This is a genomic window from Bifidobacterium sp. H6bp9 (assembly GCF_032193695.1).
GTDB lineage: Bacteria > Actinomycetota > Actinomycetes > Actinomycetales > Bifidobacteriaceae > Bombiscardovia > Bombiscardovia kimbladii.
In genome coordinates this window covers 57672-115342 of the sequence record NZ_JASTZY010000002.1, presented here as the reverse complement: position 1 = coordinate 115342, position 57671 = coordinate 57672, and the positions used below count along the sequence as shown (strand labels likewise).

56 protein-coding genes and 4 tRNA genes (2 of these 60 cut by a window edge) are annotated in these 57671 nt (G+C 58.3%); 41 read left to right on the top strand and 19 right to left on the bottom strand.

What is annotated here, in order from left to right; genetic code table 11:
- Together QRX40_RS04170 and QRX40_RS04165 are read left to right on the top strand one after the other, a co-directional pair.
- On the top strand, positions 1-48 hold the 3' portion of the coding sequence (locus tag QRX40_RS04170; protein ID WP_313836497.1) for an InlB B-repeat-containing protein. Its footprint begins 3192 nt before the window's first position; 48 of the gene's 3240 nt are visible here — the last part of the coding sequence; its start codon lies off the left edge, out of view; the stop codon is at positions 46-48.
- 754 nt (positions 49-802) lie between these two features.
- Entirely contained in the window at positions 803-1456 is a 654-nt protein-coding gene (locus QRX40_RS04165; RefSeq protein ID WP_313836495.1) for a PAS domain-containing protein, read from the top strand.
- A gap of 600 nt (positions 1457-2056) precedes the next feature.
- Here QRX40_RS04165 and QRX40_RS04160 read toward each other — a convergent pair.
- The 4 genes from QRX40_RS04160 to QRX40_RS04145 form a co-directional block, all read right to left on the bottom strand.
- A tRNA-Val gene (locus QRX40_RS04160) sits at positions 2057-2129 on the bottom strand.
- 31 nt (positions 2130-2160) lie between these two features.
- Positions 2161-2232, bottom strand: a tRNA-Val gene (locus tag QRX40_RS04155).
- Positions 2233-2255: 23 nt separating this feature from the next.
- A tRNA-Cys gene (locus QRX40_RS04150) sits at positions 2256-2326 on the bottom strand.
- A gap of 28 nt (positions 2327-2354) precedes the next feature.
- Positions 2355-2427 (bottom strand) — tRNA-Gly (locus QRX40_RS04145).
- A gap of 162 nt (positions 2428-2589) precedes the next feature.
- Between QRX40_RS04145 and QRX40_RS04140 the strand changes: the two genes are divergently transcribed.
- From QRX40_RS04140 to QRX40_RS04060, 17 genes are all read left to right on the top strand, one after another.
- Positions 2590-3420: a PAC2 family protein gene (locus QRX40_RS04140; protein ID WP_045924425.1), complete on the top strand. Its 831-nt coding sequence runs from the start codon at positions 2590-2592 to the stop codon at positions 3418-3420.
- 76 nt (positions 3421-3496) lie between these two features.
- On the top strand, positions 3497-5542 hold the full coding sequence (gene thrS, locus QRX40_RS04135; protein ID WP_313836493.1) for a threonine--tRNA ligase: 2046 nt from the start codon (positions 3497-3499) through the stop codon (positions 5540-5542).
- Between the two features lie 3 nt (positions 5543-5545).
- Positions 5546-6220: a phosphatidylinositol phosphate synthase gene (gene pgsA / locus QRX40_RS04130; RefSeq protein ID WP_313836492.1), complete on the top strand. Its 675-nt coding sequence runs from the start codon at positions 5546-5548 to the stop codon at positions 6218-6220.
- Positions 6221-6224: 4 nt separating this feature from the next.
- The gene (locus tag QRX40_RS04125) at positions 6225-7235 is read left to right on the top strand and encodes a phosphatidylinositol mannoside acyltransferase (RefSeq protein WP_313836491.1); all 1011 of its coding nucleotides are present in this window, start codon (positions 6225-6227) and stop codon (positions 7233-7235) included.
- Entirely contained in the window at positions 7210-8496 is a 1287-nt protein-coding gene (locus QRX40_RS04120; protein ID WP_313836489.1) for a glycosyltransferase family 4 protein, read from the top strand. The genes QRX40_RS04125 and QRX40_RS04120 overlap by 26 nt, the downstream gene beginning before the upstream one ends.
- Positions 8497-8557: 61 nt before the next feature.
- Entirely contained in the window at positions 8558-9313 is a 756-nt protein-coding gene (locus QRX40_RS04115) for a YebC/PmpR family DNA-binding transcriptional regulator (RefSeq protein ID WP_024627747.1), read from the top strand.
- 4 nt (positions 9314-9317) lie between these two features.
- The gene (gene ruvC, locus QRX40_RS04110) at positions 9318-9899 is read left to right on the top strand and encodes a crossover junction endodeoxyribonuclease RuvC (protein WP_045924420.1); all 582 of its coding nucleotides are present in this window, start codon (positions 9318-9320) and stop codon (positions 9897-9899) included.
- 42 nt (positions 9900-9941) lie between these two features.
- Positions 9942-10553, top strand: a complete 612-nt coding sequence (gene ruvA, locus QRX40_RS04105; RefSeq protein WP_045924419.1) for a Holliday junction branch migration protein RuvA — start codon at positions 9942-9944, stop codon at positions 10551-10553.
- A gap of 3 nt (positions 10554-10556) precedes the next feature.
- Positions 10557-11633, top strand: a complete 1077-nt coding sequence (gene ruvB / locus QRX40_RS04100; RefSeq protein ID WP_313836484.1) for a Holliday junction branch migration DNA helicase RuvB — start codon at positions 10557-10559, stop codon at positions 11631-11633.
- A gap of 66 nt (positions 11634-11699) precedes the next feature.
- Positions 11700-12296, top strand: coding sequence for a preprotein translocase subunit YajC (locus QRX40_RS04095; protein WP_313836482.1), 597 nt, complete (start codon positions 11700-11702; stop codon positions 12294-12296).
- A 107-nt stretch (positions 12297-12403) separates the two neighbouring features.
- On the top strand, positions 12404-12988 hold the full coding sequence (locus tag QRX40_RS04090) for an adenine phosphoribosyltransferase (RefSeq protein WP_110412910.1): 585 nt from the start codon (positions 12404-12406) through the stop codon (positions 12986-12988).
- 22 nt (positions 12989-13010) lie between these two features.
- A complete protein-coding gene (gene sucC / locus QRX40_RS04085) occupies positions 13011-14225 on the top strand; it encodes an ADP-forming succinate--CoA ligase subunit beta (protein ID WP_313836480.1) in 1215 nt (404 codons plus the stop codon).
- Positions 14222-15145 carry a succinate--CoA ligase subunit alpha gene (gene sucD, locus QRX40_RS04080; RefSeq protein WP_313836478.1) on the top strand — a complete coding sequence of 308 codons (924 nt, stop codon included), beginning with the start codon at positions 14222-14224 and terminating at the stop codon, positions 15143-15145. The genes sucC and sucD overlap by 4 nt, the downstream gene beginning before the upstream one ends.
- Positions 15142-16518, top strand: a complete 1377-nt coding sequence (locus QRX40_RS04075; RefSeq protein WP_313836476.1) for a DUF6350 family protein — start codon at positions 15142-15144, stop codon at positions 16516-16518. The genes sucD and QRX40_RS04075 overlap by 4 nt, the downstream gene beginning before the upstream one ends.
- Before the next feature lie 52 nt (positions 16519-16570).
- Positions 16571-18172 (top strand): bifunctional phosphoribosylaminoimidazolecarboxamide formyltransferase/IMP cyclohydrolase, encoded by a 1602-nt coding sequence (gene purH, locus QRX40_RS04070; protein ID WP_313836475.1) that lies wholly within the window; start codon positions 16571-16573, stop codon positions 18170-18172.
- A 131-nt stretch (positions 18173-18303) separates the two neighbouring features.
- Entirely contained in the window at positions 18304-19677 is a 1374-nt protein-coding gene (locus QRX40_RS04065; RefSeq protein ID WP_313836474.1) for an NAD-dependent succinate-semialdehyde dehydrogenase, read from the top strand.
- Positions 19678-19810: 133 nt separating this feature from the next.
- A complete protein-coding gene (locus tag QRX40_RS04060) occupies positions 19811-20158 on the top strand; it encodes a hypothetical protein (protein ID WP_024627736.1) in 348 nt (115 codons plus the stop codon).
- A 6-nt stretch (positions 20159-20164) separates the two neighbouring features.
- On the opposite strand, the gene QRX40_RS04055 is transcribed toward QRX40_RS04060, so the two are convergent.
- Positions 20165-21439, bottom strand: coding sequence for an aquaporin (locus QRX40_RS04055; protein WP_313836472.1), 1275 nt, complete (start codon positions 21437-21439; stop codon positions 20165-20167).
- A 170-nt stretch (positions 21440-21609) separates the two neighbouring features.
- Between QRX40_RS04055 and QRX40_RS04050 the strand changes: the two genes are divergently transcribed.
- Together QRX40_RS04050 and der are read left to right on the top strand one after the other, a co-directional pair.
- Complete coding sequence (locus QRX40_RS04050; RefSeq protein ID WP_045924410.1) at positions 21610-22383, top strand: pseudouridine synthase; 774 nt, start codon at positions 21610-21612, stop codon at positions 22381-22383.
- Positions 22380-24488, top strand: coding sequence for a bifunctional cytidylate kinase/GTPase Der (gene der, locus QRX40_RS04045; RefSeq protein WP_313836471.1), 2109 nt, complete (start codon positions 22380-22382; stop codon positions 24486-24488). Before QRX40_RS04050 ends, der begins: the two co-directional genes overlap by 4 nt.
- 217 nt (positions 24489-24705) lie before the next feature.
- Here der and QRX40_RS04040 read toward each other — a convergent pair whose 3' ends face one another.
- Positions 24706-25434 (bottom strand): SdpI family protein, encoded by a 729-nt coding sequence (locus tag QRX40_RS04040; protein ID WP_313836470.1) that lies wholly within the window; start codon positions 25432-25434, stop codon positions 24706-24708.
- A 10-nt stretch (positions 25435-25444) separates the two neighbouring features.
- A complete protein-coding gene (locus tag QRX40_RS04035; RefSeq protein WP_045924406.1) occupies positions 25445-25783 on the bottom strand; it encodes a metalloregulator ArsR/SmtB family transcription factor in 339 nt (112 codons plus the stop codon).
- 311 nt (positions 25784-26094) lie between these two features.
- Between QRX40_RS04035 and QRX40_RS04030 the strand changes: the two genes are divergently transcribed.
- From QRX40_RS04030 to QRX40_RS03960, 15 genes are all read left to right on the top strand, one after another.
- Positions 26095-26742 (top strand): HAD family phosphatase, encoded by a 648-nt coding sequence (locus QRX40_RS04030; protein WP_313836733.1) that lies wholly within the window; start codon positions 26095-26097, stop codon positions 26740-26742.
- A gap of 120 nt (positions 26743-26862) precedes the next feature.
- On the top strand, positions 26863-27486 hold the full coding sequence (locus QRX40_RS04025) for a DNA repair protein (protein ID WP_313836467.1): 624 nt from the start codon (positions 26863-26865) through the stop codon (positions 27484-27486).
- A 251-nt stretch (positions 27487-27737) separates the two neighbouring features.
- Positions 27738-28778: a zinc-dependent alcohol dehydrogenase family protein gene (locus tag QRX40_RS04020; protein ID WP_313836466.1), complete on the top strand. Its 1041-nt coding sequence runs from the start codon at positions 27738-27740 to the stop codon at positions 28776-28778.
- Positions 28779-29092: 314 nt separating this feature from the next.
- The gene (locus QRX40_RS04015) at positions 29093-29824 is read left to right on the top strand and encodes an ABC transporter ATP-binding protein (RefSeq protein ID WP_229281689.1); all 732 of its coding nucleotides are present in this window, start codon (positions 29093-29095) and stop codon (positions 29822-29824) included.
- Between the two features lie 32 nt (positions 29825-29856).
- On the top strand, positions 29857-31242 hold the full coding sequence (locus QRX40_RS04010) for a hypothetical protein (RefSeq protein ID WP_046322885.1): 1386 nt from the start codon (positions 29857-29859) through the stop codon (positions 31240-31242).
- A 312-nt stretch (positions 31243-31554) separates the two neighbouring features.
- The gene (locus tag QRX40_RS04005) at positions 31555-32088 is read left to right on the top strand and encodes a ClbS/DfsB family four-helix bundle protein (RefSeq protein ID WP_198204003.1); all 534 of its coding nucleotides are present in this window, start codon (positions 31555-31557) and stop codon (positions 32086-32088) included.
- Between the two features lie 210 nt (positions 32089-32298).
- A complete protein-coding gene (locus QRX40_RS04000) occupies positions 32299-32895 on the top strand; it encodes a sigma-70 family RNA polymerase sigma factor (protein WP_313836465.1) in 597 nt (198 codons plus the stop codon).
- Positions 32896-32909: 14 nt separating this feature from the next.
- A complete protein-coding gene (locus tag QRX40_RS03995) occupies positions 32910-33755 on the top strand; it encodes a hypothetical protein (RefSeq protein WP_313836463.1) in 846 nt (281 codons plus the stop codon).
- Between the two features lie 102 nt (positions 33756-33857).
- The gene (locus QRX40_RS03990) at positions 33858-34481 is read left to right on the top strand and encodes a hypothetical protein (protein WP_313836461.1); all 624 of its coding nucleotides are present in this window, start codon (positions 33858-33860) and stop codon (positions 34479-34481) included.
- Positions 34478-35236: a murein hydrolase transporter LrgB gene (locus tag QRX40_RS03985; protein WP_313836459.1), complete on the top strand. Its 759-nt coding sequence runs from the start codon at positions 34478-34480 to the stop codon at positions 35234-35236. The genes QRX40_RS03990 and QRX40_RS03985 overlap by 4 nt, the downstream gene beginning before the upstream one ends.
- 31 nt (positions 35237-35267) lie before the next feature.
- The gene (locus QRX40_RS03980) at positions 35268-36128 is read left to right on the top strand and encodes an ABC transporter ATP-binding protein (protein WP_313836457.1); all 861 of its coding nucleotides are present in this window, start codon (positions 35268-35270) and stop codon (positions 36126-36128) included.
- Positions 36129-36163: 35 nt separating this feature from the next.
- Entirely contained in the window at positions 36164-36568 is a 405-nt protein-coding gene (locus tag QRX40_RS03975) for a DUF2511 domain-containing protein (protein WP_313836455.1), read from the top strand.
- A gap of 464 nt (positions 36569-37032) precedes the next feature.
- Entirely contained in the window at positions 37033-38718 is a 1686-nt protein-coding gene (locus QRX40_RS03970) for an MFS transporter (protein WP_396184339.1), read from the top strand.
- Between the two features lie 98 nt (positions 38719-38816).
- The gene (locus tag QRX40_RS03965) at positions 38817-40199 is read left to right on the top strand and encodes a sensor histidine kinase (RefSeq protein WP_313836452.1); all 1383 of its coding nucleotides are present in this window, start codon (positions 38817-38819) and stop codon (positions 40197-40199) included.
- Entirely contained in the window at positions 40196-40825 is a 630-nt protein-coding gene (locus QRX40_RS03960; RefSeq protein WP_313836450.1) for a response regulator transcription factor, read from the top strand. The genes QRX40_RS03965 and QRX40_RS03960 overlap by 4 nt, the downstream gene beginning before the upstream one ends.
- A gap of 186 nt (positions 40826-41011) precedes the next feature.
- Here the strand turns inward: QRX40_RS03960 and QRX40_RS03955 are convergent, their stop codons facing one another.
- Together QRX40_RS03955 and QRX40_RS03950 are read right to left on the bottom strand one after the other, a co-directional pair.
- Complete coding sequence (locus tag QRX40_RS03955) at positions 41012-41539, bottom strand: VOC family protein (protein ID WP_313836449.1); 528 nt, start codon at positions 41537-41539, stop codon at positions 41012-41014.
- A gap of 84 nt (positions 41540-41623) precedes the next feature.
- Positions 41624-42427, bottom strand: coding sequence for a TipAS antibiotic-recognition domain-containing protein (locus QRX40_RS03950; RefSeq protein ID WP_313836447.1), 804 nt, complete (start codon positions 42425-42427; stop codon positions 41624-41626).
- 390 nt (positions 42428-42817) lie between these two features.
- Here QRX40_RS03950 and QRX40_RS03945 point away from each other — a divergent pair, with 390 nt between their 5' ends.
- From QRX40_RS03945 to QRX40_RS03925, 5 genes are all read left to right on the top strand, one after another.
- The gene (locus QRX40_RS03945) at positions 42818-43753 is read left to right on the top strand and encodes an ABC transporter ATP-binding protein (protein WP_313836445.1); all 936 of its coding nucleotides are present in this window, start codon (positions 42818-42820) and stop codon (positions 43751-43753) included.
- Positions 43750-44601 (top strand): ABC transporter permease, encoded by an 852-nt coding sequence (locus tag QRX40_RS03940; RefSeq protein ID WP_313836443.1) that lies wholly within the window; start codon positions 43750-43752, stop codon positions 44599-44601. The genes QRX40_RS03945 and QRX40_RS03940 overlap by 4 nt, the downstream gene beginning before the upstream one ends.
- Positions 44598-45398, top strand: a complete 801-nt coding sequence (locus QRX40_RS03935; protein ID WP_313836442.1) for an ABC transporter permease — start codon at positions 44598-44600, stop codon at positions 45396-45398. Before QRX40_RS03940 ends, QRX40_RS03935 begins: the two co-directional genes overlap by 4 nt.
- Before the next feature lie 108 nt (positions 45399-45506).
- Positions 45507-46787, top strand: coding sequence for a histidine kinase (locus QRX40_RS03930; RefSeq protein ID WP_313836441.1), 1281 nt, complete (start codon positions 45507-45509; stop codon positions 46785-46787).
- Positions 46784-47458, top strand: a complete 675-nt coding sequence (locus QRX40_RS03925; protein ID WP_313836440.1) for a response regulator transcription factor — start codon at positions 46784-46786, stop codon at positions 47456-47458. The genes QRX40_RS03930 and QRX40_RS03925 overlap by 4 nt, the downstream gene beginning before the upstream one ends.
- Before the next feature lie 386 nt (positions 47459-47844).
- Here the strand turns inward: QRX40_RS03925 and QRX40_RS03920 are convergent, their stop codons facing one another.
- The 10 genes from QRX40_RS03920 to QRX40_RS03875 all read right to left on the bottom strand — a co-directional run.
- Positions 47845-48543, bottom strand: a complete 699-nt coding sequence (locus QRX40_RS03920) for an alpha/beta fold hydrolase (RefSeq protein ID WP_313836439.1) — start codon at positions 48541-48543, stop codon at positions 47845-47847.
- Positions 48544-49155: 612 nt separating this feature from the next.
- On the bottom strand, positions 49156-49536 hold the full coding sequence (locus tag QRX40_RS03915; RefSeq protein WP_313836438.1) for a hypothetical protein: 381 nt from the start codon (positions 49534-49536) through the stop codon (positions 49156-49158).
- A 163-nt stretch (positions 49537-49699) separates the two neighbouring features.
- Positions 49700-50566 carry a hypothetical protein gene (locus tag QRX40_RS03910; RefSeq protein ID WP_313836437.1) on the bottom strand — a complete coding sequence of 289 codons (867 nt, stop codon included), beginning with the start codon at positions 50564-50566 and terminating at the stop codon, positions 49700-49702.
- A 13-nt stretch (positions 50567-50579) separates the two neighbouring features.
- Positions 50580-51242, bottom strand: coding sequence for a glycosyltransferase family 39 protein (locus tag QRX40_RS03905; protein ID WP_313836436.1), 663 nt, complete (start codon positions 51240-51242; stop codon positions 50580-50582).
- Positions 51243-51324: 82 nt separating this feature from the next.
- Positions 51325-52218, bottom strand: coding sequence for a dolichyl-phosphate beta-glucosyltransferase (locus QRX40_RS03900; RefSeq protein ID WP_396184337.1), 894 nt, complete (start codon positions 52216-52218; stop codon positions 51325-51327).
- Positions 52219-52646: 428 nt separating this feature from the next.
- A complete protein-coding gene (locus QRX40_RS03895; protein WP_313836433.1) occupies positions 52647-53630 on the bottom strand; it encodes an Abi family protein in 984 nt (327 codons plus the stop codon).
- 943 nt (positions 53631-54573) lie between these two features.
- Entirely contained in the window at positions 54574-55518 is a 945-nt protein-coding gene (locus QRX40_RS03890; protein ID WP_045924389.1) for an alpha/beta fold hydrolase, read from the bottom strand.
- A 103-nt stretch (positions 55519-55621) separates the two neighbouring features.
- Positions 55622-55840, bottom strand: a complete 219-nt coding sequence (locus QRX40_RS03885; protein ID WP_045924388.1) for an alpha/beta fold hydrolase — start codon at positions 55838-55840, stop codon at positions 55622-55624.
- Between the two features lie 475 nt (positions 55841-56315).
- Entirely contained in the window at positions 56316-57299 is a 984-nt protein-coding gene (locus tag QRX40_RS03880; protein WP_313836431.1) for an Abi family protein, read from the bottom strand.
- A 136-nt stretch (positions 57300-57435) separates the two neighbouring features.
- Positions 57436-57671, bottom strand: the 3' portion of a protein-coding gene (locus QRX40_RS03875; RefSeq protein ID WP_045924386.1) for a helix-turn-helix domain-containing protein. 229 nt of this gene lie beyond the right edge of the window; only the last 236 of its 465 coding nucleotides appear in the window; its start codon lies beyond the right edge, outside the window; its stop codon occupies positions 57436-57438.

Genomic DNA, 57671 nt, shown 5'->3' with positions numbered 1-57671 from the left:
CGCCACCGGCAGGAAACACGCCAACTGGTTCACTCTTCGCACGAGTAAGAAAGGCCGGGCGGCGTATCAATCCCCCCGCCCCCGGCCCATCAAGGGGGAGCAGGAAGGAAAAGTGTCAGTCAAGGCTCAAACCCCAAGAGAGCCGACACTTTCCACCCGCGCCCCCACCACACTTCTGCAGGCGGGGTCGGGGGCAGGCATGCACGCCCCCGCCCCAGCCCGGGAGAGAGGGGAAACACGGCCAGGCCAGCTAGAAGGCTTAACAGCCCCCAGCCAGCCTGGCCGCTGTTTACTCATTTCATTATGTGCCCCACATAAGCCAGTTCGATATCTTTGGCAAAGTCGCTTTCAGATCAAGTCGATACCCAAAACACGTGACCAGACTCACATTGTTCTTGCGTCTTGTCCTAGGAACCATACAGGTACTGATGCTCGGCTTCTGAATTACCTGGTTTTCAATGATTACCGATCCTCTTGCCTCTTTTGTTCTGCAGGATTGGTAAAAAGCATCTCCGCTACAACACCGAGTCCGTTACGACTGGCCGGGTTTGCGAAAAGCAAGATTCAGCCGCCTTCTTGCGTTACCATGAAAATCCCTTCGGCACTTCGGCATTCCTGCGGTCTCAATGGGCCGTATGCAAAGGACTGAAGTGCGCAAAAGAAGGTCTAATATACGGGATTAGAGGAGGCCGATTGGCTGGTATGGAGGTGATGGACCATATCACGCCATCCAATACCTTTCGCTTCCCGCAGCACCAACCGGTGGCTACAAGCCGCCCTGTTAGGATGTTGAGGATCAGCCATGCATTTCACAGTAGACAACCTTGAACAGGTATTTCCCCTGGCAGAATTCATAGCCGATTCCTTCGGCCCCATGGCCGAGATTGTTGTGCATGACATCACCCGCCCGGAGAATTCCATCGTCTTCATCCGCAACGGGCAGCTCTCCGGACGCTCCCTGGGCGACGGGGTTACGGACCAGACGCTCCAGCTGGCCATACGGGCCGACCAGGACGGGGCCGACTTCGTCTCCGACTACCGTGGGCGCCGCCTGAACAAGCATGAGTTCCGCGTCTCCTCCTACCTGATCCGCAACCGGGAGCAGACCGTCATTGGCCTGCTTTGCATCAGCATCAACATCACGGAGCTGCAGCAGGCCGCCCACGTGCTGCAGACCCTGTCCTCGATCGACTCCGACGATGTGCAGATCTCCACGGAGACCTCGCGCCGCAACGTGAGCGAGGAGCCTGCCGAGAACATCCGCAGGATCACCAGGGACGAGGTCCGCCAGTTCAACATCCCCATGGACAAGCTGACCAAGCAGGACAGGCTGGACATCATCCGCAACATCAAGGACCGGGGCATCTTCCTCATCAAGGGCGCGGTAGGCATCGTAGCCCCCGAGCTCCAGATATCGATTCCCACACTCTACCGGTACCTGCAGGCCCTCAAATAGGGCCTGAAAAGTAAGACCTCCGGCGGCAGGAGAGGGGGGTATATTTCTGTGCCGCCGGAGGAGCTTTACAGCGCGGCCGCCGCCATTGGCGACAACCGGAACGTGGCCACGCAAACAGACCACGCAAGTATTGCATAGATAAAACAGGGAGACCACAGTTTCCTCAAGCTGTGGCGCATTGCAGATTCAGCCAGGCTAGTTACGTGCCCTCATTGGCCTAGGCCTTTCTTCATGCTATCACCTCTTCAAGGATGCACAGGTACTCCCGTTTCAGGCAGGTCCCCCGACCTGTTGCTAAGAGCAAATTATCACAAGGTACCGGACATGCTCAACACTCCGTTCGCTATATGCCGCAACAACCGGCATTGCAGGGGCGGTTTGGGCATAATTCAGCGGAGTCGGCTGCCTAAAGCGAGCCCGAAAAGTCAATCTCAGCTGGTCTGCTAGCAATAATTTATTACCTGAATTTCCGCTGGAGGAATCATTAGCTATGCATCATCAGGGATTCGATCACAGACAATGCAGAAGGTTTGTAGGCTGCCGATCGCTGACTGAAAACTGACCTTGGATGAAAGACAGGGGAGAAGCGGAAAATCCAGGTGGGCGATGCAGGAATCGAACCTGCGACCCCTTCGGTGTGAACGAAGTGCGCTAGCCGCTGCGCCAATCGCCCGGATTGGGAAAGACCATCGAAGTGATCCTTGTGGGCGATACTGGATTCGAACCAGTGACCCCTTCCGTGTCAGGGAAGTGCGCTACCTCTGCGCCAACCGCCCGGGTCATTCTCGTTTCGAGAGAGAGGTGGGTACGAGAGTCGAACTCGTCTATACGGCTTTGCAGGCCGCTGCCTAACCGCTTGGCTAACCCACCGTATTGGTTAAACTGCTCGAAAACCTCGAGCGGGCAACGGGACTCGGACCCGCGGTCTCGACCTTGGCAAGGTCGCGCTTTACCAACTAAGCTATGCCCGCACTTTCAACTTTCACCGTGGTGGTGACTGCCGAAGCACGTTGCACTACTGTAGCGTAGACCTCCGCACTTGGCAAAAAGCGCGTGTCGCCGCGTCATAGAGCCACCCTCCGCTGATGGCAAAGCCGCGAAATACAAGGCTTCCTACCGGTAGGGTGAGAGGTATGAGTGAAGAAGCCAGGCAGCACTGCACCATGGTGGCCGCCTTCGACGGCTGGAACGATGCGTGCTCAGCCTCGACCAACGTCATCCGCCACCTGTTGAACGTCTACGAGTCCCACGAGATCGGCAGCATTCCGGGCGACGGGTTCTACGACTACCAGATGTCACGGCCCATGCTCTGCCATGTGCAGGGCAGGCGGCGGATCATCTGGCCCTCCGCCAAGATCTACCGGGTGCGGATCGATGACACCCACACCCTCCTGTTGGAGATGGGCCCGGAGCCCAACTACCACTGGAGCGACTTCTGCCGGCGCAGCATCCACTGGGCCGAAGACGACGAGGCGGAGGCCATCATCACCCTGGGCGCCATGTTCGCCGACTGCCCCCACACCAGGCCCCTGCCCATCGACGACCTGGCCGGCGACCAGCCCAAGACCGACACCGACGGCCATTCCGGCCCCATAGGCATCCCCACCGTCCTGGATGCCCTGGCCACCCAGGACGGCTACAGCACCGAGTCCATCTGGGTCTCCGTTCCCCAGTACCTGGGCAGCGACGAGTGCGCCCAGGGCACCCTGCAGCTGCTGCAAAGGCTCTCGGCCATGCTCGGCGTCCACCTTGACGAGGGGGAGCTGCCCCGCAAGGCCGCCGAGTGGAAGGCCCAGGCCGGAATGCTGCTGCGCTGCAACGACGACTTGGCCAACTACGTCCACCGTCTGGAGATGGACGTCGACCAGGCCCAGGTGGACGAGCCGGCCGCCGAAGAGCTGGTCCGGGAAGCCGAGGATTATCTGCGCTCCATGGGCAACAAAGGCCCCTCCTTGTCTGAGTGACGACCTAGGCTGTGGCTCGATAACCATGTCCAGCCTGCACCCTGTAACGCGGGCTCCGATAGCAAGGACGGCATTCATGACACAGTCGAGCATCTCCATCATCGTCAAGGGCGAACGGAAGGAGGTGGCGGCCGATCAGACTGGCGTCCAGCTTTTTGCTGACGACAAGGACATCATCGCCGTCGACCTCAACGGGCAGCCACGCGACCTCTACACACCCCTGCACGAGGGCGACAAGGTCGAGCCCATCACCCTGGAGAGCGACCAGGGACTGGCCATCATGAGGCATTCGGCCACCCACGTCATGGCCCAGGCCGTCCAGGAGATCCGCCCGGACGCCAAGCTGGGCATCGGCCCGGTCATCAAGGACGGCTTCTACTACGACTTCGACGTGGACAAGCCCTTCACCCCCGACGACCTCAAGCAGATCGAACAGCGGATGAAGCGGATCATCAAGTCCTCCCAGAGCTTCCGCCGGCGCGTGGTCACCGAAGAGGAGGCCCGCAAGGAGGAGGCCGACCAGCCCTACAAGCTGGAGCTGATCGGGGCCAAGGAGGCCGAGATCAACAGCGAGGAGGCCACCGAGGTGGCCACCGGCGGCGAGCTGACCATGTATGACAATCTGGACCGTGAGGGCAACACGGTCTGGAAGGACCTCTGCCGGGGCCCCCACCTGCCCAACACCCGCTACATCCGCAGCTTCAAGCTCATGCGCACGGCCGCCGCCTACTGGCGCGGGGACGAGAAGAACCCCATGCTCCAGCGCATCTACGGCACCGCCTGGGCCAACAAGGACGACATGAAGGCTTACACCGCCCGTCTGGAGGAGGCCGCCCGCCGCGACCACCGCAAGCTGGGCGCCGAGATGGACCTCTTCTCCTTCCCGGACGAGATCGGGCCCGGCCTGCCCGTCTTCCACCCCAAGGGCGCGGCCATCATCAACGCCATGGAAGACTACTCCCGGCAGATGCACCGGCGCAACGGCTACTCCTTCGTGCAGACCCCGCACATCACCAAGGGCCACCTCTACGAGATCTCGGGCCACCTGCAATGGTACAAGGACGGCATGTACCCGCCCATGCACCTGGACGAGGAGAAGGACGCCAACGGCAAGGTCACCCGCCAGGGCTTCGACTACTACCTGAAGCCCATGAACTGCCCCATGCACAACCTGATCTTCAAGTCCCGCCAGCGCTCCTACAAGGAGCTGCCCCTGCGGCTGTTCGAGTTCGGCACCGTCTACCGCTACGAGAAGTCCGGCGAGGTCCACGGCCTGACCCGCGTGCGCGGCCTGACCCAGGACGACTCCCACATCTACTGCACCAGGGACCAGATGAAGGGGGAGCTGACCAACCTGCTCCAGTTCGTGCTCAAGGTGTTGAAGGACTTCGGCCTCAACGACTTCTACCTGGAGCTGTCCACCAAGGATCCCAACAAGTTCGTCGGCTCCGACGAGGTCTGGGAGGAGGCCACCAACACCCTGGCCGAGGTGGCCAAGGACTCCGGGCTGGAGCTGGTCGACGACCCCGAGGGCGCCGCCTTCTACGGGCCCAAGATCTCCGTGCAGGCCCGGGACGCCATCGGGCGCACCTGGCAGGTCTCCACCATTCAGCTGGACTTCAACCTGCCCGAGCGCTTCCAGCTGGAGTACATCGCCGCCGACGGCTCCCACCAGCGGCCGGTCATGATCCACCGGGCCCTCTTCGGCTCCATCGAACGCTTCTTCGCCATCCTGCTGGAGCACTACGCCGGCGCCTTCCCGGCCTGGCTGGCCCCCGTCCAGGTGCAGGCCGTGCCCGTGGCCGACGAGTTCGCCCCCCACCTGGAGCACCTGCTGGACCAGCTGCGCGACGACATGGTCCGCTGCGAGATCGACCGCTCCGACGACCGCTTCGGCAAGAAGATCCGCAACGCGGCCAAGTCCAAGGCCCCCTTCATTCTGATCGCCGGCGAGGAGGACGCCTCCAAGAACGCGGTCTCCTTCCGCTTCCGCGACGGCAGCCAGCTCAACGGGGTGCCCGTGGAGCAGGCCCGCGCCTGGATCAACGAGGCCATCAAGGTCCGCGCCCAGATCAACTCGGCAGACGACTTCCGAGCGAACACCTCCTGCAGTCAGGACTGACCAATGTTCGAGCATCTACGGCGCCCCTGGAAGCGCATCATCGCCCCCATCGCCCGCGGCCTGGTCCGTCTGGGCGTGAGCGCCAACGGTGTCACCATCAGCGGAGCCGTAGGCACCACCCTGGTAGCCATCGCGACCGGGTTCACCGGCTGGCTCCTGCCCGGGGCCATCGTCCTGGCCATCCTGGTGGCCTTCGACTCCCTGGATGGGTCTGTGGCCGCGCTGACCGGCGGTGGCACCCAGTTCGGGGGCTTCCTGGACTCCACCCTTGACCGGATAGCCGACTGGGCCGTCCTGGCCGGGGTCATCATCTACCTACGCCGCCACGAGCTGGCCTGGGTGGCCGATGGCAGCCACCAGGGTCCCGACATCTGGGCCCAGGTGGGCATGGCTGCAGCCCTCTTCGCCATCATGACCTCCTTCGTCACCTCCTACGCCCGGGCCCGGGCCGAGGCCGAGGGCTTCGAGGCCAAGAACGGCATCGCCACCAGGTCCGACCGGCTGGTCATCATCCTGGTGGGCATGGCCCTGACGGGAGCCGGGCTGCCCCTGGCCGTGCTCAGCTGCTTCCTGGTCCTGCTGGCCCTGCTGGGCATCGTCACCGTCTGGCAGCGGATCAACCACGTCGCCAAGGACATGAGCCGCAACCCGCAGCCCGCCAACCCCAACCACGAGTGAGCCTATGCCGGATCGACTGCTCATCTTTCTGGCGCAGCATGCGCGCCTGGTGCCCGAGGGGCTGCTGCGCGGCCTCTTCCTGGCGGCGGCCGACCTCTGCTGGCTGTTTCGGATAGGCGGCGTCAGACAGCTGGAGCGCAACCTGGCCCATGTCATGCCAGAGGCCGGCCGTCGCAGCCTGCGGCGCATCTCGCGCCAGGGCATGCGCTCCTACTTCGTCTACTTCGTCGAGGCCCTGACCGTGGGAGCCCGCACCAAGGAGCAGCTGCTGGCACGCATACACGGCGGCGGCAGCGCCTATCCGGCTCCGGCCAAGAGCGACATCGGCCTGCGATCCCTGCCCATCGGCATGGGCCACCAGGGCAACTGGGACTACGCGGGCTTCTGGGCCTGCTCCACAGTAGGCCAGGTCACCACGGTGGCCGAGCGGCTGCGGGACCCTGGGATGCTGAACACCTTTGCGGACATCCGTCGCCGCCTGGGCATGAACATCCTGCTGACCGGCGAGCCGGACATCACCGGCCGTCTGACGACCCTGCTGCGGAAGCCTGGCCAGGTGGTGCCCCTGCTGGCCGACCGCGATCTGAGCCGCCGTGGCGTCTTCGTCAAGGCCTTCGACTCCTGGATTCGCGTGGCTGCCGGACCTGCCGTCATCGCCCTGGATGCCCGTCTGCCCCTCTATACCGTGAACATGCACAGGGAAAAGCTGACGGGGGAGCGCCGCCGGCAGGCCAAGACCCCCTACGGCTATGTCTGCCAGGTGGACGGGCCCATCGCCATCGAGCCCTACCTGGACATGCCCCGGGAGCAGGCCATCAAGGACCTGACCCAGGCCTGGGTGGACCAGTGGGCCCAGGGCATTCGCGAGCATCCCGAGGACTGGCACATGCTCCAGCCGATTTTCCTTGAGGATCTGGATCTTTCCCGGATGCACGACCTGCCGGACTTCATCCTGGCCCAGGCATCCGAGAACAAGGGAGGTGACGGGCATGAAGGCACCCGAACAAAGGCCTGAGCGGGAGCCGGAGCGGGCCGCCATCAAGGCGCCCCTGCGGGTGGGGATCATCTCGCCCTACTCCTTCGAAACCCCGGGAGGCGTCCAACTGCACATCCGCGACTTCGCCAGGCATCTTATGGAGCGCGGCCACCAGGTGCAGGTTCTGGCCCCGGGCCGACGCACCCAGGACATGCCCCTCTGGGTGCATACCACCGGCTCCTCCTTCTCCATTCCCTACAACGGATCCGTGGCCAACCTGAGCTACTTCGGCGTGGCCGGCCACAAGACCCGGCAGTGGGTCAGGCAGGGCCACTTCGACATCCTGCACCTGCACGAGCCCGAGGTGCCCTCCCTGAGCCACAAGCCCCTGCGGCCGGGATTCATTCCCTGCCCCTATGTGGCCACCTTCCATGCGGCCTTCGATACGACCCCGCTGGCCCTGAGGCTGACCAGACGCTACCTGCGCCGATACCTGGCCAACATCAGCCAGGCCATCTTCGTCAGCCCATCGGCCATGCAGAACGCCCGGAACCTGCTGGAGCCGGGCATACCCAGCCAGATCATCCCCAACGGCATCGAAACCAGAGCCCTGCGCAATGCCCGGCCGCGCCCAGAATGGCAGGGGAGCGAGCGGGAGCCCACCATCGGATTCCTGGGACGGATGAAGGAGGAGCGCAAGGGGTTCAGGATTCTGGCCCAGGCCGCACCTGCCATCCTGCAGCGGGTGCCCGGAGCCCGCTTCCTGTGTGCAGGTGACGGCCAGGGGGAGGCCCGGGAAATACTCGAAGCCGTCGATCCCGGACTGGCCCGGCACTTCACCTTCCTGGGCCGGATCAGCGACGAGGACAAGGCCTCCTTCTACCACAGCCTTGGCCTGTATGTAGCACCACAGACCGGGGGAGAGAGCTTTGGCATCGTGCTGGTCGAGGCCATGGCGGCAGGCTGCCCGGTGGTGGCCTCGGATCTGCCCGCCTTCGAGGATGTCTCCCAGAACGGCCACAGCGCACGTCTGTTCGCCAATGAAGACCCCCAGGACTGCGCCCGGGTGGTCCTTGAACTGCTGGACGACCGACCCACGCGCCTGAACCTGGCCTCGTGCGGAATGCGTCGGGCCAGCGACTACGACTGGGAGCGGGTCACCGACCAGGTTCTGGATGTCTACGCCCGGGCCCTGGCAGCCCGGCCCGATCATCGCCGTGGCCTGCTGGGCAGGCTGGTGGGCCGGAAGGCTGGTTCTCCTTACGATGAAGCCCCCACGGAAGGGCCTGAAAACCCGTAAAATTGTCGAAGAGCGGAACTAGAATTCCATTCGTTTACGCATTCGTACCGTCAGGAGACATATGTCAGGGCATTCGAAGTGGGCGACCACCAAGCACAAGAAAGCAGCCATCGACGCCAAGCGTGGCAAGCTCTTCGCCAAGCTGATCAAGAACATCGAGATCGCCGCCCGCACCGGCGGCGGTGACCCCGACGGCAACCCCACCCTCTACGACGCCATCGTCAAGGCCAAGAAGTCCTCCGTGCCCGCAGACAACATCACCAGGGCCGTCAAGCGCGGCTCGGGCGAGGAGGCCGGAGCGGCCAACTACGAGACCATCGTCTACGAGGGCTACGCTCCAGCCGGCGTGGGCATCATCATCGAATGCCTGACCGACAACCGCAACCGCGCGGCCGCCGAGGTCCGTTCCACCCTGACCAAGGGCGGCGGCTCCCTGGCCCAGAACGGGTCGGTCAGCTTCAACTTCGAGCGCAAGGGCCAGATCATCGTCCCCTCGGAGGGCCTGGACTACGACACGGTCTTCGAGAAGGCCGCCGAGGCCGGTGCTGAGGACGTGCAGGACAACGGCGAGAGCTACACCGTGCTGACTGCCCCCGGCGACATGGTCAACGTCCGCAAGGCCCTGCAGGACGCGGGCATGGACTACGACTCCGCCGACCTGGTCCTCAACCCCAAGAGCGAGGTCACCCTGGACCTGGACTCCGCCCGCAAGGTCTCCAAGCTGATCGACAACCTGGACGACCTGGACGACGTGCAGGAGATCTACAGCAACTGGACCGCCCCCGACGAGGTCATGGCCCAGTTGGACGACGAGTGACCCTATGATCGTTCTCGGCGTCGACCCGGGGCTCACCCGATGCGGCGTTGGCGTCATTGAAGCCGGTGCATCGCGCCGGCTTTCCTTTGTTCATGTGGACGTCGTGCGCTCAGACCCCGAACAGAGCCAGGACCTGCGGCTGCTGGCCATCTACCAGGGGCTGACGGCCGCCCTGGACCGTTTCAGCCCTGACGTGGTGTCCATCGAGCGGGTCTTTGCCCAGTCCAACCACAACACCGTGCTGGGCACCGCCCAGGCGGCAGGGCTGGCCATGCTGGGGGCGGCGCAGCGGGGGATTCCCGTGGCCCTGCATACCCCTACCGAGGCCAAGATGGCCGTGACCGGCAACGGGCAGGCCGACAAGATCCAGGTGCAGCGGATGGTGGCCCGCATCTTGGGGCTCAACCAGCTGCCCAAGCCCGCCGACGCTGCCGACGCTCTGGCCCAGGCCATCTGCCACGCCCTAAGGCCCGCCGGCGCCATCCAGGGCGGGGAGCGCGAGGAGCATCTGACCCAGGCCCAACGGCAGTGGGCACAGGCCTCCGCCAAGTACGGCAAGCATCGGGGAGTCCAGCGAGACATGTAAGCTGATTCGAACAGACGTTCGATTCCATCGAGGGGTGATCAAGTGCTGGCAATGCTGACCGGGCGGGTAGCCGCCATCGAAACAGGCTCCGCCGTCATCGATGTTTCGGGGGTGGGTTTCGAGGTGCGCATGCCCCAGTCGGACCTGGCCTCCATGCGGGCCGAATCCACAGTCACTGTCTACACGGCCCTCTCCCTGACCCAGGATGCACTGACCCTCTACGGATTCCTCAGCCGCACCTCCAAATCCCTCTTCGCCCAGCTGCAGAAGGTCAGCGGCATCGGACCGCGCGTGGCCCTGTCCATACTCGCCACCCTGAACTCGGACCAGCTGGCCCAGGCCGTGGCCGACGGCGATGCTGCGGCCCTGTCCCGGGCGCCCGGCCTGGGCAAGAAGGGCGCTCAGAAGATCATCCTCGAGCTCTCCGGCAAGCTGGATCTGGATGCCGGCACAGGCCGACAGGGACCCGCCCAGACCGACGACGGCGCCCACCAGGTGGTTGAGGGACTGATCTCCCTGGGCTGGCTGCAGCGTGATGCCGAGCAGGCCGTGGAGCAGACCTGCAGCGAGGGCGGCTACACCCTGCCCCTGCAGCCGGCCGACATTCCCAAGGTGCTCAAGCAGGCCCTGACTCGGCTGGACAGGGGGCGCTGACCCATGGCTGACAAGCAGATGACCACCGGGTACATCGACTCCCAGAATGGCGACGCCCAGGAGGAATCCCTGCGGATGGTCTCGGCCAAGCCCATCGAAGGCGAGCCGGTCAGCGACGAGGAGCTGCGCCCGGAAACCCTGGACGGATTCATCGGACAGCCCCGGCTCAAGGCCCAGCTGGGCCTCTTCCTGAAGGCCGCCAAAAAGCGGGACGTGGCCCCCGATCACATCCTGCTGGCGGGCCCTCCAGGCCTGGGCAAGACCACCCTGGCCATGATCGTCGCCCACGAGCTGGAGGTGCCCATCCGCGTCACCTCGGGCCCGGCAGTCCAGCATGCCGGCGACCTGGCCTCCATCCTGAGCTCCCTGGAAGCCGGCGAGGTGCTCTTCATCGACGAGATCCACCGCCTGCCCAGGGCCGCCGAGGAGCTGCTCTACATCGCCATGGAGGACTTCCGGGTGGATGTCATGGTGGGCAAGGGCCCCGGAGCCTCCTCCATTCCGCTGACCCTGCCCAGGTTCACGGTCATAGGCGCCACCACCCGCGAAGGCATGCTGCCCTCGCCCCTGCGGGCCCGCTTCGGCTTCACCGCCCACCTGGACTTCTACCCGGAGGAGGAGCTGGAGAAGCTGGTCGAGCGGTCGGCCAAGGTGCTGGGCATCGTCCTGCAGGATGATGCCGCCCATCAGCTGGCCCTGCGCTCCCGCGGCACGCCCAGGATCGCCAACCGCCTCCTGCGGCGGGTGCGCGACTGGGCCATAGTCCACGATCTTGACCAGGTCGGCCCTGACGATGTCAAGCAGGCCTTGTCCCTCTACCAGATCGACTCAGAGGGGCTGGACCGTCTGGATCTGGCCGTCCTCAAGGCCATCGTCAACAGTTTCGACGGCGGACCCGTGGGCCTGAACAACCTGGCCGCCATGGTGGGCGAGGAGGCCGAGACGGTCGAGACGGTCTGTGAGCCCTACCTGGTGCGCGAGGGCTTCCTGGTACGCACCCCGAAGGGGCGTGTGGCCACCACCAAGGCCTGGGAGCACCTGGGCCGCAAACCGCCCGAGGATGTCATGAAGCTGTTCTAGACTGGGGTCTTCGCAGCAATGCATATCGCCGTTTGATACCCGCCGAAACAAGGAGTGGAAACAGCCATGGGATCCATGATTTTCATGATCGTCATCATCGCCCTGATGATCGCCATGATGTGGGGAAGCTCCCGCAAGAGCAAACAGCAGCAGGCCGCTGTCCAGGACTTCCGCCAGTCCCTGCAGCCCGGTGACGAGGTAGCCACCACCACGGGCCTTCTGGGCAAGGTCGTCTCCGTGGATCTGGAGAAGGAACAGGTGGTCATCGACTCCGAGGGTTCGCAGTCCCGCTGGCGCATCCAGGCCATCACCAAGCCGCCCATCGTCCCGGCATACATCCACGATGACGAGGTTGACGAAAACGGCAACCCCCTGCCCGAGGACGCGGATGCGCCCGCCGAGGTCACCGCCGCTGAAGAAGACGACAAAGCCAGCGACAATGCCGACGGTGAGGAAACCGCCGCCGATGATAATGCCGCCCAAAACTCTGCCGCCTCAGAAGGCAAGGATGATGCCGAGGCTAAGTCGGATACCCAGCCGGAGCCTGAAGACGAATCGGACAAGGAAGAGACTGCGGAGAAGTCCGATGACACTGAAGAATCGGATGCTTCCAAGGCTGCCAAGGCTTCCAAGACTTCGGATTCGACTTCCGCCAAGTCCTGAACCTCATACGCGCGCCACACCTCCCGTCAGGCTGACTCCGAACGGAAACGCGGCGCGCGTATGATGGCCCCGCAACCACTTCCAAGGAGCAAAACAGAAAGAAGATCATGGCTCAATCGGACGATATCAAGGTTGGAGAACTTAAGCAGGTGGGCGATGATGACGCCGCTTATCTGATCTCATTGATCCGTACCATTCCGGACTTTCCCAAGAAGGGGATCCTTTTCAGGGACTTCATCCCCGCCATGTCGGATCCCAGAGGGTTGGCCATCATCCTCGACGCCATGAAGCGCACCCTGCCCGTCAAGCCGGAGGACTTCGACCTGGTAGCCGGGCTTGAGGCACGCGGATTTCTGATCGGCCCCCAGCTGGCCACCGATCTGGGCAAGGGCTTCCTGCCCATGCGCAAGGCCGGCAAGCTTCCCGAGCCCACCTACAGCCAGGAGTATGCCCTCGAATACGGCAACGCCCGCATCGAAATCGAGCAGGGCTCCCTGCGCCCTGGCCAGCGGGTCCTGATTGTCGACGACCTGATCGCCACCGGCGGTTCCGCCCAGGCAGCGGCACGTCTGGTGGAGCAGGCCGGGGGCCAGGTGGCCGGTTTCAGCTTCGTCATGGAGCTCAACGGTCTGGACGGTCGCAAGGCCCTGGGTGCCTACCCGGTCACCTGCCTGATGAACATGCCTGCCTGAGCACGATTGGGGGACCTTCACCATGGATTTGTACGAATACCAGGCCAGGCAGCTGCTCGCTGAACATGGCATCTCCCAACCCAGGGCCGTCTATGCCTCAACCGCAGAAGAGGCCGGCCAGGCAGCCGACGTCATCGGCTACCCCTGCATGATCAAGGGCCAGGCCACCATTGGCCATAGGGGACAGGCCGGAGCCGTCAAGCGAGCCGAGAATCACGATCAGGCCGTAGCCTTGGCCGAGGCCATCCTGCCCATGAACATCGATGGCCATCCAGTCAGCGGGATCCTGGTCACCGAGGCACGCAACATCCTGCACGAGTACTACCTGTCCATCTCAGTGGACCGCACCTCCCGGGACTATGATGTCCTGGCCACGGCCAGCGGCGGCACCGAGGTGGAGACCATCGCCCGCGAGCACCCTGAATCAGTCCGGCGCCTGCACATCGGCCCCCTGGAGGATTTCGACAGGCAGGCCGCCCGCACCATGGCCGAGCGCATCGGCTTCTACCATGCGGATCTGGAGCAGGCTACGCAGATACTTCTGGGCATGTGGCACACCTTCCAGGACAGCGACGCGACCCTGGTCGAGATCAACCCCCTGGCCAAGGTGGGCGACCCGGACGACGAGGCCACCAAGCACCTGGACGCCCTCGATGCCAAGATCTCCCTGGACGGGAATGCGGCCTTCCGGCACGACGGCTGGAAACGGTTCACGGACCCGGCGCAGGTCGACCCTCTGGAAGCCAAGGCCAAGTCCGCAGGCCTGCACTACGTCCATCTGGACGGCCAGGTAGGCGTCATCGGCAACGGCGCAGGACTGGTCATGAGCTCCTTGGATGCCGTGGCTGGGTCAGGACGCCGGCAGGGCGTTCCTGTTGGACCCGCGAACTTCCTTGACATCGGCGGCGGCGCCTCGCCCGAGGTCATGCGCACCAGCCTGGACGTGGTCCTCTCCGACCCCAAGGTCCGTTCGGTCATGGTCAATGTCTATGGAGGCATCACCTCCTGCCAGCAGGTGGCCCAGGGCATCCTGGCAGCCGTGAACGCTGCGGGCGAGCAAGACCAGAACGACGACCGGCCCATCGTGGTCCGCTTCGACGGCAATGAGGCTGCCGAGGGACTGGACCTGCTGGCCAAGGCCCAAGAGCCTCGGCTCAAGGTGGCCCGCACCATGGAGGAGGCGGCGGACCAGGCCGTGGCCCTGGCCGCTCAGGCAGGAAAGGAGACGGGACGATGACCCTCTTCGTTGAAGACGGCGCCCCCGTCATGGTCCAGGGCATGACCGGTCGCCAGGGCATGGTCCACACGGCCCGCATGATGGCGGCAGGCACCAACATCCAGGCTGGGGTCAACGCCCGCAAGGCCGGAATCACAGTCGACTTTGACGGCCCTGACGGCCAGGCTCGTCATGTGCCCGTCTACGCCGATTGCGCAGCAGCGCGGCAGGCGACCGGGGCTCGTACCTCCGTGGTCTTCGTCCCGCCCAGATTCGCCAAGGACGCCATGGTCGAGGCCATCGAGGCCGGCATCACCCTGATCGTGGTCATCACCGAGGGCATTCCCGTGGCCGATACCGCATACTGCGTGGCCCTGGCCAGGGAACGCGGCTGCCGCATCGTCGGCCCCAACTGCCCGGGGCTGATGACCATGTCCGACCGGCCCAACGGCGTCGGCGCAGACCTGGGTATCATCCCGCAGGGCATCGCCGGTCGGGGCCCGCTGGGTCTGGTCTCCAAGTCCGGCACCCTGACCTACCAGCTCATGGGGGAGCTGTCCTCCATCGGCTTCACCGCCTGCCTGGGCATCGGCGGCGACCCCATTGTGGGCACCACCATGCTGGAGGCTCTGCAGGCCTTCAACCGCGATCCCGAAACCAAGGCCTGCGTCATGATCGGCGAAATCGGCGGTTCGGCTGAACAGGAGGCCGCCCGCTGGGCCTCCACCCACATGACCAAGCCCATCGTGGCCTATATCGCCGGCTTCACCGCCCCAGAGGGCAAGCAGATGGGCCACGCCGGGGCCATCATCTCGGGCGGCAAGGGCACGGCTGCAGACAAGAAGGAAGTGCTTGAGTCCGTCGGCATCCAGGTGGGCACTACACCCGGCGAGACCGCCCGGCTGACACTCGACCTGCTACGGGAGCATGCCATCATATGACCGACAGGGTGAAAGTATGGCTCCGGGGGGCCCTAGAGGCCTTCCTAGCCATACTTATCTACACTGTCGCCCTCGGGGCCTGCATGGCCCTGCTCTTGCTCATCATCTCCATCGAGGAGGGCGGGCCCTCCCTGTCCATGGCCACCGTGGCCTTGACAGAAACCATCACCCTGCTCACCCAGGGCTGCGGGTTCACGGCCGGGGCCCTGACCTTGACCATCATCCCCCTGCTGCTGACCGGCCTGCTGATCTGGATGATCCGCTCCCTGGTGAGTCGGCTGGGCATGTCCGTCGGCGGCTGCATTGCCGGCCTGGTCGTCTGGGTGCTCTGCAGCCTCATCCTCATGCAGGGCAGCCAGACCATCCAGGTAGACACCACCCCGGTCATTCTTTTTCGGACCAGCCTGGTCTTCCTATTGGGTTACGGCTGGGCCTGGGTCCGCTCTGAACCGTTCCGCCAGGCTTTCACCAAACGAATCAAAGAGGCCGTGCCCGTTCAGGTTCGCAGGACCATCCGGCTCGGGCTCACGGCCGGCTTGATCCTCCTGGCCGCCATGCTGGCCGCCGGCCTGATCGCCCTGATCGTCTGGATTGTTCTCTATCACGGAGACGTGGGCCGCCTGTTCAAACTGACACGTATGGGCACCGCCTCGGCTGTGACGACCAGCCTGGCCTCCCTGGCCTGGCTGCCCAATCTGATTATCTGGGCTGCCTCCTGGCTCTTCGGTGACGGTTTCAAGATAGGCCAGCTGGCCGCCTTCACCCTTTGGTCCGGACACGCCTCAAGCCTGCCCTCGCTGCCCCTCTTTGGGCTTTTCCCAGAGCCTGTCTCCCGGCAGGGGGTTCGTCTGCTCCTGCTCAACCTGCCCCTGCTGGCCGGAGTAGTTGTCGGCATTCTCTTGCTGACCGGGCCATGGGGAGTCAGAATTCACGCTGCCGTGCGCCAAGCAGGGCTGAAATCCCGAGACACCGCAGTCTGCTTCCTGATGGCAACCCTGGCCATGGTCCTGGCCTGGATGGTCGCCCTGCTCGGTCTTGCCCTGCTTTTCCAGCTCTCCAACGGGGCCCTGGGCCGCCAGCGACTGGCCGGAGTGGGCGTGCCCATAGCCTCCTCCCTGCGCATGATCGGGACCTCCCTGGGGGTCGGCCTGTTGGGAATATGGCTGCTGGCACTCGTCATCGCCGCCCTGATCATCATCAAGGACATCCTGATTGACTATCTGCGCCAGGCAGACGCCAAAAAGACTTCCGCCAAGGCGGAAAACAAGAAAAAACACAACCAATCACGCGGTCAGGAGGGAAAGGAGCCCAAGGCAACCGACCGAGCAGACACACCACGACAGGTCTCGTCCACCCGCAGACCAGGCAAGTAGGTCCGAAGGTGGCGGGGCGCCTCGGCATTCAAGCATAGGAGTAGGAGTTTCCATGGTCACCACGAATCGAACCATCAACCGAGCGTTGGTCTCGGTCTACCACAAGCAGGGCCTTGAGGCCCTGGCATCGGCCTTCCGCCAGGCAGGCACCGAGGTCGTCTCCACCGGCAGCACCGCAAAGAAGCTGCAGGATCTGGGCGTCCAGGTCACCCCGGTGGAAAAGGTCACCGGTTTTCCCGAGAGCCTCGACGGCCGGGTCAAAACCCTGGATCCGCACATCCATGCCGGGCTGCTGGCCGACATGACCAACCCCGACCATGTCCGGCAACTCAAAGACCTGGGCATAGCCCCCTTCGACCTGGTGGTGGTCAACCTCTACCCCTTCGAGCAGACCGTCCTCGAAGGCGCCGACGCGGACCAGTGCCTGGAACGCATCGACATCGGCGGCCCTGCCATGATCCGGGCCGCCGCCAAGAACCATGCCAGCGTGGCTGTGATCACCGACCCTGACGACTATGCCCTGGCCGCCGACCGCATCGCCTCCGGCACCGGTTTCAGCCTGGCCGAACGCGGACGTCTGGCTGCCAAAGCCTTCGCCCTGACAGCCTCCTATGATGCGGCCATCGCCGAGTGGACAGCTCGCACATGGGTTGACGACAAGCAGGACAAGGCCGAGGATCAGAAACCAGCACAGACGATGACCCGCACCTGGCGTCTGGCCAACCAACTGCGCTACGGGGAGAACCCCCACCAGAAGGCCGCCCTCTACCTGGACCCGCTGGACCGGGACGGCTTCGCTGCGGCAGAGCACCTGGGCGGGGCCAAGGAAATGAGCTACAACAACTATGTGGACGCTGACTCCGCATGGCGCTCGGTCTGGGACTTCCCCGACCTGCCCGCAGTGGCCGTGGTCAAGCACTCCAACCCCTGCGGTCTGGCCGTGGGGGAGGACATCGCCCAGGCCCACCGCCGCGCCCACGCCTGCGACCCCATGAGCGCCTATGGCGGGGTCATCGCCGCCAACCGCACGGTCACGCTGACCATGGCCCAGCAGATCAAGCCGGTCTTCACCGAGGTGATTGTGGCTCCAAGCTATGAGCCCGAGGCCCTGGACCTGCTGCGGACCAAGAAGAACCTGCGCATCCTGTCTGTGCAACGCCGCCCGCGTCAGCGCCCGATCATCCGTCAAATCGACGGGGGAGCCCTGGTGCAGACGCCCGACCTGATCGACGCCCCGGGAGACAATCCCTCCACCTGGCGTCTGGTCTCCGGCAACCCTGCCGACCAGGCGACCATGGATGATCTGACCTTCGCCTGGCGGGCCATCCGCTCGGTCAAGTCCAACGCTGTGCTCCTGGCCAACCAGGGTGCCACCGTGGGCATCGGCATGGGCCAGGTCAACAGGGTGGACTCCAGCCATTTGGCCGTGGAGCGGGCCAACACCCTGGATGAGGGCCGCAACCGGGCCAAGGGCTCAGTGGCCGCATCCGATGCCTTCTTCCCCTTCGCAGATGGTCTGGAATATCTGATCCAGGCCGGCATCAGGGCCGTGGTGCAGCCGGGAGGGTCCATCCGTGATCCCGAGGTGATCAAGGCCGCCCAGGACGCCGATCTGACCATGTATCTGACCGGGACACGCCACTTCTTCCACTGATAAGACCGGACCCCGCGGCCGAATGTCGCCCTGCGACAAATTCCTTGACCGTGGGGTCCAATGCGGTGATATGCTGAAGGAACTGACCAGCGATGATGCTGACTAGGTACCCATAATTCGAAGGAGATATTGTGACCTATCAGACAGTCAATCCTTTTAACAACCAACTGATCAAGACGTATCCAGATGCCACCGACGAGGATCTGGAGAATGCCCTGGCTCGCGGCCATGACCTTTACAAGACCTGGCGCAAGCAGGAGGGCCCGGGAGACCGTCCCGCACAACTGCGTCAGGTCGCCAAGCTCTTCCGCCAGAACGAGGATGCCCTGGCAGCCAACCTGACCCTGGATATGGGCAAGCTGGTGGGCGAGGCCCGTGCCGAGGTGGAGCTGTGCGCGGACATCGCCGACTACTTCGCCGATCACGCCGAGGAGCTGCTGGCTCCCGTCCCCCTGGACAACCCCGCCGGCAAGGCCTACTACGTCAAGCAGGCCACCGGCATCGTGTTCATGGTTGAGCCCTGGAACTTCCCCTACTACCAGATCATGCGCGTGTTCGCCCCCAACTTCATTCTGGGCAACCCCATGATCCTCAAGCACGCCTCCAACGTGCCGGGTTCGGCTGTGGCCTTCGAACAGACCGTAAGAGAAGCAGGAGCCCCCGAGGGCAGCCTGACCAACCTCTTCGTCAACTATGACCAGGTGGACCGTGCCATCGCCGATCCCCGCGTCTCTGGCGTGGCCCTGACCGGATCGGAGCGCGGTGGCGCCTCGGTGGCCAAGTCGGCTGGAGCCAACCTGAAGAAGTCCTCCATGGAGCTGGGCGGCAACGACGTCTTCATCGTCCTGGATGACGCTGACTGGGATCTGCTCAAGAAGGTGGCCCCAGGCGCCAGGCTGACGAACGCTGGCCAGGTCTGCACCTCCTCCAAGCGCTTCATCGTCACGGAAAACCGCTACGACGACTTCGTCTCGCTCATCGTCGACGCCTTCTCGCACGCGGTTCTGGGCGATCCCAGCAACCCCGAAACCACGCTGGCTCCCATGTGCATGGTCTCCGCACGCGACAACCTGGCCAAGCAGGTCGAAACGGCAGTGGCCGGTGGAGCCAAGGTCGCCTACGGCAACAAGCCCTACGATTCGCCGGGGGCCTTCTTCACCCCGACGGTTCTGACGGACATCGACCGTGACAACCCTGTCTACAACCAGGAGATGTTCGGCCCTGTGGCCTCCATTTACAAGGTGGCCAACGAGGACGAGGCCATCGAGCTGGCCAACGACTCCAGCTACGGCCTGGGCGGTGTGGTCTTCTCCTCGGATACCGACCATGCGGATGCCCTGGCCCGCCGCATCGAGACCGGCATGACCTTCATCAACGGCGGCTGGGTGACCATGCCCGAGCTTCCCTTCGGAGGCATCAAGAACTCCGGCTACGGCCGTGAGCTCTACAGCCTGGGCTTCGACACCTTCGCCAACGAGCACCTGATCTTCCAGCACAAGAACTGATCCGACTGCTCCGGCTTCTTGTTGAAAGAGCGACCGTGCCATCATCGTTTCAAGGCGATGGCGGCACGGTCGCTTTGCGTCAACAGCACTGGTAGGCTCGAACCGACAGAGCATGTGCGGAAGGCAGGAGAACATGGCAGACGCGGCTAAGACCGAAAACCCGAACCTCAAGCCCCCGCAACCGCCCAAGACTTCTGGTCGAGGCCACCCCTTCGTCTCGGAGGCTCAGGAGGGTCGCCCTATCTGCGAGGCCATCATCTTTCTCGTGGTGCTTGTCGCCGCGCTCGTGGCTTTCTGCGGATACACATGGGCCGCGACTGGACTGGTGTCCGTCGCGGCCCTGGTTTGCGGCGCCCTGCGCCTGATCCTCAAGGAACGCAGCCCCTGGAAGGTCCGGTCGGTGCCCTTCGATGCCTTCATCAGCATCGCCCTGGGCATCGGCCTGCTGGTCACCTACACCAGCATTCAGCTGATGCTGTGACCCCTCTCAGCCTTCAGTAGGCTTGTCTTCGGATTGATCATCACTGTCTTCTGTTTCCGAAGCAGTATGAAGGGGCTCGACCTGCAGATCGGGAATGGTTCCTGCATTAGCTGGGGCAACAGCATCCTTTCCAGCATCAGCATCCTGCTCTGCATCGGAATCGGATAGAGAAGATACATCGACGGTCTGAGCAGTGGTGTCTGCAGGGGCGACTGTGTCAGTTGTATCAGCAGTAGCGGTTTGAACTGGAGCAGGAGATGCCTGGGTCGATTGATCCTGAGCCTGGGCACCGGCAGGAGCAAAGGCTTCAGCCTGAGCATCCGGGCCCGCCTGAGCCTGGGCACCGGGGGCAAAAGCATCAGCTTGTGCTTGTGTCTGAGCATCTGCATCCATTTGTACAACTGGCTGCGCATCAGTGGCAGCGCCCATGGCGCGCATGGCCATGTTGTCGGTGACGATGCTGGTCATAATGATGACCAGGGCCACCAGAGAAGCAGCCAGCAGGGGGCAGATCCAGAAGAGCCAGAGCTGCGAGATCGGGCTGACGGCCATGTGCTTGGACTGGGCGAAGATGGCGATGCCGGTGGAACGAGCCGGGTTCAGTCCCGAACAGGTGATGGGGTAGGTGACCAGCACGCCGACGCCATAGGCCAGCCCGGTGTAGAGAGCATGATTGCGGCGGGCGCGGCCGTCGGAGCGCAGGGTGGTGATGGCCGCAGCCACCACGATCATGCAGCCGATCAGCTCAACCACGATGGCCATGGGCGCCCCGAAGGCGATATGCTGCTGGCCCAGGGTGGCTGCAGCGGGTGATCCGCCGGAAAAACCGTTGACCGAGAACATGAGCCAGGTCCTGTCCGGCACAGATTTGCTGACCGGGATAAGGGCGACTGCGAGTGCACCGGAGCCAATAGCGCCGATCACCTGGGCGACGATGTAGATCAGACCATCCACCATGCTGATCTGCGAGGTGAACATGGCGGCGACGGTCACGGCGGGGTTGAAGTGTCCGCCGGAGACGCCGCCCAGCATGGCCGTAACGACCAGGTAGGTCAGGGCGGTTCCCAGGACCGGCAGCACCACACTGGGCTGGCCCATGACCAGCTGGCCGAAGCTGTAGGACAGGTAGATGACCGCGCAGATCAGGAAGGTGCCCACCAGCTCTGCGGCCGCACGAATCCAACGAACATCACGGGGCCTGATCCGCCTGCGGACGGGCTTTGCGGCAACCTGCCCGTCGGCCTGTTCGAGAACCGGCTCAGCACTTGCTTCCATAGTCATGTTCCCCACCTTGCAATCCCTTCGACGACAATGAACAACAACAGTTTCTAGCTTAGGGCAAGCCAACAACACTTCCCTAGGCTCCGATATAGTATGATATGACCTTTCGGCGGCTGCGGTCGCCCAGAACGTCATCCGTTACATATCTATCAGGCCACGTTGGGAGAACGATGCCACATCCATACACACAGGCGATCAGAGCGCGCGAACAGGGGGAGGAAGGCATCCGCCTCCAGAAGGTGCTGGCCCAGGCCGGATTCGGCTCTCGTCGCAAATGCGAACAGATCATCACCCAGGGCAGGGTCGAGGTCGATGGCAAGCTGGTCACCACGCTGGGCAGCCGGGTGGACCCCTCCCATCAGCAGATCCGCGTGGATGGATCCCGCATCCATCTGAACGACAAGCATGTCACCCTGGCCCTGAACAAGCCCCGCAAGGTCCTCTCGACCATGGACGACCCCAAGGGCCGGTTCACCCTGCGCGACATCATCGGGGACCGTTACGAGCGGGTCTTCCACATGGGCAGGCTGGACTATGACTCAGAGGGCCTGATCCTCATGACCGACGACGGGGAGCTGGCCCAGCACGTCATGCACCCGCGCTACGAGGTGGAGAAGACCTATATCGCCACGCTCAGCGGCCACATTGGCGGCAATGTCTGCCGGCGGCTGGTCACCCAGGGTGTGGAGCTGGACGACGGCCTGATCCGCCTGGACCATTGCGCCATCATCGACCACAACCGCGAGCACACCATCGTCAAGGTGGTCCTGCATTCGGGCAAGAACCGGATAGTCCGGCGCATCTTCGGGGCTATCGGCTACCCGGTGACCCGGCTGGTGCGCACCCAGATCGGCCCCATCCGGCTGGGCGAGATCCGTCCGGGCTCCTACCGGGTGCTCTCTGCAGCTGAGATCAAGGCCTTGGATAAGGAGGTCGGACTGTGATCACCGTCGCCATCGATGGCCCTGCGGGAGTGGGCAAGTCCTCCACCTCGCGGGCCCTGGCCAAGCATTTCGGACTGGCCTACCTGGACACGGGCGCCATGTACCGGGCGGTCACCCTCTGGTGCATGGACTGCGGGCTGGATCTGGATACGGACCAGCCCAACCAGGAGGCGATCACTGAAGCCGTGGCCGATTCCATCACCGGCGGCCACCTGGTCATGGGACTGGACCCCGAGCATCCTACTGTCAGCCTGGACGGTCGTGACGTGGATGAAGCGATACGCTCCACCAGGGTCTCCGAACATGTCTCCGTGGTCTCTTCGATTCCAGCCGTGCGCCATGTCCTCATCGCCGCCCAGCGGGCCATCATAGCTGACCAAGATCGTGGCGTGGTGGCTGAGGGACGGGACATCACCACCGTGGTGGCCCCGGATGCCCAGGTCCGTGTGCTGCTGACAGCCCGCGAAGAGGTCCGTCAGGCCCGCCGCAGCGGCCAGGCCCAGTCCGGGTCAGCCGGCGCCGAGGATCTGGCTGCCCGGGATGCCCGGGATTCCAAGGTCACCTCCTTCATGAGCGCAGCCGACGGGGTGACCACCGTGGACAACTCCGATCTGACCTTCGAGCAGACCCAGAAGGTCCTGATCGATCTGGTCTCCTCGGCCATGGAGGAGGAATCCTACGACGAATACGCCCGCAACCTTGACGACTACGAGCTGGACGAGGAGGACCGAGCCCTGCTGGAGGGCGGCTCCGAAAATCAGGATGACCAGGACCATGGTCCCAAGGCCGTGGGCGTGCTGGCCGTGGTGGGAAGGCCCAACGTGGGCAAGTCCACCCTGGTCAACAGGATTCTCGGCCGCCGTGCTGCCGTGGTCGAAGACACCCCTGGTGTGACCCGGGATCGTGTCAGCTACGAGGCTGAATGGGCCGGTACCCAATTCAAGCTGGTGGACACCGGCGGCTGGGAGAGCGATGTGGAGGGCATCGAATCCGCCATCGCCTCCCAGGCGCAGGTAGCCGTATCCCTGGCTGATGCCGTCATTCTGGTCGTGGATGGCCAGGTTGGGCTGACCGCCAGCGACGAGCGGATCGTCACCATGCTGCGGGCCGCAGGCAAGCCGGTCGTCCTGGCCGTCAACAAGCTGGATGACCGGATGGCCGACTACACCGCCTCCGAATTCTGGAAGCTGGGCCTGGGCGAGCCCTATGCCATCTCCGCCATGCACGGCCGGGGGATAGGTGACCTGCTGGACGCCGCGCTGGAACAGCTCGGCAAGGCCGAGAAGACCTCGGGATTCCTCACCCCGGAGGGGCTGCGCCGGGTGGCCCTGGTCGGCCGGCCCAACGTAGGCAAGTCCTCCCTGCTCAACCAGCTGGCCCACGAGGAGCGGGCCGTGGTCCACGATGTGGCCGGCACCACCCGTGACCCGGTCGACCAGGTGGTCCAGGTGGACGGCGAGGACTGGCTCTTCATCGACACCGCCGGCATCAAGCGCCGCCTGCACAAGATCTCGGGTGCCGAATACTACTCCAGCCTGCGCACCCAGGCGGCCATCGAACGCTCGGAACTGGCGCTCATCCTCTTCGATGCCTCCCAGCCCATCGCCGACCAGGACTTGAAGGTCATGAGCCAGGCCGTGGATGCCGGCCGGGCCATCGTCCTGGTCTTCAACAAGTGGGATCTGCTGGACGACTTCGGCCGCCAGCGTCTTGAGCGGCTCTGGCAGACCGAATTCGACCGGGTCACCTGGGCCGAGCGGGTCAACCTGTCTGCCAAGACCGGCTGGCACACCAACCGGCTGGCCAAGGCCATGCGCACCGCCCTGGAATCATGGGACAAGCGCATACCGACCGGCAAGCTCAACTCCTTCCTGGGCAAGGTTCAGGCTGCACACCCGCATCCACTGCGGGGCGGCAAGCAACCGAGGATTCTCTTCGCCACCCAAGCCTCCACCAGGCCGCCGCGTTTCGTGATCTTCGCTACCGGCTTCCTGGAGCATGGCTACCGCCGCTATCTGGAACGCTGCCTGCGCGAGGAGTTCGGCTTCGAGGGCACTCCCATCCAGATCTCGGTGCATATCCGCGAAAAGAAGAAGCGCAAATAAAAAAGGTCCCTGGCCCGGCTCTTAAGTCGGCCCAGGGACCTTGCCTTCTCGACTAGACGGCCTTGTCTGCAAATCCTTGTAGAAAGAACTGTGTTTCTGGACATTTGTTGTATTTAGGGGACCTCCAAATCCTTCCAAAAGATTCAGATAGTCCCCATCACGTATATACAGATCTGTTATTTGCAGTCTCCTTCAAACCACTCATTGCATATAAGCACTAGCGGTGGTACACGGGTCCGCCCTGCCCGGCATACTTTCTGCCAGCGTATGAACCATAGGCAAATATGAGTACAAGGACGATTGCCAGAGCGGTTCCACAGATCCAGTAGAGCCTGACTCCGCTATAAGCCAGGGCGGCCAGGATCATGACCACGCCCAGAATCATGAAGAGCACCCCGCCAAACTGCTGACAACGGCGCCAAGCCTCGCGGCTGGAGTAGGCACCTGGCACCCGAAAACCGCTGATGCCATTGGGTCTGGTTTTAGGAGCAAGATTGCCGATGACTATGAGAGTCAGACCAGTCAATAGCATGGCGACCTTATCAATGCCGAAATCCGTCGGCCACCATCCCCAATGAGGATCAGCAACAGCTAATTCGAACAGATCTAAAACCGCGACAATAATCTGCATGCATAGACCACCAAGCAGAAAAACGGTCAAGGTATGCCCCGCTTCATCACCACGTTTAATCAAATATGCACGCAGGACGAACATGAGGATGGTCCAAATCAGCGCAATGACCAGACAGAAGCAGGGCATCCAAACCAGCTCCTGGGGAGAGCCCCAGCGATCCACCTGGTTCTGTGCATTCCAATGAAGCGGGACGTTTTCATTCGGCAGACGATTGACCACTATGCGGCTTACGCCCAGCATGATTATCCCCGGCAACCACTGAGCCGCGACAAGGGTCGGGACGAACCGACCCGCTTTGCTGCCATCCGCCATGAGAGTCTCCTTAGGACTCGGAAACTGTCGTCGAACCAGTTTCCTTGCTCACAGTCCGCGGCTCGGGCAGACTTCTCTTGTCGCTGGCGCTGGTCCGCAGGCGGTAGAGCCACTGAATAGTGCTGTCCAGCACACTCAGATTGAGTTCGTAGATGACCCTGGTGCCCTGCTTGTGGCCGACAATCAGGTCTGCTTCTTTCAACTTCCGCAGATGATAGGACAGCTTGGATGGCGTCATTCCCAGTTTTTCGGCCAGGCGTCCCGCCTCCATGCCGCCCTGCTCCAAAAGATCCAGCACACGACGACGCAGTGGATCAGCCAGAGCCGCTGTTGTTTCTTGAATAGCCATAAGTCTCCTTTTTCGATGATTTTCTCTAGTATTTGCATGCTAACATTGTTTCAACCAATATTGTATATATTCTTCAACTTTTATGTGCTTTTCGCTCGCTGAGCGCAAAATAATTGACAATCGCTTGGATTGATGACTTCCGTGGCAATATTAAACTGTTGAACTTACCTACTTTTCTGCAGCCAAGGCTGATCGGGGAGGGCCTTGGCTCTAAGCCGTTGGGCAGGTCATGCTCTTAGGTCATGCTACTATGAAGAACTTCGACAGACAGGAGAACGTGCGGCGTGGGCGAAGATAAAACAAAAGTCAACATTGGCAAGGCCGCCATCTTCGACTTGGACGGCACACTTCTGGATTCCATGGGAGTTTGGAAGGAAATCGACCAACGTTTCTTTGCTCGCCGCAACATCCCCATGCCGGACGATTACGCATCTGCAGTGGCCTCCATGCAGACCGGTGCCATCGCCAGATACACCATCGACCGCTTCCACCTTGACGAGCGCCCAGAAGATCTTGTGAAGGAGTGGAACGAGGACGCACTCCTGCTCTACGCCACAGCTGTGCAGCCCAAACCACATGCACTCGATTACCTGCAAGCGCTAAAAGCGAGCGGTGCCGCCCTGGCTGTGGCAACCAGCCTTCCGCCGCGCCTGCGACAGGCTGCTCTGAAGCACGCTGGCATGACCGATTGTTTCGACCAGGTCTGCAGCGTGGATGATGCCAAAAGCATCGGCAAGGAGGAACCGGAAATCTACCTGTTGGCTTCACGGATGCTGGGAGTTGCGCCCGACCACTGCACGGTGTTCGAGGATCTTCTAGTCGCCGTCGATTCGGCCAAAAGCACTGGGATGAAGGTCTGGGCCATGTACGACCAGTCTTCGGCCAAGGATTGGGATGCCATCCGGTCTGAGGCTGATGGCGCTATCACTGACTTCGCCCAGGCACCTGCCATTCTCTGACTCGCTCCGCACCGGCTTGAGCCAGCTGTTACCATGAAAAGCGTCAAGTAATCTGGTGGAGGCGTTATGGGCAATTCAGGCAGGATAAATGCCGGTTGCTCAAAGTGGCTGTATTCACGTTTGCTCGCTCGCCTGGGATTGCAGAATTGGTGGCCGGCAGAGACCGACTTCGAGATGATGATCGGAGCTGTGCTGGTCCAGCATACAGCCTGGGGGAACGCGGCCATGTCCATCGAGCAGCTACGCACGGCCGATCTGCTCAACCCCTGCAACATGGCCGACGTCGATCTGGCAAGGCTGACGAACTTGATCAGATCAAGCGGCTTCATGAAGGCCAAGGCACGCACCTGCAAGGCCTTGGCTCAGTGGCTGCTGGCTCACGGCATCCGCACGGCCGATGTTGAGGATTGCGCGGATGAAGGCCTGCGTGACGACCTGCTCACCATTGCCGGGGTTGGACGCGAGACGGCGGATGTCATACGGCTCTATGCCTTCGGCCAGCGCTGCTTTATTTGGGATGCCTATGCACGCCGGATGCTGGACGGTCTGGGATGGGCCTCCTTGCGGTCATACCAGGAGGGCGAAGAGTACGAGGCGGATTTTATTCAGGTTGATCAATGGCCGCTCAACGACTTGCGCGAATACCACGGGCTGATCGTCCAAGCAGGCAAAAACCATCGCAATCCCCAAGCCTATGCCGCCTTCCTTAAGGAACTTGGCGGTCATGAAAGCTCTTCCAAATGAGTTGATCCCCTTGAGGTTCGGCCGAGTCACAAGGCATATGACGGTATCCCGATACGGCACCCCTATAAAGCACCTATATATGGCTGCATCTTATGACCGTGTTCCCGCGTAACAATCTTGTCCGAACCTCGGTGAATCGCACACAATAAGGCATCGACTTGACTTCAAGCGGATTGAACTCCGTAGACTATGTTTCATCCGCATACTTGGCAGGCAAATACGCCAGGTAGTGAAGAATGGGGAGCAAGAGCATGAAGGCAGCAAAGTTTGTGAAGCCAGGCCGCATCGAGCTGGAGGAAGCACCGATGCCGACCATCGAAAAGCCCGGAGATGCCGTGATTCGGGTCGTCCGGGCCTGCGTGTGCGGATCCGACCTGTGGTGGTACCGGGGGATTTCCTCAATGCCCTCAGGCAGTCACGTAGGGCACGAAGCCATCGGCCTGGTCGAAAAGGTGGGCTCGGATGTCTCTCATGCCAAACCGGGTGACTTCGTCGTAGCACCCTTCACCCATGGCTGCGGGCACTGCGCGGCCTGCAGGGCCGGCTTCGACGGTGACTGCCTTGATCCGGACAGGCGGGGGAGCGGCGGCTATCAGAGCGAGTATCTGCGATTCACCAACGCGGACTGGGCCTTGGTGAAGATTCCAGGCCAACCTGAGGACTACAGCGACCACATGCTCGACTCCCTGCTGACCCTCTCCGACGTGATGGCCACCGGTTATCATACAGCCGCAACAGCCCAGGTCAAGGGGGGCGACACGGTCGTGGTCATGGGCGATGGGGCGGTGGGTCTGTGCGGTGTCATAGCAGCCAAGCTGCGTGGGGCCGAACGCATCATCGCCATGAGCCGGCATGAGGACCGCCAGAGGTTGGCGCGTGAATTCGGAGCCACTGACATCGTGGCTGAACGTGGAGATGCTGCTGTGGAGCAGGTCATGGCCCTCACCGACGGAGCAGGAGTCGATGCGGTTCTGGAATGCGTGGGCACCGAACTGTCCACCGATACCGCCGTCAGGGTGGCCCGGCCCGGCGCAGTGGTCGGCAGGGTGGGTGTGCCACAGCAGGCCACCATGGACACCTCTAAGCTCTTCTGGCGCAATGTCGGTCTGCGAGGCGGCACGGCCGCAGTCACCACATATGACAGGCATCTGTTGCTTGACCAGGTGCTCAAGGGCAGCATCCAGCCAGGCAAGGTCTTCACCAAGCGCTTTGCCTTGGATCACATCCAGGAGGCCTATGAGGCCATGGACCAGCGCACCGCTATCAAATCCCTACTGCTTGTTAGCGAATGAGGCTGCAGCAGTAATCAGCTGATCCCCGCCGCTACTGACTTTGCCAGTGGCGGCGCGTAAGCATGGCTGATCGAGCATGCCTCTTATTTCGAAAAATCAGGGTCGAATCAGGGATAATTCAGGGTAACTCAGGGTATTTCATCCCTTCTTTCGCTGATATCAATGGAAGTGACTGATGACGACAAGGATGACCGTCATACAGGGGCAAGCGACGAACGAGGGCACATGACATCTGCGAGGCGAATCAGCATTACTGAGCGTAGATGCCTCGGTCTGGAAGGTTGTCGATGATCAACCAAGGGAAAGATGCAACCATGAATAACCCCAACGTAAGCGAAAGCAGAGGCCCGACACCCACGATTGAAGCTACGGGGCTGTCCATGGTGGTCTCCCCGCGCCGCGGCGATTCACTGACCATTCTCAATGACATCTCATTCACTGCCTATCCGGGGGAGATGACCGGCATCATCGGGCCGTCAGGCAGCGGCAAATCAACTCTGCTGTACTGCCTGGCTGGGCTGGAGAAGGCCACTAGCGGCACTGTGCTTCTGCTGGGCAAGGACATAACCCGTCTGGGGCTGTCGGCCATGACCAAGTTCAGACGCCAGCATCTAGGCTTTGTATTCCAGTCCTACAACCTGATCACCAGCATGACAGTCGAACAGAATCTGGCTCTGCCATTCACCCTTCGCGGATCCCGCTTTCCCAGAAAGACGGCGGATTCACTCTTGAAGTACTTTGGCTTGATCGATCAGAAAAAGCAAAGCGTCACCCTGCTGTCAGGCGGCGAGCAGCAACGTGTTGCCCTGGCCCGCGTCCTGTTATCCGACGCAGACGTGGTATTCGCGGACGAGCCGACTGGCGCCCTGGATCAGGAATCCGGAGAAAAGGTCATATCGGTGCTGAAGGAACTCGCCAACCACGAGAAGAAAACCATCATACTGGTGACGCATAGCAATGAAGTGGCAGGTCAGTGCGATCGGTTGTTTGCCGTGCGCGATGGCCGAATCAGCCAGTCATTCTCTGCGAAAGCGCCCATGGCATGAGAGGCGCTCTGTCCGAACTCAAAGCAGCGCCCATGGTCTGGAGCGCCGTCTTGCTGGCCATGGTCGTATCCCAGACTGTCATCTGCTCCCTCATCGCGATCGCCACGATCATTGATCAGGACTATCAGGGCCCGGAGCAGGTACTTGGATCCACATACACTGGTCCCGCCTTGGCATTCAGCGTGATCATCACCATAGCTGTGCTGCTATGGGTCATGAATTCAGCACTGAATCAACGCCGGCATCAACTGGCGCTCATGGTTTTGCAAGGCGCTCTGCCTTGGCAACTGCTGGCCTGGAATCTGCTGATAGTCATGGGATTATTCATCCTGTCCATTGCAGCCACCTGCCTTTTGCTGCCGGTGATTACGCCCTTGACCTTCGCCATGGTGACAAATCCATTTGATTTGCATTTGACCTATGCCGGCAGCCACCTGTTCGATTCGCTAGGCAAAGGCCTCGCTTTCAGCGCTGCGCCCATCTTCATAAGCACCTTGTTGACTATCCGTTCGCTCTCGAAAATACGACCAATGGAAGCCCTCAGGCAATCCCAGGACCCTCCAAAGCGGATAGGCGTCTTCCGCTTCCTCCTGGGAATCGTATGCTTGATTGGTGCTGGCTGCATGTTGCTGATTCCAGCTTTTGCACTTGCAACTAACCCTCGTGCCAGTCAGATGAGCAGCGATGCCGCTCCAGATCGGATGACGGTATTTCTCGCCTTCGCCATGGGCGGCATGTTCCTCCTGATATTTTCGCTGGCAGCTTTCGCGCCATATCTCCTGCCCGGCTTCACGGCGATATGGACGCGTATTGTAGCGTTGCCATCCAGAACCTGGAGGCTGGCAGGCCAACAGGCTGTCGGCAGCATACAGCGCCAGGGAGCGACGATAATCCCGATGACTGCGGGTCTATCATTGCTGATGACCGTCAGCGGAGGGTTGAGCACAATGATCACCACCTTGCTAGTCGCTTTTCCCCACACACCAGGCAGCGTTCCGGCGACCACAGACATGTTTGCGAGTCTCTTGGCGCTCACTGGACCGCCAATAATCATCGCGATAACAGGTGCAATTGCAGGCACCTTGATCACTTCCAAAGGCAGAGGACTTGATCTGGCGCTGACCTACGTATCAGGTGCTGGAATCGGCCAGCTCAGAGTATTGGGCGCGCTTGACGGCATCATCACTATGATTACCAGCGCACTGTTCTCCCTGGTCATCACATTGCTCTGCACCTCATCCCTGACTTTCATGCTCTCACGCTTCATGGGCAAAGCACAGATGAGCGTGCAATGGGGCGCATGGATCGTAGTGGTGCTCATCGTATCCCTGCTTGGTGCCGCAGCCACAGGAATCCAAGCTCTGACCACCAGGTTCGAGAACTCAGTCAGTGTCATATCTCATGCCATCGGCGAATAATAAAGCCTCGCTGCATGCACGCGAATACATATTTGAGCCACAGCGGGCCTGCCGACCTCTGTCATTCCTCCATGTCTATTGTTAAATAAATTAAGTCGGTATATGCAGCGCTCGGCTTGATGAATTTAATTGGTAGATACAACTGTGAGCACTTGATGGCTTTCCACCAATACAGGTAAACACAGGAGTATGCGACGATTTCCTACACGCGAGCATTTGCAAGGCCCATATAGGGTACAGTCGATGGCAAACCGAGACCGGTGACAATCAACCAGTCAAATCTTGTCAACAACAGACAAATGGAGGACCGTCATGGCGCGACCTACCACCAAGGAAGAACTCATCAAGGCGGCTGATGATGGCTTCGACAAAATCATGGCGCTGCTTGAGCCGCTGACACCCGAAGAACGCAATGGCCGCTTTTCCTTCGACCTGAGCAAGGAGAAGGGGGCCCATTGGGCACGCGACAGGAACATCAAGGACGTGCTCGTCCATCTCTACGAGTGGCATCAGCTGCTGTTGAACTGGGTGGAGGACAACCAGGAGGGCAGGACCCACGACTTTCTTCCGGACGGCTACAACTGGCGCAATTACGGCGAGATGAATGTGAAGCTGCGGGACAAGCATGATGACACCACCTACGATCAGGCCTTGAACCTGTTTATCGAATCCCATAAGAAGGTCATGGCCCTGGCGCAATCGTTCACCAACGAACAGCTGTTCACCAAGGGCGCCCTCCCATGGACCGGAAACTCTACCTTGGGCTCCGCCTTCATCTCTTCGACCTCCAGCCATTACGACTGGGCCCTGAAGAAGATACGGAAGTACTTGAAGGGGCGCAAATAAGCGCTAGGACACCTGAAAAGAACCAGCTTCACTCACAGACAGTAATGGGTTGCCCTGCGACTTCGCGACTAAATTCACAGTACGGGCGATCCTAAAAGCAGCATCCCAGTATATTCGTAATAGCAATGGAGCATAACCGCGATAACCGCTTGCATAACAGTATGCAGGACGATATCCAGAATGTAGACAATACAGAGAAGGACATCATCAGTGAAACGATCTCGAATTGATCCAGATGCTGATGATATAAGGCTGATCAAAATGGTGGCCGCTAAGAATGAATCGGCCTTTGAAGCGCTTTACAATAAGTATGCTCATACCGTCCAAGCCTTTATTTCCCTGCGAGTATCCGACGATGAGGATGCCAGTGAAGTTTTTGCTGACACATGGCTGGGCTGCTGGCGTTCCTCAAAAACCTTCCGCACAGACAGCAAGGTGCTCACCTGGATACTCAGCATTGCCCGGCGGCAAATTTATATGAAACGTCGCAAACCGAAACCACCTGACCAAATGGATCAGGCGGAACTTGACTCAATAGCCGATGATCAGCTGGAGCCTGTGGAACTGGTCAATAAGGATCTGACGATGGAAATAATACGGCAAAGGATTGATGCACTCCCAGCAGAAATGGCCTATACGGTGACGCTGGCCTGGCTCCACGAGTTACCCTACACGGAAATAGCCTCCCTGCTCGACGTTCCGGTCGGGACTGTGAAATCTCGCATTGCCCGGGCAAGGCAGATCCTGCGCCCGCAGTTGACCGACCTCGCTCCAGTCAAACCCCATAAACTGCAGAGCCAGAGATAATTGAAGGGGTGATTATGACAGACCGATATAAGAGCACAAGCCCAGACAGCACAGGCCCAGTCACCGAAGAATACCGGGGTGAAGTTCAAGAGGCGCTTAGGGAAAAAGAGCAGAATGCCCAGCCGGCAGTTCCGGCTTTTACTAGCATAATGAAGGCCATTCACCAAAAGCCGTCGCTGGCAACGGATCAACCGATACCATTCATGCGTCGAGTGCGTTCCTGTGGCCCGCTTGTTCTGGCCCAATTCCGCCTCATGCCGCGATATATCTTTCTGGTGGAAATCGCGATAGCAGCGTGCTCGGTTTTAATTAGCAACCTTATGCAAGGTGCACGTTACGGCAGTCTCGGTACGCATATCTTTTCAAATATGCTCATGCTCAACATGGCACTGACCATGATCCTGGTTTTTTCCATTAAAGACGATCGTGAATTAATGCTCAGTATGCCCCTGGGACCTCAAGTTGCAGTAGCTACCAGACTGCTGCTGGCCTTTATTTCCAATATTGTCGTCGGGGGAGCGGCCTTATTGATCGTCACTGTCATCAACCCTGGAATAAGGCCCCTACCAGTTATTGCCCAAACGATAGCCCCCATGACACTCCTGGCGAATATCGTGGCCCTCTTATGCATATGGCAATGCTCTTGGATTGCACTGCTCCTAGGGGTACTTGCACCACTATTGAGAACTTTGCAGAACTTGAGGTCATCATTTTTCCTACCGGCATGGGTCAATTCGGTACCCACTACAACCGCAGCCTGGGCAGGGACCATCCTCCTTACAGTGGGACACCTATCTGCTGCTATCCTTACAGCCCCTCTTGCCTGGCATACTCAACTCGCTGGTGGAGATAAAAATTAATGAACCTTTCCATCCTCTCTCGCTACTAACTAAGCAGACAGGATAAATAGCGAGCAAAGTCTGGCGGCAGCCGAGGGCCAAAACCAGATATGAGGGAGGTGGATGAGGTTGGCTTTCGTAGGTATACAGCTCAAGAGGCTTTATAGGCTGGTATTGCTGCCATTCATACTGACCGCAGGTGTTCTTCTTGCGGGCTTCGTACTGGAGGGCATCTGGTCATTGAGCCGCATACGGCCGGTTATGATGGTTCTTACTCAGGTGCCAGTAATTGCTGCTGGCCTATCTACAGCTTTTGTGCTCAATGGTGACCCAATCGTTGAACTTACTGAGTCAACTCCAACTGGATGGCGGAAAGTTCAAGTGACCAGGCTGCTTATCATTACCGTGGCAAATCTTACTGCCGCGGGCCTTCTCTTTATCGGCTTGCATATGATGCGACTTTGGCCACGCGACCAGGGATGGGTGAGCATCATTACCCCTGTTGGCAGTATATTCATGGTCAACTGTCTGGTTTTCCTTATAGCCGTACTTACCATGTCTATGCCAACGTCGTCGCTGGCTTCCATAGCTATTTGGCTGTTTTTATGTTTTATATGGGATCCATACATAACCGATCCAGTCCGGCAACGGCTCCTCCCAATGTTTTTTGCAGCGGCAGGCGCAATCTTCGGATGGAACATGTGCGGTGATGCGGAGCGCAATGTTGTAAAGGTGGCAGCCCTATGAGGATACTGAGCCTTGTACGCATCACGCTACTGATGTTTTATCGACGCAAAGCCTTGTGGATAGCCAGCATGCCGCTGGCGCTCTTCGCCCTCTTTTTGGCCTATGCCTCTCCTATGTCACCTGGATTCAGCAATATACAGGGTCTTGTCTTTACCGGACAGGTTCTTGCTATGTTCACCCCGTTGGCATACGCAGCATCCTTTAGCAACCTTATGACTGCCGGCAGGCGAACAGGTATGGACGAGCTTGAATCCACATCCCCCTTGCCGATGGCTGCCATTCGCTCAGCTCATATCTTGGGAGCCTGGGTCATCTGCATATCATCTTCCCTGCTTTTCCTTGTATTGATCGCAATCTACCAAGCCTTTAATGGCAACGGTAAGGCAATACTGGTAGCCCCGGCAGTAGCACTTGTCATACTCTCGCCATCAATGCTGATCGCTATGGGGATATCCGCCCTGCTAGGAGCCCTGTTGCCCACAATCGTAGCCCGAATTCTTGCCGTCCTGGCATGGGCCTGGCTGGCTTTCTATACCCCCCTATTGCCACTTCCAACACTCAATGGCGGCCCGCTGGCCGTCATTGGCGATCCCATTGCACAGGGATGGTTCCATACCGATCCTATGTACGCACCAGCGAACGGCCCCTTTACCGTCCAATCAGGAGTCATATCGCTGCTCTGGCAGGTGTGTATTATCTTCCTTCTTTTCACTGGTGCAAACATAGCCTCCAACCACATAAAAGCTCGGGTCTGACTTTCATCTGACTTTGAAAGGAATTACTCACATGTTTATCTCTATTGACCATCTGACCAAGGATTTTCGGGGGAGGCCGGCGGCTTTGAACGATCTGACCATTGATCTTCCAAAGGGCATGATAGGGCTTATTGGTCCAAATGGTGCCGGCAAAACAACTCTCATGCGCATTCTCACCGGAATAATCAAACCGACTAAAGGTAAAGTTTTTATTGATGGACAGGACCTGTCATCGCCGGCCAATAGGCGAAATCTAAAACGACACCTGGGTTATCTGCCACAGCACATCACCCCCTACGAGAACCTGTCCCCGCTTGAATTCCTTGACTATATCGGCATCTTGAAAATGATCGACAATAAACGTGCACGGCAGGAGCAGGCACATACCCTCCTAGAACAGGTTGGATTGGAAGACGTGATGAACCAACCTATCGGAGGGTTGTCCGGAGGTATGAGGCGCAGGGTCGGCATCGCACAGGCACTTATGGGCGACCCCCAGCTGCTGGTAGTCGACGAACCCACAGCGGGGTTGGATCCCGAAGAGCGCATGCGGTTCCGCACGCTCCTTGCCCAGCTGGGGCAGGATCGAACCGTTATCCTCTCCACCCACATACTCGATGACGTTGCACAAACCTGCCCCTGGGTATGCGTATTACGTGTCGGACGCAACCAGTATGACGGGCCGACTGAGGGGCTGATCCATGAAGCTGCCGGTCACACCTGGGTCACGCCTCCCATCGCGGCCCCACCGGATAATGCCACAATCATCAACGCGGAACCCACCCAACAGGGGACAAGATACCGCATAGTTACTGATACACCGCCCGCAGGCTCTGTAGAAACTGCGCCCAGCCTTGAGGACGGATATATGGCTTTGGCCAGCGAGCGCTAGAAACCGCCTCCAAGTATGAAAGAACGTCGATAATTATGAAACGAATCAAGCAGAGCCTCAGAACCATTTTGCTTATATGCGCCACAGTTATGCTGACAGTGGGGGTTGTCGGCTGCGCTGATGGCATGAAGCACCCTGAAGAGTATTCCACTGATGGAAGCAATAAGGTTGCAGCTACCAGCAACCCGCAAACAATTTCGAAAGAAGATCTGGGTCACACCTGGCCTCTTAAAGTTGATGAGGGCACCGTGTCATGCGAGCTCAGTAAGCATGGAGACCCCATCCTCCGCTTTACCACCTCAGATGGCGCACAGTACGCGCTGAACCAGGTACAAGACAATGAGCATCTCAAAAGCATTGAGACACTAAAATCAGACAAAAGTAAGTCAGTAGGAACTCTGATGAGTTTCGCCTTCTCGGTCTGCGACATACCAAGATAAACCAGTTTTACAGGGCCCAACAGATAGCCAAACAGTGGGCAACAATGACGACAGGTCAACCAGGTTGACTGCGTGGAGAATGTCCTCACATTGCATTGTCTGTCGCTGATATTACTCATTCATAGCGTCAGGCGAATACCGCTCACATTGGCCAGTGGAGAGGGCAGTTGCTCGCGAGTCTTCTGGGTAATCTGCCTGCCATAACTATCGATTCCCCCCCCCCACCACCAATTGGCTTATAAAATCACTCGATAAACTGCGAGACAGTACTTTTCCCTGCACCAGACAGCCCTATAACTCACACAGTCTGATTTCCGCAAACTGTTGCATTGCTGATCTTCCAGTCCCAGCTCTGACACGACAGACATCATGTCATCCGAATGGGGGACAGAGATATAGCGACTGGGATGACATAAGAAGCGAGAAGATCTTTTTACTCTCATGGTGTAGCGCCTCCAAAGCCGATTACGGCGATACCAGTTGCGCAAACACGAAAGAGAGACAGCATGCAAGATTGCGAAGTCAAGAGACAAGAAGACCCCGTGCCAGTGATCGGGGCTTCACAACCTCCGATCAGTCACAAAAAACTCAGCCTGATCATGATTGGACTCATTGTGGCTGTCTCTATGACCAACATAGATTCGACAATCGTCTCCTTGTCGAGTCAGGCAGTCCAATCAGGTCTGGGTCTGACCGCAAGCGGCATACAGTGGATTGTCAACGCCTACATGCTGGCTGCAGCCGCCACTTTCCCCATCTGCGGGCATCTGTCGGATCTAGCGGGCTACAAACGCATCATGCTTTCAGGTACATTCCTCTTTGGAATGGGCAGCTTATGTTGCGGACTTGTTCCTGCAAATTCACTGTCGCTGATGCTGATGATCTTCTCCCGAGCGCTCCAAGGCATTGGTTCAGCCATGATGTTCCCGGCCGCTATCGGTATTCTGTTCTCCTACTCGGCCGAAAACAAAAGGGCCGGAAACATGGCTCTGTTCTTCGCCATCACAGGAGCCATGACATGTTTGGGCCCCATTCTGGGCTCTTGGCTGATTCAATACTCCTGGCGCGACATCTTCTTTATCAATCTGCCTCTGGCTCTTGTGGCCATCGTCATGATCGTCTCGATGATTCCGAAGGACTCTCCCACAACTGAACCCGGTAGTCAGCATATTGACTGGGCTGGCGGCCTGGCCGTAGGACTCGCCATGATAGCTCTGATCGTGCCGATTCAACAGGGCAGCACCGTTGGCTGGTCGGATTGGCGCATTATTGCCAGTTTTGGTGCCAGCCTTGTGCTATTCCTGGTGTTCGGCTTCTGGGATTCGCACGTTGGCAATCCAATCATTAAACTCAGAATCTTCCGCAACCCACCATTCGACATTTCCCAGCTCGCCATGTTGGTAGCCGCCGTGATCTTCCAACCCATCATGTACTTCCTCAGCGTCTATGGGCTCCTTGCACTCAACCGGTCAACATTGATGACCAGCCTATTCATCCTCTACTTTTTCTTAGGTTTCCTGGTTTCCGCCTTGTTAGGCGCCCAACTCTTCAACAGACATGGCATGAAACCGGTATTGCTGATTGCCGGCTTGATAGCCGCAACGGGTTTCTCCCTCATGTCGCTTACAGCCGGTTCGCTCGATAAAGGACTGCCCTCCAATACCGTCTGGCTGTCACTTTCCATGGTGGTTGCGGGTGCAGGGATCGGATTCATGTTCTCGCCATCATCCACTGATGCGGTCAATCGGGCCATCAACGCCTCTTATGGAGAAGTCACTGCCATCAATCAGACCTTCAAAAACTTCGGCGGCGCCTTAGGCATGGCAATGCTTGGACCCTTGTGTACCCATTATTTTGCCCTGGATATTCATAAGGCCTTGGGCAAGTACGGAGTAAGCGCATCCCGAGCGCAAGCCATCGCAGATACTATTGGATCCGGAACTTCGGCAGGTGCTCAATCACAATTCGCCAGTATGCCCCAATCCATGCGGAATATGATTATGCCTCTGATCAGGGCCTCCTATGCCAGCGGCAGCAGCAAGGTCTTCCTAGCAATGGGTTGTCTGTCCTTGCTATTCATTCCCTTGGCTCTCTTGTATACCCGAAAAGGCAAGCAAATTTTCGCTGGTAAGACAATCAAAAACCAATGAAGATCTCGGTTTCGAGGCTCGGAAACAGGAAAACCCGACGATTTCTATAGGCATTTTGGCAGTAGGGTGAATAAGTGTGCAAGTCATGGGAGACATGAGTGAAAATCACTGAGGGAATTAATCGAGAAAACCAACATCAAGACCAGCTTTCAATGAATCTAAATGGTGATTGCGGCGACGGTCAACTTGACGCGACCGCAAGAACCGATGCCCAGCGTCAACGTCTTCATAACACCTGGAACTGGTATTTCATTGTGGAAGCAGGCTGCGTAGTAGGAGCCAATTGCTTCTTCTCGACTGCATCCATGACCTATAAACTTGTTTCAAGCTTTCTCATCCTATTGCCCTGCCTGTTTTTCATGATCGTGGTTCTGCCTAGGGTATATGACAAGTCTGAAAGGTTTGATCGGAAAACGGCAGATCAGCCGGTAAGCAAAACAGGAGCATATGGTTGGATTTTCGCTCTGCTGACGCTGGTCTGCCTGCCCATGGGCGCTTGGTTGGATGGTACCGCCATTCTGGCTCAGCTGTTTATCGTGCCACAACTCTTCATCGCTTTTGCCTACCTTCCTGCTCTGGGGTTGGTAGGAGTCCTGAATATAGCCTATTTGGCCATGGCTTTGGCTGGAAAAAGGTTCTTGAGTACAGATCTATCCGGCAATCTTATGCTCATGATTCTCGTAGTGGTATTCTCCGCAATGATTGGAAAGTCCTTTAATGTCCTGGCTGTGACCAACGGACATAATCAAATGCTGCTGGACAAAATGGAGTCTCAACAAGAGACGATTCGCAGGCTCAGCAGAGCCGAAGGAGCGTCCATCGAGCGTGAACGTGTGGCCAACGAAATGCATGACACGATCGCCCAGTCTTTGACTTCCATTCTGGCCTTGGCCAGGGTAGCTCATGAAGAACTGATCGACGACATACCTGCAGCTCAGAAGCATTTGGAAATGATCGCCAGCACGTCGAAGAGTTCTTTGGATGACACCAGAAGAATGATTGCGGATTCGGCACCGGCTGATCTGGATGGCAGGGACCTGAAGACGGCCCTGGAACGGACAGTGCATGCCACCGCAGCAAAGACAGATTTTCAATCACAGTGTCGGATTCAACGAACCTTGCCGCCCTTGCCTAAGCAGACCGAGGTCAACCTGCTGCGTATAGTTCAGGAATCCCTGACTAATATTTCCAAGCATGGCAATGCCAAGCATGTACAGGTGAGCTTGCTTTTGAAAAGGCCGGAACTCCTGGAACTTCAGATCAAGGATGATGGTTGTGGTTTTGATATTCAGAACTTGGATTTCCAGGAGATGGAAAAGGCTGGTCATGGCTATGGTCTGCGAGATATGGCCAAACGAGCTCAAGACGCGGGTGGGCGCTGTACGGTAACCTCCGTTCCCGGGCAAGGCACCTCCATAACTGTAAATATTCCTGTCGAAAGACCAAGTAACACTACTCGACCAGATAAGGAGGAAAGATGATCCGACTTGTCATGGCCGACGACCACCCCATGGTTCGGGAGGGCATACGCAGCATGCTGAAACGCCATGCAGACCTTGAAGTGGTTGCCGAAGCATGTAATGGCGCCCAGGCCATAGAGGCTGTAGCGAAAACACGTCCGGATTTGTTGCTACTCGATCTGCGGATGCCTGATATGAACGGTCCTGAAGTCACCCGGAAAGTGCTGGCTTCTTATCCCAAAACCAAGGTATTGATCCTTACCACTTACGATTCCGACCACGATATTCTGCCGGCCATAGAAGCCGGAGCCAATGGCTATCTGCTGAAAGACGTAGAACCTCATGTCTTGGCCCAAGCTATCCGTGACACTGTTGCAGGGTCGACTGTCCTGAATCCGACCGCCGCGGAAGCAGTCAGCAAGGCGCTGCGCCCAGCGACCAGACCAGCACTGTCCGAACAAGAGACACGTGTGCTGCGCGAGGCCGCCAAAGGCATGACCAATCGGCAAATCGCAGAACACTTATACATCAGCGAGGCAACAGTGAAAACATATTTCAGCCGGATCTTCGCCAAGCTGGAGGTCAGCGATCGCACGGCTGCTGTAGCAGAGGCCATCGAAACTCTAGGCCTAAGACCCAATCAGTAAACCAGAACGACTAGCGTTAATAACCAATAGTCACTTAACCGATAACCTCTTTTGGATCTGGGGCAAGAACCAACGTTATAGAAGAACCAACGTTATAGTTATTTCCATTTTCCCTCCGCCGCTCGAGACATTTAATCGTTGCTCTTAGAATCAAATCATGACGGGGGAGGAGGGCTTGATCTTTGCTCATCGACCGTGCGAATTCAGATAAACTTCGGTCTGCTTTTTATCGACAGCCAAGGCAGCCGTGAGGGTAAGGGCCAGGCCTTCCGGAGTGTGAATCCTGGCTTCGAGTGAGTTCCACGGCTTACGTAATGGAGCTGAAGTGGAGCCAGGACGAAGGCGCTCGCATGCATCCACAATCTTGCTGATCTGCTTTTCCGTGACTGCTACGCTCAGGCTTCCTATGGACTCCATATCCGTATCAGGGTCGCCAGTATTGGAACCACTCTTACGAATCAGCACATCCTGAAAGGCCCAGCGCCTCAAGTGAATCATCATGCCCGGCATGGTGTATAAATTGATGAAGCCCAATCCCTGCGTCCAGAAAACCTCTGATTCATCTAGATCGTCGCTATACAGGCACATGAACATGGGCATGAGATAGATGCCTCTATAAGGCTCCGGCGGCTCCGTATCCTTCCCTGGCTCCGGCACGGGACTTATGCCTGCACCTGTATAAGCAGTAGCTTTGGGCTGGTCATGGTTGTCCATGGCTACCTCGTTCCTTAGTTGAAGGGTTTTCAATTGGGTGGTCAAACAGAAAGCGTGATACGTAGGTGGAAGACACTGACTGCATCACTCCCATTTGGCTGTTGCCGGATCTATCCCGATTGCACGAGCCGCAGCTTCGATTGCAGCAAGCATCCATGGCGCCAATCCAGGTTCCAGTCGTTCATAGTGGGATCTGAAATGTGGGTCAGCCACATACATGCGTCCAAGAATGACGTGCATGGAAGGCGTTACGTGGAACCATGACAGAGCCAGCCGATGCTCGTCAATCAGTTCTAGAACCTTATCTGAGGACGGTGGCAGACCTTTTCGCTTGGCTTGTGCAAGCTCATTTTCTACATTTTTGAGCCGGACCGTGTCCTTTTTCTGCTCTTGCTCGGAGCACATGGCTTTTCGCTCCGCATATTCAAGCCACTGCCTGCTAGTACCCCAGCGTTCGTATGCTTCCGAAAAGTACTGGTCCTCCTGATCGATCTTCGTAGCGGCTGAATCATTACCTGACTTGCCCTCAGCAAGGGCTATGAGCCGGTCCAAACGATCCGCAGCTTTTCCGAGAAGTTGGATTTTCTCCTCAATTCGCGAACGCTGGCCCTGCAACTCATCCAAGGCCAGCGGTGCTTTGCACTTGAGCAATGCCTTGATTTGTCGGGCATTGAATCCCATCTCCCTGTAAGTCACAATTCGCTCCAGCCGTGCGACGTCATCCTGCAGATAATGCCGGTAATTCGACTGGCCACGAATGGGAGAGATCAGTCCTTCCTCTTCCCAATGGCGCAACATTCTCCGGCTGACCCCCGTAAGCTCAGACATCTGACCGATGCTCAAGCCGCTCTTGCTGCCTTCGCCACTGAATTCGCTCTCACGTGTCATGCCTTGACCCTAAACCCTGCCATCATGTCAAGGTCAAATCAATTGTTTCCTGGGGGATGGATGAGGCAGTGCATGCACACACCGGCCTTTAGCGTCCCAATACCCAATAACAGGTTCTTGAGGAGGTCGCTTTGCGTACTGCTTGTTTGCGAAGTATTCCCCCTCCGATTATGAAAACGACTAAATCCGGCGAGACTCCTTTCCCATGGATGCAAATTAGCCTCGTCAGCAGCGACGTGTCCACTGCAGGGGACAGTTTCTTTTCCCGCGTTGAAGGATTGCAACCGACGAACTTGCATAGGAATCAGTTGAATTCCGATTGGAAGGGGAGGCACAATGACATATACGGACGGAAACAACGACCCGCAACTGGCTGTGGCCACACAGAGGTTGGTCAAGGCCTATGGCGGATTCAAAGCCGTGAATGGGCTGAATCTGCGGGTGCCGGCTGGCGGGGTCTACGGGTTGCTGGGACCAAACGGAGCCGGAAAATCGACCACCATGAAGCTCCTTCTGGGATTGACAAAACCGACTGCCGGAAGCATGTGGCTGCTGGGACAGCAGGTCGGAAAGAAGACCACGATCCAGCCGGGCCGTGTAGGCTCCATGATTGAAGGACCCAGCTTCTATCCAGGCCTGTCGGGACTGGATAACTGCCGCATGGTAGCCGATTATCTGGGTCTGCCAGTTTCAACTGCCTCAGAAGTGCTAACCAAAGTTGGATTGCGGGGATACGAGAAAAGGAAAGCGGGCGCCTACTCTCTAGGGATGAAGCAGCGGCTGGGCATCGCCATGGCGCTGATCTCGCAGCCGGAGCTCCTGCTCCTGGATGAGCCCACCAATGGCTTGGATGCAGAGGCTGTGGTCGAAGTGCGACAGATGATCATGGACTTGGCCGCCTCGGAGGGGGTCACTGTCATCATCAGCAGCCATATCCTGTCCGAAATCGAAAAGATGGCTCCGGTAGTTGGCATCATTGCCGACGGTCATCTGCTCTACCAGGGGACATTGGAAAATCTGCGCGAAGAGGGTCATATCGATCTACAGGTGTCCGATCCTGGGCTCGCGTCAGAGATGCTCGAAACTCAAGGCATTCAACACGAATATATCAGGAAGAGCGCAACCCTGCGCATTCCCGAGATACCAGATCCGCAAATCGGGTCGCTGGTAACTCGACTGGTATCGCATGGTCTGCAGGTATACCGTGTCGCTTCCGAACGCAAGAGCTTGGAAGAGGCCTTCCTCGAACTAGTGGAAAACCCGCAGAGTCATGCAGCGCAGTGCCCTATGCAGCCGTCCGGTCATAAACAGAGGAGCATACGATGAGCTCTGTCGAATCAATCTCCATACGGTCCGAAGAATTTCGATCGGGAAAACCGCCACGCTCATCCCATCCAGGAGGGCTGCTTGTTCTGCTTTCGATGGAGCTTCGCAAGTTGAAAGGCTCCTCATTTTGGTGGATAGCCTTGGGCATGATTGCCCTGGTTTCGGCATGGTCGGGCTTGGCCTTCATGGAACGAGCCGAGTCTGCGAACCCCGCCACTCGTACCGTAGCCCTTGCCCAAGGTGAGATATTCCAAACTGTCGGTCTGCTGGCACCCATCCTTGCAGCGCTGCTGACCAGCCGGCTTGCCGTCATGGAGAGCGACGAGCGCATGGATCTCAAATGGCGCTCTCTAGGACAGGATGCGACTGAGAGGTTTCTTGCCAAGCTCGTAGTTACGGGGTGTGTGATTACGCTATGCTTCGTGATTCCTCTGACGTGGGTACCGCTGGCAGCTTCAGCACAAGGGTTCCATCTCGATGGCAGTCTGGCCGAATACATACTCCTTCCGGCACTGATTGCCTGCTTCTCATCCATGGCTGTCACGGCCATACAACTCGCCCTCTCCCTGACTATCGAAAGGCAGGCCATAGGCCTGGGTCTGGGTGTGATAGCCGGTCTGATCGGGACTGGACTGGGCCCGATGAATATGCCGGCTCTGGGCTGGTTCTTCCCGGCCGGAATCAGTTCCGCCGCCAGCCCCTTCCTGTCTTCTGCCAGTCCTGATGGCTTTGCCAGTATGACCTTGGTTACCAATCCATGGACGAAGGTCCTGACCAGCCTTCTGGCATACATTATCTGGTCGGGAATATCAGCACTCATCGTCAAGGTCAAGGAGTCAGGCCGATGAACAGGCAATACCCTGCAAACGCTATGACTATCACCCCGATGCATCGCCACAAGCCATCGATCGCCGCCGCCTTCAAATGGGAGATTCGCAAGGCCGGCAATCTCTGGTACTGGCTGGCCACCATGCTCTTCGACGCCGTCGGAATCTTCAACGGTTGGGACCAGTATCAGAGCTACAAACCGGACTTCCAGGCTCAAGGGGTGACCTGGGCTGCGGTCTGGGGGCAGGCGATCCTTCTGCCAAGCATGGTCTTCATGCCAGTCCTGGTCGCGGCCTTTGCAGCCCAGGTTGAAGCCAACGAGCACAAGGGACGAAACTGGCAGCGTCTTAATGCCTCAGGCATGGTCGGGACTGCCCTAGCCGGGAAGGTGATGCATGGACTGCTGGCCTCCCTCCTTACCGTCGCCATCTTTGAATCCGAATTCATACTCGTGGGTGTTCTTGTAGGAGGCTTCGACCCAGCGGAACTCGGTCCCTATCTCTTGCGTGGCGTACCAATGACGTTGGCAGTGTGGGCCATTATGACTCTGACCCAGGCCATAGCCGCCAGAGCCGAATCCTTTGCCTCGACTATGAGCATCATGTTTCTGCTCACCCTTGCAGGCTGTGCGCTGTCGGTTGCCGCACCGGCCTTGGCGCTGCCTTATCCTCTGGCCCTGATCACCACTGCATCCGCGGCCCGTGACATGGGCAATATCGCATCCACGACCTCTATGGCAAGCTCGTGCATGGTGGCAATCCTCTGGGTGCTGATCAGCCTCCTTATATTCCGGCACCAGGCTCGCAGAGCCATCTGATCTTAAGTGCAGAGTCAATAAAGAGAGGATAACGCACTTGCCAGGTCGCACAGCACAGTGTCTGACAGCATAATGGAATACCGGCAGTTATCAGGAAGAGGCTCACCGATGAGAGCAGGCAAGAAAACTCAAGGCTGGATTCAGTTGTGGACCCGGCCATATACGGCTTTCGTGGCAGTCTTTTTCTGCGCCTTCTACGAGACAGGGATGCTGACCAGGCTGATCCTTGCCCCAAGCAGCGCCAACCAGACCCTCTACCATGTCATGAAATCTGCCAGCTGGGGCTTGCCCCTGTTTGTGGTCATTATTTTTCTCGCACTTGTCACCCTATGCCTGCGCCGCCTATATCCTATGGCGACCCTGCTGGTGGTCAGTGGCCTGCTTGCCCTGACTGCCGCAATCTATGGCTCGGGATGCACCTACCTGATCATTCCCTGGCTCGTCAGCCTCTACGCCTGCGCGGTAGAAGCCAAGAGCGTGACATCATTGACAGCTGGGCTGGGTAGTTCCGCCATTCTGGGCCTGCTCAGCATTGCATTCTCTGCCAATTGGCATCGTGATGTCCACTTCACCGACCTTCTGTATCCGACTGGATTGACTTTCGCCCTCTGCCTGACAGTCGCCTTCCTCTCACGCTCTGCAAGGCAGTCACGCCTGTCAGAACAGGCATTGGAGGAGGAGCGCTCACATGCTCTAACTCTGGCCCATGAGCGGGACCAGGCCATGCATCAGTCCAGGGTTGCCGCCCAACTGCATGACAGCGTGGGTCACGACTTGACCGCCATCATCGCCTTATCCGAGGGACTGGATCATGCCAGCGGAAAACCGGAAATTGATGAGGCTATCTCGATGATTAACGACCTGGCACGGCAGGGACTGGATGACACCCGAACGGCTGTTAAAGCCCTGCAATCAGAAACAGATCCAAAAAACGACCCACAGCCGGCCACAGGGGAGAGGCATGGCTGGGATGACATCAAACCCATCCTCGACCACGCCCGGCATGTCGGCATCAACACTGCCTTGACGGAGACAGGCCGTCGGCCACAGGATTCCGAACAGGCCGACCTTGCCTTCACTGTCACCAGGGAGGCGATCACCAACGCCCTCCGCCACGGACAGGAGGTTAATCGTATTGTGGTCTCCTGGGATCACAACAGCCATGGCGGCATAAACATTACCATTCGTGATGATGGCCAACTTTTGAACAATGATGCTGACGATAGCGGCGACAACGGAACAGGCCTTGCCAGGTTAAGAGGCGAAGTGCGAGCTCATGGTGGCAGCTTCAATTCGGGTCCTGGTCCTGACGGTTGGACCTTGCAGGCCCGCATACCCTCGCTAGCTGCTACGGCAGATGACAACACGGGCAAGGAGGAAAGTGCATGATCCGTGTCATGATCGTCGACGACCAGCGCCCGACCCGCATGGGACTGGCACTCATGGTCGCCAAGGACCCAACCTTGCATGTGGTAGCACAGGCGGTCAACGGCCAAGAAGCTTTGGATAAACTGGCCACATCCGCCGACAATCAGCAATCTCTGCCCGATGTGATTCTGATGGATGTGCGCATGCCTGTCATGGACGGGCTGGATGCCACCAACCGTATCAAAAAGCTCCATCCTGAAATAAGCATTCTCATTCTGACCACCTACGACGAGGACGACTATGCCTTCACAGCTTTAGGGGCAGGCGCATCTGGATTCCTGCTCAAGGATGTCAAGACAGCCGATCTGAACAGAGCCATCCATGCGGTGCATGCAGGCGATGCCATTCTCACGCCGCGCATCACGGCCGAAGTGATCAGGAGAGGAGTCCCAAAGACAAGAGCCAGTGATGAGTCTAAGGCTCGCGAAAAATTCGCCCAGCTGGGTAAGCGCGAACTTGAGGTCGCTTCGCTGGTTAGCCAAGGCCTGACGAATGCGGAGATTGCTGAGCATCTCCGGCTGCAGCCTGATTCGGTCAAAAAGACCGTCAGCCGCATACTGGCAAAACTCAAGGTCAGGGACCGAATCAACATCGCCGTCCTTTGGTATCAGGCCAACTTGTCAAACCACTAAGTAGCGCCGAATGCGGTCTCGCTCATTCGTCGAAGGAAGAGGCTGTATCCGGCTGTATTTTTTGGGTCCTAATCCATATATTGTCGATAGAAATCCACCATGTGGTTCATCAACAGCACATCCAGCTCAAAGCCCTTCGACTTGTCGAAGTGTTTGGCCGAATATGCGTTATAGCTTTCGTTGGACGGCTTTTGACCCATTCGTCTCATGTGTTCCTTGTATTCATGGTCGAATTGCTTTCGGTATCGCACCGATTCCTGGGAATAGTAGACATAGGCGTGCCCGCGATCCTGGTATTCACGGAACCGGAATCGTGGGTTGGACTGAAATTCCTCATGGAAGAGGTCATAACTATATCTGACTGGTACCACCTGATCGTCCCGGCTCTAAGTGATGAAAATTCCCGCCTTGGATTTCTTCAAGCCATCCAAGGCGGTATAGTCCGCAAACTTCCCGAACTTTACATGCTCATACAAGCCCAGGCAGGGCAGAATGAGCGAGACGGCAGGGCCAGCGATTTTTCTGCCGGGCTGACGCATCATATCGATCGAACGATTGAATCCAGAAACCATGACTGCGGCCTTGACCTCTGGGTGAAGGTTGAGAACAGCGCCGACGGCGTAGCCTCCCCAGCTCTGTCCGAACAGGAAAACAGGAAGACCTTTATATGATTGCTCGCCCTCCACGAAACGAAGAGCTTGGTCAAGATCCTCGACCCCTTGAGGAAGGCCCCTGACGGACTTGCCAGCGCTTTCATCGTTGCCGGTGGCGTCATAGGCGAAGACCAGGAAGCCCCGGGAGGTGAAATAGTTGGCAACATCCATGTAGGTGTTCTGTCCACCGCCGCCGAAACCATGAGCAATTACCACTAGGCCCTTGGCCTTGTCCCTATGCTGGTTCGAATTCTCTCTCGAATACTGATATCCAGCCAGTTTCTTACCTTCCTTGGACCGAAAGACGCAGCGCTTCATGCGCAAGCCAGGGAAGTCGGCGAGCGCATATCGCATCCACCCGGGAGTGTTATACCGTTTTCCGAAGGTGTCCTCATAGACCAAAATGGAAGCCCCCGGCAGAATAATTGCCATGACAAGAACAAGTACTATTGCCAGAGCCAGGAGGACCCGCCTCCATTTGCGTTTGGGCTTTGTCCTGCCTGGATTTTCTGACATTTAACTCCCTGATCGGCACCCCATTGTCTGCTTGTATAGCTATAAACTTTACAGCTATGAAGCCAGGCCGACTAATTGGTATGCAATGCCGTAATCGGCTGTTTGTAAGTATTTGTCCTCCTATTCATATAGCAGAGGTAGTCAGAATCTTATTAGCCGATGATTGTTTGAGAATGGTTCCATTTGTATGGATTATCTACCACCGTGCAATGCAAACCAATGCAACGCAGACCAGCGTAATGAAATCAATAACGCTATTGAGTTTGACCTGAAGTGCCTTGGTCTGCAATAACTAGTCTTGCTCTAATCGGACACAAATACCATCCTGTATTGATCAATAAGAAATGAGCGGGCTGGGATAGTTCCAATCCACTCACTGCTTAGCTCTTAACTGCTTTGCACTTTTTCAACGCGCAAACGAGGAAACTACTCGCAACCGACAGATTAGAAGTCAGTAGCTCGTCTCGTCTTTATCCTGTAACCGCAAACGGAGGGAGTAGCTTTTGGATAGTTCGGCCCTCTTTGCGCTCAACTGGCCTGCTGCTTGGTCAGATCATACACAGTGACGCCGTCAACCGTGGTTGCGGTATAGTGCTTGGCCACCCACTGTGAGATTTGCGTGGCAGTGTCGGAACCTCCCATCTGATGGCCACCCATCTCACCAGCTATGTAGTAATGAATCTGCTTATCCTTCACGTACTGCTTGAACTGTTCCAAGCTGAGGTAGGGGTCGGAACCATTGAACCCGTCAATGGCCATGACCGGCTTTTGAGAAGCCAGCTGATAGCCCGCCGCCTGCTGGGATCCTGTCGTGGCAGCAGCCCAGCGATAGGAATCGGATGCCTTTTCCAGCTTGGCGACGATCTTGGAACTGGACCGGCCTCCACCAAGCAGATTCCCTCCTTTCATCCTTCTGCCTCCTGATCCACCCTGGAATCCAGATTTGCTTCTGCGCTGTGAGTGCATGGAGGGCACACCCGAAGTGCTGGATTCCTCATGTGAACCCGAGGAATCCTGGCCCATGGGACCTGGTCCTTGACAACCCATGCTGGGAGGCTGTTGACTATCCGAACTACCACCGGGCAATCTGGCCCTGCTTGCTCGGCTGTCCCAGCTGATCCGTCGGGTCTTGACCCATTTGATATGAGCCCATGGGACCGCCGTCACCACCAGGTATGCCTTGCTGCATATTGCCAGGTGCCATGCCGCCTGCCTGACCACCACCATGCCGGCCACCGCCAGGAGCACCCCCGGGCATACCACCGGAGCCGCCACCTATGCTCCTTGAAGTCAGGCCGGGTCCGGCCAGGACGATTGATCCCATGTGTCCTTGGGATACGGTGTACAGCGTCCATGCAGCCGGGCCAGCCATAAGCCCTATGACTGAGACAATGAGGGCTACAAGAGCGAGTTGTCGTATTCGTAAGAGTCCAGCCAGGGCAAAACCGAGGGCGCCCATGAGACCGATTATGAGAATGGCCCACTTGAGCCAGGGAAGCCACTGGGAGCGACCAGCCAGGCTGAAATCCCAGAAGGCCGTGAAAACGATAAGAATCGGCGTGACAATCCTGGCCCAGAGCTTGTCCCGGGCGATCCACAGACTGAATGCCCCGATAGCCACCAGAGCAGCCAGGGCAGGAGCCAGAGCCACGGTATAGTACTGGTGGAAAATGCCGGCCATAAAGCTGAAAACGAGCCAGGTGACGGTCAGCCAACCTCCGAAAGCAATGACGCAGGCCCTGCGCACATCAGTGCGAACAGCTCTGCCGATAACCAGCAAGCTGATGACAATGCCTGCGAAAGCCAAAGGAGCCAACCAGGAAATCTGCGTGCCGAACTCGCTGCTAAATAGACGATTGAGGCCAGTATGGCCCCATTTGCCGCCACCATGACCGCCGCCAGCCGGCATGCCGCCTCCCTTATGGTCGTGGCCAGACATGACCGATCCTTCTTCACTGCCGGTCAGGCGTCCAAAACCGTTGTAGCCAAACGTGAGCTAAAGGAAGGAGTTGCGCTGGGAGCCTCCCATATAAGGTCTGTCGCTGGCTGGCACGATGACCGTCAGCAGCATCCACCAGCCGGCGGCGACGATCATGGAACCAATGGCAGCCAGTGAATCCAGGATGCGACGAACCATGCCTGTTGGTGAGGCTAGAAGAAAAGCCAGGGCAAAGCCAGGCAGGTACGAGCAGCACCTGCAGTTGCTTGGTAAGGAAGCCGAATCCGATCAGAGCACCGGCCAGGACCATCCACCATGTGCGCTTTCGATTGCCAGAAGGATGGTTGGCATACTCCAGAGACCTGAGGAGCGCGTGAGTGGCGCCGGTCATCAATAACACCAGCAAGGCATCGGGGTTGTTGAAGCGAAACATGAGCGCGGCTACCGGAGTGAGCATGAAAATGAAACCGGTGACGATGCCCGCCCAGTTGCCCCAGTAACGACGCACGGTGGCATAGAGCAGATAGGTGGTCGCCACCCCCATCAGCGCTTCCGGCAGGAGGATGGCAGAGGAATTCAGACCAAAGATACGCGCGGGAAGCGTGCTCATCAGCGACTGCATCTGCGTTTGTTGATCGTGGCGGATTGAAAGTCCGCGAATGCTGGGAGAAGCCATAGCTGCTGTGAGAAGCCAAAGAAGCGTTCATGATAAGTGAAGTTTGCTCTTTCTGTATGAGATTTCGTTTGCTGTCAGCCGCTCAACAAGCGGCAGCTTCTTTGCCTGGATTCTGCATACGTGAATGCGAATCCTTTTCTTTTGCGGGTAAGAGGGATCCGCGCAACTCATGCTGGCGGATCTGATCCCAGACGGCAGGGGAGTCCAGGTCGACGCGAAGCTGCTCGACCGCTCGGGCCTCCATACCCTCCCTGACCCGGTGCATGCCCTCCAGATCCTTCTTTACCGTGTCGGGAATGTCGACCGTCGAGCTGGCATCCTCCACCCAGCGAACAGGAAGCTCCAGCATGGTCATCCCAGCCTGCTGGGCTCGCACAAGCAGCTCCGTATCGAAGAACCACTCGTCATCCTTCACCTGAGGCAGCAGGACATGTGCAGCCTGGGAAGTGATGGCCTTGAAATCGCACTGGGCATCATGAAAGGAGACAGCCAGATATGAGCGGAGCATGAGGTTGTAGGTGCGCGAAATGAATTCACGTTTGGGGGAGCGAGTGACCTGAGACTGCGGCATAAGACGCGAGCCAAAGGCGATGTTGGCCCCGCCCTGGAGCAGGGGAAGAATGAGGCTGCCCGTAGAGCCGATGTCAGTGGATAGGTCCACGTCCATATATGCGACGACTGCCGCCATGGATCTAAGCCAGGCCTGTTTCAGGGCGTACCCGCGGCCCTTTCTGACGAGGCGCAAGGCACGAACCTGGTTGGGGCACCAGTCGCACAAGGACTTGGCTATCTGCCAACTGGAATCTGTGCTGGCATTGTCCGCAACCACGACGTTCCAGCTAAAGGGTGTCAGATCTCTGGCGTTACGATCCAGAAAGCTGCATAAGGTGGATACGGAGTCAGCCAGCTGAACCTCCTCGTTATATATGGGAATGACAATATCGGCGTCGACCGGTTTTGGACTGCCGTAGTAGATAGGCGAATCAACCTCACCCTCTGGGATTTGCCTGTTGCCAGAAGAGCGCCTGTCAGGCACATAGGACTGCCCACTAATGTTTCTTTGGAGAATGTTCGCTGTGTTCATGACTCATAGTAAACAGCAGCTTCTTGGGCTATTTCTCAAACTTATCTTTATAAACTGATTGGACTCCTTAAAAAGAATCATGAGGATTTCTCAGTGTTCGCTGATACAGCTGCACCAAATAGCCGCAGTCAATGCCGCAGTGTTCTCGGCCACTACGCAACTGTAGATAGCTTGCCGCTCAAAAAGTGCCACGGACAGAGTTACCACTTAGTACTGTTTCAGCGCTTAACAACGGCACCTATTTGAGGATATTAGTACGAATATGACATACATATTGAGAAATCAAAACCGTGCATTTTAAATAGAGAAGATAGAAGACTCTATTGCCATATGGGCAGCTTCTGCCAGTCGTCCGGGAAGCCCATTGGTTTGAGTGGAATGCCTGGATAGCGGTTCATCAGGTCTATGAAGTTTGTACGCCAATGAGTGACGCCCAGTTGCTTCAAGAGGAAGTGTTCCATGGTCAGGAATCCTGCAGGACCTTTCGACTCCGGTCGGCGGAAGGGCTCCCATTCATTACCCCACCAGTCGGCATTTGCGGGATACAGCTTGGGTTTGATGGGTGTCATCTTCGGGTCTATGCAGTTCCAGAAGCGGTCATGGTGGGCGGTCTTGTTGCGGGCGACACGGATATTCTCGAGCCAACCGCGCAACAATTTCTCATTGCCGACACCAGGCTTGTTAGACATGATTCCCAGTTGCGAGGCCAACCTGCGTTTGATGGCAGGGTCAGCACCCTTGTAGAAGATCTTCTTGAAATCACCGTAGGACAGGCAATCCACTAGCATCCAAATGGGCGGCAGCGGGTCGCAGTAGGTGCTCTTGAAATGCTTAAGCTGTGGCAGCGAAGATCTCTTATAGTCCTTGGCTATGCCGGCAATCGCACTCTTATGCTCTTCGGTGCTGAGTCCAGGCAGACCGGCAGGCTCAAGGTAACCGAACGGACCCGTTGCTTTGGCAAGTTCAGCAGCCATATAGCTTTTGAGAAAGACCTCGATGCTGACGATGCCATCGAAGACGATGTTACGTAGTTCCTGGTCGAATACGTACCGTTCCCAAATGGGATCCCAAGCAGTCTTCAGAAGAAAGGGCAACTTTCGTTTACTGCTACCCGCCATAGGAGTAAGGAAAGGATACCAGTAGCCCTTGAGGCGATAATAGCCTACCAACTCCAAACGATCCGCAAGGTCCTGCACGCTGATGCCTGTCAACCCGTTATCCAGAAGCAGTTGGGCCAGGTCTGCAGAGTCGCGGTAAGGATGGCTGGGGTATGGGGGCAACTTGGTTGCAGTTGTGAATCCCATGTGCCCTCCGGGTAAAAAAATACCGCCATAGTATGCGTTCCACCCCGAAAGGCAGTAGAGGCAGTGGCGGCTTCTAACAGCACTAACTTTACATCGTGCTGGCGCCGAACGCAAAACTTCAAGACTCGATTGCCGCTCAGAGCTAAGGCTGAGCGTACACGGCACTCAACGAGATGACATCTCGGGCCAGACCCAGGGCGGTGGATTTGATTATGACCCTCTACCAGACTCCCGCAGTTGTCCTGGGTACGCTCCTTTGTGGTTCTGCACAGAACGGGAGGATACCAGTGACCTCAACCTTGGCCGTCCGCCAGGCCGAAGCCAGCCGCAAACGTCAACTGGTCCAGGTTGACTACCACGACCTACGTAATTGGACGGAAGAGGATGGCGCAGAGGACTTCCGCCAGTATCAGCGCAGGAATGCATCCGCAGAGACCATCAACATCAAGGGAAGGCGCGGCCGAGTTGCCGGGGACTCTGAGAAAGAAGCTGATGACGGCTTACGCTCAGCTCAACGCCGACCCAGAAGATCTTCTGACCGATCACGAACTCACAGTTGGCGAATGAAGGGAAACGTGAAGAACGAGCGAGGCGCCGAAGATATGCAAATAGATATCAAAGGCCTGGAAATACAAATAATTCCAAGGCCTAAGACCTTGGAATCGTTGCTCTTTGGTCGGGCCGGCGGGATTTGAACCCGCGACCCCTTGTAAGATAAGCCGCTGTTCTGGTACATGCGAGCTGCCTTTAACTGCTGCTAACTATCCAAGGAATACTGCCAATTCTAGCAGATTCCAAGTATGAACTGATGCAAGCTGATACGGGTACTTATGGGTAGCGATGTGCCCGAAATGTGCCCGATTGGATTAGCCAGAAGGAAGTGTCTGATGACATTGGCACAGAAATCGTCTGACTGCATAAAATGAGATTGCTTGGAACTGATTCAGGGATGAGATGTAAGTGTGTGCCGGATAACCTTGCTGGATCGGTCAGGTTTTCCGCTTATAAAATCCCTGATGGCCTCGGACATTTTTTCAGGCACATAGTCGTGGAGATAATGAGGGGCATCGAAATACCGTATCTGTGAGTTACCTTGCTGCGCTTTGAAGGATTCTTGGATGGATCGCCACTCATCCTTGCTGAAGCCAGTGCCTTTCCCGTTGGAAACCAGTTGCAGCATCTTGATCTGTGGCAATCCAGCTTCCGCAACCTTGCGGGCGTTGGCGTTGACCGTGTTGATCTCTCGCTGGATGTCTGGATCCATGAAGTTCTTGAAGAAGAGGGTCCGGTAGACCGCCTTATCTTCAGCAGACAAATTTCCTGCTTTGATGGCGGGTGACTGGTCCGCGGTCAGTCTGGGCAGGAGACGAGGAAGTCCTGTCCGGCAAAGGGCGCCCAACAGTGCTGTGGCTGCGGCGGGAGGCACCAGGTTGCGCGTCTCATAAGCCTGTGGCGTGGCCATATCCAATCCGATGATGGCCTCCACCTCGGCAGGGTACTTCTTGGTCCAGTAAAGTGCTTCAAGCCCAGACATTGAGTGGGGGAGGAGCACATAGGGCCCAGTCACTCCGGCCCCGTGCAGCGCCGCCCTGGTCTCATCCAACATCGTGTCGATATCTCTGGGGTCCCGAGACCAGTCACTAAACCCGTACCCGGACTTCTCCACCACAATCAGACAGTATGAGTTTTGCAGTCTAGTAATGAGAGCCTTGAAATCATACAGAGGGGAAGGGGTTCCACACCCTGAAAGCAGCACCAGTTTCGGGACGCTACCATGTGTGTCCCCGAACACCGCGACACTCAGTAGTTTATGTCCCACTCTCACCAGCTGACGGTATTGTGCTTCGCCCTTATCTTCCAGGGGATTCCTCGTAATTACTTGGAGCATATAGACGAGTCTACAGTAGCTGACAGCTTGTGGCAGAGCAGCAGTAAAAGCATATTGAGGAAGTGCTTTCTCGGCAAAAAAAGGATTCCGGTTCTGCGATCAGTTATTGACTTAAGTCTTGCAGCACACATCCCAGGAAGCGGTCGGGTTCCTCCCATTGGGGGAAGTGGCCGGAGCGATCGAACCAGTGCCAGCTTTTGGGGCTGTCGATTGTCTCGTACCAGTCGCGGGCGACGGCGGAGGAGACGTGGTGGTCCTGTCTGCCCTCACAGAAGGTGACCGGCACCTCGAAGTGGTGGGTGTCGGTGAAGTCCGTGTCCATCAGCTCCTGGTGAAGTGGTCGCACATCGCAGGGTTGGTGGGTTGCTTGGCAGGGGAGAGCTTTGACAAGCCGGACATGAGAACGAGCAGAGGAGCTGGATGACTGGTTGAGGTTCTGATGGAATCCTCTTTGAGATTACTATCGGTGAATCTTGCATTATTGAGACATGGCCAGCGATAACACTATGGAACCGTGCGCTGCCCAAATGGTGGTGGCCTGCGATCTAGTGGTTCGGGTATGTCCTACTTTCTGTGAAAAGCCATCTGACTTAGGTGGGCAGCAAAGCTTGTATCGGGGCCGCCGCCCCGAAACCCCGCCGAGCTGGATCAGCTCGACCATACTGCTGCCGCACTGGTTCCGGTCGCCACGCGACCGGAACCAGCTTGCCCCTCAATACGAGCCTGGAATAAGGCTATACGCCAAAACTGCCTGCCTATTCTAGTCGCAGTATTATTGGGTGAAAAGGGTGCAGGCTTCACTGCCAGATGGGCAGTGACTGCCAGTTGTCCGGGAAGCCCATGTGTTTCAGGGGGATGCCGGGGTAACGGTTCATCAGTCCCACGAAGTTGTTGCGCCAGTAGGTGATGCCTAGCTGGTTCAGCAGGTAGTGCTCCATGGTCAGGAATCCAGCCGGGCCTTTTGACTCCGGCCGGCGGAAGGGCTCCCATTGGTTGCCCCACCAAGTAGCGTCGTTGGGGTACAGCTTGGGCTTGATGGGTGTCATCTTGGGGTCGATGCAGTTCCAGAAGCGGTCGTGATGGGCGGTCTTGTTGCGGGCGATTCGAATGTTTTCCAGCCAGTCGCGCAGCAGTTTCTCGTTGCTGACGCCGGGCTTGTTGGACATGATGCCAAGCTGCAGTGCCAACTGCCGTTTGATTGAAGGATCGGCGCCCTTGTAGAAGATCTTCTTGAAATCACCGTAGGAAAGGTAGTCCACCAGCATCCAGATGGGCGGCAGCGGATCGGAATACGTGGCTCTGAAATGTCGTAGCTGAGGCAGCGACGACCGCTGGTAGTCGCTGGTGATATTGGCGATCGCGTTCCTGTGTTCCTCGGGGCTGAGCCCGGGCAGGCCATCCGGCGCGGTATAGCCGAACGGCCCAGTTGCCTTGGCCAGCTCTGATGCCATGTAGCTTTTGAGATGGACCTCGATGCCGACGATGCCGTCGAAGACGATGGTGCGCAATTCCTGGTCGAACACGTAGCGTTCCCAGATGGAATCCCAGGACGTGCGGGACAGGAAGGGCAGTTTGCGTTTTCTGGCACCTGCCACAGGGGTGAGGAACGGATACCAGTAACCCTTGAGGCGGTAGTAGCCGACCAGGTCTATTCGCCCGGCAAGGTCCTGGACGCTGATACCCGTCAGCCCGTTGTCCACAAGGAGCTGGGCCAGGTCCATGGAACTGCGGTACGGGTGGCTGGGGTATGGGGGCAGCTTGGCTACGGTTGTGGATGCCATGCGCCCTCCAGGTAAAAAAGTACCGCCATAGTATGCATTCCACCCCGAAAGGCAGTAGAGGCAGTGGCGGCTTCTAACATGATTGAGTCTACATCATGCCGGCGCCGAGCGCAAACCCTAATGCTTTGCTTATGGCTTAGGGCCGTGGCTGAGCGTAGACGACGCTGAACGGGGTGGCGTCCTTTGCCAGGCGCAGGGCCGTGGTCCTGGTGATGGCGTTCTCGACCTTCCAGTAGTTGCCGATCACCGGGATCTCGTTGGACTGGCCGATCGGTGAGTTGTCCCAGTCCTCGCGCGTGCGCCAGTAGACCAGCAGGACCGGCTCGGGCTCCTTGCCGGCGTCACGGGCTCGTTGGGCGGCTTTATATGCAT

Excerpts from the sequence above, each read along its gene's own strand:
- QRX40_RS04165 (WP_313836495.1), top strand. The coding sequence starts at position 803 with ATGCATTTCACAGTAGACAACCTTGAACAGGTATTTCCCCTGGCAGAA.
- QRX40_RS04140 (WP_045924425.1), top strand. The coding sequence starts at position 2,590 with ATGAGTGAAGAAGCCAGGCAGCACTGCACCATGGTGGCCGCCTTCGAC.
- thrS (WP_313836493.1), top strand. The coding sequence starts at position 3,497 with ATGACACAGTCGAGCATCTCCATCATCGTCAAGGGCGAACGGAAGGAG.
- pgsA (WP_313836492.1), top strand. The coding sequence starts at position 5,546 with ATGTTCGAGCATCTACGGCGCCCCTGGAAGCGCATCATCGCCCCCATC.
- QRX40_RS04125 (WP_313836491.1), top strand. The coding sequence starts at position 6,225 with ATGCCGGATCGACTGCTCATCTTTCTGGCGCAGCATGCGCGCCTGGTG.
- QRX40_RS04120 (WP_313836489.1), top strand. The coding sequence starts at position 7,210 with ATGAAGGCACCCGAACAAAGGCCTGAGCGGGAGCCGGAGCGGGCCGCC.
- QRX40_RS04115 (WP_024627747.1), top strand. The coding sequence starts at position 8,558 with ATGTCAGGGCATTCGAAGTGGGCGACCACCAAGCACAAGAAAGCAGCC.
- ruvC (WP_045924420.1), top strand. The coding sequence starts at position 9,318 with ATGATCGTTCTCGGCGTCGACCCGGGGCTCACCCGATGCGGCGTTGGC.
- ruvB (WP_313836484.1), top strand. The coding sequence starts at position 10,557 with ATGGCTGACAAGCAGATGACCACCGGGTACATCGACTCCCAGAATGGC.
- QRX40_RS04095 (WP_313836482.1), top strand. The coding sequence starts at position 11,700 with ATGGGATCCATGATTTTCATGATCGTCATCATCGCCCTGATGATCGCC.
- QRX40_RS04090 (WP_110412910.1), top strand. The coding sequence starts at position 12,404 with ATGGCTCAATCGGACGATATCAAGGTTGGAGAACTTAAGCAGGTGGGC.
- sucC (WP_313836480.1), top strand. The coding sequence starts at position 13,011 with ATGGATTTGTACGAATACCAGGCCAGGCAGCTGCTCGCTGAACATGGC.
- sucD (WP_313836478.1), top strand. The coding sequence starts at position 14,222 with ATGACCCTCTTCGTTGAAGACGGCGCCCCCGTCATGGTCCAGGGCATG.
- QRX40_RS04075 (WP_313836476.1), top strand. The coding sequence starts at position 15,142 with ATGACCGACAGGGTGAAAGTATGGCTCCGGGGGGCCCTAGAGGCCTTC.
- purH (WP_313836475.1), top strand. The coding sequence starts at position 16,571 with ATGGTCACCACGAATCGAACCATCAACCGAGCGTTGGTCTCGGTCTAC.
- QRX40_RS04060 (WP_024627736.1), top strand. The coding sequence starts at position 19,811 with ATGGCAGACGCGGCTAAGACCGAAAACCCGAACCTCAAGCCCCCGCAA.
- QRX40_RS04055 (WP_313836472.1), bottom strand. The coding sequence starts at position 21,439 with ATGACTATGGAAGCAAGTGCTGAGCCGGTTCTCGAACAGGCCGACGGG.
- QRX40_RS04050 (WP_045924410.1), top strand. The coding sequence starts at position 21,610 with ATGCCACATCCATACACACAGGCGATCAGAGCGCGCGAACAGGGGGAG.
- QRX40_RS04040 (WP_313836470.1), bottom strand. The coding sequence starts at position 25,434 with ATGGCGGATGGCAGCAAAGCGGGTCGGTTCGTCCCGACCCTTGTCGCG.
- QRX40_RS04035 (WP_045924406.1), bottom strand. The coding sequence starts at position 25,783 with ATGGCTATTCAAGAAACAACAGCGGCTCTGGCTGATCCACTGCGTCGT.
- QRX40_RS04020 (WP_313836466.1), top strand. The coding sequence starts at position 27,738 with ATGAAGGCAGCAAAGTTTGTGAAGCCAGGCCGCATCGAGCTGGAGGAA.
- QRX40_RS04015 (WP_229281689.1), top strand. The coding sequence starts at position 29,093 with ATGAATAACCCCAACGTAAGCGAAAGCAGAGGCCCGACACCCACGATT.
- QRX40_RS04010 (WP_046322885.1), top strand. The coding sequence starts at position 29,857 with ATGGTCTGGAGCGCCGTCTTGCTGGCCATGGTCGTATCCCAGACTGTC.
- QRX40_RS04005 (WP_198204003.1), top strand. The coding sequence starts at position 31,555 with ATGGCGCGACCTACCACCAAGGAAGAACTCATCAAGGCGGCTGATGAT.
- QRX40_RS03995 (WP_313836463.1), top strand. The coding sequence starts at position 32,910 with ATGACAGACCGATATAAGAGCACAAGCCCAGACAGCACAGGCCCAGTC.
- QRX40_RS03990 (WP_313836461.1), top strand. The coding sequence starts at position 33,858 with ATGAGGTTGGCTTTCGTAGGTATACAGCTCAAGAGGCTTTATAGGCTG.
- QRX40_RS03985 (WP_313836459.1), top strand. The coding sequence starts at position 34,478 with ATGAGGATACTGAGCCTTGTACGCATCACGCTACTGATGTTTTATCGA.
- QRX40_RS03980 (WP_313836457.1), top strand. The coding sequence starts at position 35,268 with ATGTTTATCTCTATTGACCATCTGACCAAGGATTTTCGGGGGAGGCCG.
- QRX40_RS03975 (WP_313836455.1), top strand. The coding sequence starts at position 36,164 with ATGAAACGAATCAAGCAGAGCCTCAGAACCATTTTGCTTATATGCGCC.
- QRX40_RS03960 (WP_313836450.1), top strand. The coding sequence starts at position 40,196 with ATGATCCGACTTGTCATGGCCGACGACCACCCCATGGTTCGGGAGGGC.
- QRX40_RS03955 (WP_313836449.1), bottom strand. The coding sequence starts at position 41,539 with ATGGACAACCATGACCAGCCCAAAGCTACTGCTTATACAGGTGCAGGC.
- QRX40_RS03950 (WP_313836447.1), bottom strand. The coding sequence starts at position 42,427 with ATGACACGTGAGAGCGAATTCAGTGGCGAAGGCAGCAAGAGCGGCTTG.
- QRX40_RS03940 (WP_313836443.1), top strand. The coding sequence starts at position 43,750 with ATGAGCTCTGTCGAATCAATCTCCATACGGTCCGAAGAATTTCGATCG.
- QRX40_RS03935 (WP_313836442.1), top strand. The coding sequence starts at position 44,598 with ATGAACAGGCAATACCCTGCAAACGCTATGACTATCACCCCGATGCAT.
- QRX40_RS03930 (WP_313836441.1), top strand. The coding sequence starts at position 45,507 with ATGAGAGCAGGCAAGAAAACTCAAGGCTGGATTCAGTTGTGGACCCGG.
- QRX40_RS03925 (WP_313836440.1), top strand. The coding sequence starts at position 46,784 with ATGATCCGTGTCATGATCGTCGACGACCAGCGCCCGACCCGCATGGGA.
- QRX40_RS03920 (WP_313836439.1), bottom strand. The coding sequence starts at position 48,543 with ATGGCAATTATTCTGCCGGGGGCTTCCATTTTGGTCTATGAGGACACC.
- QRX40_RS03915 (WP_313836438.1), bottom strand. The coding sequence starts at position 49,536 with ATGAAAGGAGGGAATCTGCTTGGTGGAGGCCGGTCCAGTTCCAAGATC.
- QRX40_RS03910 (WP_313836437.1), bottom strand. The coding sequence starts at position 50,566 with ATGTCTGGCCACGACCATAAGGGAGGCGGCATGCCGGCTGGCGGCGGT.
- QRX40_RS03905 (WP_313836436.1), bottom strand. The coding sequence starts at position 51,242 with ATGGCTTCTCCCAGCATTCGCGGACTTTCAATCCGCCACGATCAACAA.
- QRX40_RS03895 (WP_313836433.1), bottom strand. The coding sequence starts at position 53,630 with ATGGGATTCACAACTGCAACCAAGTTGCCCCCATACCCCAGCCATCCT.
- QRX40_RS03890 (WP_045924389.1), bottom strand. The coding sequence starts at position 55,518 with ATGCTCCAAGTAATTACGAGGAATCCCCTGGAAGATAAGGGCGAAGCA.
- QRX40_RS03885 (WP_045924388.1), bottom strand. The coding sequence starts at position 55,840 with ATGGACACGGACTTCACCGACACCCACCACTTCGAGGTGCCGGTCACC.
- QRX40_RS03880 (WP_313836431.1), bottom strand. The coding sequence starts at position 57,299 with ATGGCATCCACAACCGTAGCCAAGCTGCCCCCATACCCCAGCCACCCG.